The organism is Streptomyces sp. NPDC024687 (assembly GCF_055559055.1).
In genome coordinates this window covers 1-57,671 of the sequence record NZ_JBVHLJ010000018.1, presented here as the reverse complement: position 1 = coordinate 57,671, position 57,671 = coordinate 1, and the positions used below count along the sequence as shown (strand labels likewise).

General features: G+C 67.4%; 36 protein-coding genes and 1 pseudogene (1 of these 37 running past the window's edge). 16 read left to right on the top strand and 21 right to left on the bottom strand.

The genetic code is table 11. The annotated features are described in order from the left end of the window. Positions 1 to 93: the end of a glycoside hydrolase family 5 protein gene (locus tag ACZ39I_RS40455; protein ID WP_467250583.1), read on the top strand. Its footprint begins 957 nt before the window's first position; the window shows 93 of its 1,050 coding nt (coding positions 958–1,050); its start codon lies beyond the left edge, outside the window; it ends in the stop codon at positions 91 to 93. A 381-nt stretch (positions 94 to 474) separates the two neighbouring features. After that, the gene (locus ACZ39I_RS40450; protein ID WP_467250581.1) at positions 475 to 597 is read left to right on the top strand and encodes a hypothetical protein; all 123 of its coding nucleotides are present in this window, start codon (positions 475 to 477) and stop codon (positions 595 to 597) included. A gap of 466 nt (positions 598 to 1,063) precedes the next feature. On the opposite strand, the gene ACZ39I_RS40445 is transcribed toward ACZ39I_RS40450, so the two are convergent. Together ACZ39I_RS40445 and ACZ39I_RS40440 are read right to left on the bottom strand one after the other, a co-directional pair. Further along, complete coding sequence (locus tag ACZ39I_RS40445) at positions 1,064 to 1,318, bottom strand: hypothetical protein (RefSeq protein ID WP_467250579.1); 255 nt, start codon at positions 1,316 to 1,318, stop codon at positions 1,064 to 1,066. Positions 1,319 to 1,333: 15 nt separating this feature from the next. After that, positions 1,334 to 3,934 carry a hypothetical protein gene (locus tag ACZ39I_RS40440; RefSeq protein ID WP_467250577.1) on the bottom strand — a complete coding sequence of 867 codons (2,601 nt, stop codon included), beginning with the start codon at positions 3,932 to 3,934 and terminating at the stop codon, positions 1,334 to 1,336. 688 nt (positions 3,935 to 4,622) lie between these two features. On the opposite strand from ACZ39I_RS40440, the gene ACZ39I_RS40435 reads away from it, so the two are divergent. Beyond that, the gene (locus ACZ39I_RS40435) at positions 4,623 to 4,868 is read left to right on the top strand and encodes an ABC transporter permease (protein WP_467250595.1); all 246 of its coding nucleotides are present in this window, start codon (positions 4,623 to 4,625) and stop codon (positions 4,866 to 4,868) included. A gap of 1,239 nt (positions 4,869 to 6,107) precedes the next feature. Here the strand turns inward: ACZ39I_RS40435 and ACZ39I_RS40430 are convergent. After that, positions 6,108 to 6,358 (bottom strand): annotated as a pseudogene (locus ACZ39I_RS40430) (LexA family protein); the annotation flags it as partial. 522 nt (positions 6,359 to 6,880) lie between these two features. Between ACZ39I_RS40430 and ACZ39I_RS40425 the strand changes: the two are divergent. Together ACZ39I_RS40425 and ACZ39I_RS40420 are read left to right on the top strand one after the other, a co-directional pair. Further along, positions 6,881 to 16,126, top strand: a complete 9,246-nt coding sequence (locus ACZ39I_RS40425; RefSeq protein ID WP_467250575.1) for a Tc toxin subunit A-related protein — start codon at positions 6,881 to 6,883, stop codon at positions 16,124 to 16,126. Between the two features lie 14 nt (positions 16,127 to 16,140). Continuing rightward, positions 16,141 to 16,458, top strand: coding sequence for a nucleotidyltransferase domain-containing protein (locus tag ACZ39I_RS40420; RefSeq protein ID WP_467250573.1), 318 nt, complete (start codon positions 16,141 to 16,143; stop codon positions 16,456 to 16,458). 7 nt (positions 16,459 to 16,465) lie between these two features. Here ACZ39I_RS40420 and ACZ39I_RS40415 read toward each other — a convergent pair whose 3' ends face one another. Together ACZ39I_RS40415 and ACZ39I_RS40410 are read right to left on the bottom strand one after the other, a co-directional pair. Further along, a complete protein-coding gene (locus tag ACZ39I_RS40415; protein WP_467250572.1) occupies positions 16,466 to 24,451 on the bottom strand; it encodes a SpvB/TcaC N-terminal domain-containing protein in 7,986 nt (2,661 codons plus the stop codon). A 1,150-nt stretch (positions 24,452 to 25,601) separates the two neighbouring features. Continuing rightward, on the bottom strand, positions 25,602 to 25,754 hold the full coding sequence (locus ACZ39I_RS40410; protein WP_467250571.1) for a hypothetical protein: 153 nt from the start codon (positions 25,752 to 25,754) through the stop codon (positions 25,602 to 25,604). Positions 25,755 to 26,192: 438 nt separating this feature from the next. On the opposite strand from ACZ39I_RS40410, the gene ACZ39I_RS40405 reads away from it, so the two are divergent. Beyond that, a complete protein-coding gene (locus ACZ39I_RS40405) occupies positions 26,193 to 27,050 on the top strand; it encodes a hypothetical protein (protein ID WP_467250569.1) in 858 nt (285 codons plus the stop codon). On the opposite strand, the gene ACZ39I_RS40400 is transcribed toward ACZ39I_RS40405, so the two are convergent. The 4 genes from ACZ39I_RS40400 to ACZ39I_RS40385 all read right to left on the bottom strand — a co-directional run bounded on the left by ACZ39I_RS40400 (position 26,935) and on the right by ACZ39I_RS40385 (position 28,698). Continuing rightward, a complete protein-coding gene (locus ACZ39I_RS40400; RefSeq protein WP_467250567.1) occupies positions 26,935 to 27,687 on the bottom strand; it encodes a DUF932 domain-containing protein in 753 nt (250 codons plus the stop codon). The genes ACZ39I_RS40405 and ACZ39I_RS40400 overlap by 116 nt on opposite strands. A gap of 96 nt (positions 27,688 to 27,783) precedes the next feature. Continuing rightward, entirely contained in the window at positions 27,784 to 28,002 is a 219-nt protein-coding gene (locus tag ACZ39I_RS40395) for a hypothetical protein (protein WP_467250565.1), read from the bottom strand. Beyond that, on the bottom strand, positions 27,990 to 28,226 hold the full coding sequence (locus ACZ39I_RS40390) for a hypothetical protein (protein ID WP_467250563.1): 237 nt from the start codon (positions 28,224 to 28,226) through the stop codon (positions 27,990 to 27,992). The genes ACZ39I_RS40395 and ACZ39I_RS40390 overlap by 13 nt, the downstream gene beginning before the upstream one ends. 76 nt (positions 28,227 to 28,302) lie before the next feature. Continuing rightward, entirely contained in the window at positions 28,303 to 28,698 is a 396-nt protein-coding gene (locus ACZ39I_RS40385) for a DUF3846 domain-containing protein (protein WP_467250561.1), read from the bottom strand. A gap of 430 nt (positions 28,699 to 29,128) precedes the next feature. On the opposite strand from ACZ39I_RS40385, the gene ACZ39I_RS40380 reads away from it, so the two are divergent. The 3 genes from ACZ39I_RS40380 to ACZ39I_RS40370 all read left to right on the top strand — a co-directional run bounded on the left by ACZ39I_RS40380 (position 29,129) and on the right by ACZ39I_RS40370 (position 33,524). Next, positions 29,129 to 30,907 carry a hypothetical protein gene (locus ACZ39I_RS40380; RefSeq protein WP_467250559.1) on the top strand — a complete coding sequence of 593 codons (1,779 nt, stop codon included), beginning with the start codon at positions 29,129 to 29,131 and terminating at the stop codon, positions 30,905 to 30,907. Between the two features lie 548 nt (positions 30,908 to 31,455). After that, positions 31,456 to 32,781 (top strand): AlbA family DNA-binding domain-containing protein, encoded by a 1,326-nt coding sequence (locus ACZ39I_RS40375; RefSeq protein WP_467250557.1) that lies wholly within the window; start codon positions 31,456 to 31,458, stop codon positions 32,779 to 32,781. 248 nt (positions 32,782 to 33,029) lie between these two features. Then, positions 33,030 to 33,524, top strand: coding sequence for a hypothetical protein (locus ACZ39I_RS40370; protein WP_467250555.1), 495 nt, complete (start codon positions 33,030 to 33,032; stop codon positions 33,522 to 33,524). 41 nt (positions 33,525 to 33,565) lie between these two features. Here the strand turns inward: ACZ39I_RS40370 and ACZ39I_RS40365 are convergent, their stop codons facing one another. The 3 genes from ACZ39I_RS40365 to ACZ39I_RS40355 form a co-directional block, all read right to left on the bottom strand. After that, entirely contained in the window at positions 33,566 to 33,715 is a 150-nt protein-coding gene (locus ACZ39I_RS40365; RefSeq protein WP_467250553.1) for a hypothetical protein, read from the bottom strand. 14 nt (positions 33,716 to 33,729) lie between these two features. After that, a complete protein-coding gene (locus ACZ39I_RS40360) occupies positions 33,730 to 35,337 on the bottom strand; it encodes a hypothetical protein (protein ID WP_467250551.1) in 1,608 nt (535 codons plus the stop codon). 340 nt (positions 35,338 to 35,677) lie between these two features. Further along, positions 35,678 to 36,229, bottom strand: a complete 552-nt coding sequence (locus tag ACZ39I_RS40355; RefSeq protein ID WP_467250549.1) for a DUF6884 domain-containing protein — start codon at positions 36,227 to 36,229, stop codon at positions 35,678 to 35,680. A gap of 700 nt (positions 36,230 to 36,929) precedes the next feature. Here ACZ39I_RS40355 and ACZ39I_RS40350 point away from each other — a divergent pair. From ACZ39I_RS40350 to ACZ39I_RS40335, 4 genes are read left to right on the top strand one after another with little or no spacing between them, the layout of a single operon-like run. Next, positions 36,930 to 37,805, top strand: coding sequence for a hypothetical protein (locus tag ACZ39I_RS40350; protein WP_467250547.1), 876 nt, complete (start codon positions 36,930 to 36,932; stop codon positions 37,803 to 37,805). Then, on the top strand, positions 37,802 to 39,595 hold the full coding sequence (locus tag ACZ39I_RS40345; RefSeq protein ID WP_467250545.1) for a hypothetical protein: 1,794 nt from the start codon (positions 37,802 to 37,804) through the stop codon (positions 39,593 to 39,595). Before ACZ39I_RS40350 ends, ACZ39I_RS40345 begins: the two co-directional genes overlap by 4 nt. Beyond that, positions 39,592 to 41,775, top strand: a complete 2,184-nt coding sequence (locus ACZ39I_RS40340) for a hypothetical protein (RefSeq protein WP_467250543.1) — start codon at positions 39,592 to 39,594, stop codon at positions 41,773 to 41,775. Before ACZ39I_RS40345 ends, ACZ39I_RS40340 begins: the two co-directional genes overlap by 4 nt. Then, positions 41,772 to 42,296: a hypothetical protein gene (locus ACZ39I_RS40335; RefSeq protein ID WP_467250541.1), complete on the top strand. Its 525-nt coding sequence runs from the start codon at positions 41,772 to 41,774 to the stop codon at positions 42,294 to 42,296. The genes ACZ39I_RS40340 and ACZ39I_RS40335 overlap by 4 nt, the downstream gene beginning before the upstream one ends. A gap of 420 nt (positions 42,297 to 42,716) precedes the next feature. Here the strand turns inward: ACZ39I_RS40335 and ACZ39I_RS40330 are convergent, their stop codons facing one another. Continuing rightward, positions 42,717 to 45,485 carry an ATP-binding protein gene (locus ACZ39I_RS40330; protein WP_467250539.1) on the bottom strand — a complete coding sequence of 923 codons (2,769 nt, stop codon included), beginning with the start codon at positions 45,483 to 45,485 and terminating at the stop codon, positions 42,717 to 42,719. 204 nt (positions 45,486 to 45,689) lie between these two features. Here ACZ39I_RS40330 and ACZ39I_RS40325 point away from each other — a divergent pair, with 204 nt between their 5' ends. Both ACZ39I_RS40325 and ACZ39I_RS40320 read left to right on the top strand, forming a co-directional pair. Continuing rightward, entirely contained in the window at positions 45,690 to 45,878 is a 189-nt protein-coding gene (locus ACZ39I_RS40325; RefSeq protein ID WP_467250537.1) for a hypothetical protein, read from the top strand. A gap of 266 nt (positions 45,879 to 46,144) precedes the next feature. Continuing rightward, a complete protein-coding gene (locus ACZ39I_RS40320; protein ID WP_467250535.1) occupies positions 46,145 to 46,954 on the top strand; it encodes a terpene synthase family protein in 810 nt (269 codons plus the stop codon). A gap of 105 nt (positions 46,955 to 47,059) precedes the next feature. Here the strand turns inward: ACZ39I_RS40320 and ACZ39I_RS40315 are convergent, their stop codons facing one another. After that, positions 47,060 to 47,224 carry a hypothetical protein gene (locus ACZ39I_RS40315; RefSeq protein ID WP_467250533.1) on the bottom strand — a complete coding sequence of 55 codons (165 nt, stop codon included), beginning with the start codon at positions 47,222 to 47,224 and terminating at the stop codon, positions 47,060 to 47,062. 713 nt (positions 47,225 to 47,937) lie between these two features. On the opposite strand from ACZ39I_RS40315, the gene ACZ39I_RS40310 reads away from it, so the two are divergent. Continuing rightward, complete coding sequence (locus tag ACZ39I_RS40310) at positions 47,938 to 48,894, top strand: hypothetical protein (RefSeq protein WP_467250531.1); 957 nt, start codon at positions 47,938 to 47,940, stop codon at positions 48,892 to 48,894. A 1,229-nt stretch (positions 48,895 to 50,123) separates the two neighbouring features. Here ACZ39I_RS40310 and ACZ39I_RS40305 read toward each other — a convergent pair. The 7 genes from ACZ39I_RS40305 to ACZ39I_RS40275 form a co-directional block, all read right to left on the bottom strand. Then, positions 50,124 to 50,732: a WYL domain-containing protein gene (locus ACZ39I_RS40305; RefSeq protein WP_467250529.1), complete on the bottom strand. Its 609-nt coding sequence runs from the start codon at positions 50,730 to 50,732 to the stop codon at positions 50,124 to 50,126. A 207-nt stretch (positions 50,733 to 50,939) separates the two neighbouring features. Further along, on the bottom strand, positions 50,940 to 52,001 hold the full coding sequence (locus ACZ39I_RS40300) for a DUF6292 family protein (RefSeq protein WP_467250527.1): 1,062 nt from the start codon (positions 51,999 to 52,001) through the stop codon (positions 50,940 to 50,942). 61 nt (positions 52,002 to 52,062) lie between these two features. Next, the gene (locus ACZ39I_RS40295; RefSeq protein WP_467250525.1) at positions 52,063 to 52,350 is read right to left on the bottom strand and encodes a hypothetical protein; all 288 of its coding nucleotides are present in this window, start codon (positions 52,348 to 52,350) and stop codon (positions 52,063 to 52,065) included. Positions 52,351 to 52,741: 391 nt separating this feature from the next. Then, complete coding sequence (locus tag ACZ39I_RS40290) at positions 52,742 to 53,590, bottom strand: hypothetical protein (protein WP_467250523.1); 849 nt, start codon at positions 53,588 to 53,590, stop codon at positions 52,742 to 52,744. 186 nt (positions 53,591 to 53,776) lie between these two features. Beyond that, positions 53,777 to 54,604, bottom strand: coding sequence for a hypothetical protein (locus tag ACZ39I_RS40285; protein WP_467250521.1), 828 nt, complete (start codon positions 54,602 to 54,604; stop codon positions 53,777 to 53,779). Between the two features lie 79 nt (positions 54,605 to 54,683). Next, positions 54,684 to 56,648, bottom strand: coding sequence for a hypothetical protein (locus tag ACZ39I_RS40280; protein WP_467250519.1), 1,965 nt, complete (start codon positions 56,646 to 56,648; stop codon positions 54,684 to 54,686). Between the two features lie 596 nt (positions 56,649 to 57,244). Next, a complete protein-coding gene (locus ACZ39I_RS40275; protein WP_467250517.1) occupies positions 57,245 to 57,604 on the bottom strand; it encodes a DUF3846 domain-containing protein in 360 nt (119 codons plus the stop codon). Positions 57,605 to 57,671: the final 67 nt, after the last annotated feature.

Genomic DNA, 57,671 nt, shown 5'->3' with positions numbered 1-57,671 from the left:
GCGAAGGAGGCCACCATCTACGCCAGCGGCGGCAGCGGTGGCAGCACCGGCGGCAATGACGGCACCGCCCCGAGGGGGCACCTCAACGGCTGAACGGCGTCCCGGCCGACCCCGCGCACCACCTGCCCCCCGATGTGCCGGAGCTGCTGGCTCGCCGTGTGCGGCCAGCGCCCGTGGCTTCTTCGCCTCGGCCGCGGCGGCCTCGTGGTTCTCCGCAGCGACTTCACCGACCCGCGGCGCGTCGACCCGCGCTCGGCGGCACGGCCCCTGCCGCCGGAACTGGTCGCGGACGTGGTCCACGTATCCCGTGCGGCGCCCTGGCGGCAGAGGAAACTGGCCACTCGCCGCATGCTGCCTGCGCCAGCTGGCCGAGGAGACCGGCCTGCGGATCCTGGTGGTTCACGCCCCACCCGACGCGGAACCGCCCCCGGGGTCGGTCTAACAGGACCGCTGCAGTGGCTGCTGCTGCTTGCCGTGATCGCCGCCATGCGCTGTCTGTTCGTGCCGGCCGTTCTCGACGCGTCGCCGAGGGTGCTCGCCGAGGCGCTCTGCCTGGATGTGCCCGTCGTTGTCAATCGGGCGATTCTCGGCGGCTGACAGTCCCGGGCGACGATGACCGCGGTCAGCCCGGGGCCCGCCAGCCGCGCGATGTCACGTGCCGTGGATCCGTGAAGGACACCTGTAGGGGACGTCTCCCCGTTCCTGACGATTGGGACCACAGGCCGCACCGTATTCTCCGGCTCATCCGGAAACGGTCCAACAGGCAAGGTCCGAGGCGCGAGAACCCACGGCGGTCAAATCACGATCACGTCGCGGGGGCGCTGCCCGCCGGCTGGTCGGTGGCGGTTGACGACGGTTCGGTCGTGTACGCCTGGTCGGAAGATGCCGGTGGCGGCCCGGCGGCGGCGCCGGAGGCTGGAGCGGGACCCATGTCGACTCCGGCGACGGGCTCCGGCCTCGGTACCGGAGGGGAACAATCCTGGGAGGACGGCTGCTCCGCAGCGCCGTCGATCTCGATCGTTATGCGCATGGCTCGATCCTTCCCTGCGGTGGTGCGGGTAGTTCAGTTCAGGACGGCGTACCGGGCCTCGTAGGTCATCGTCGTTGCCGTCAGGTTCTTCACAGTGATCCAGTACGTCACCTGGCCGGCGTCCGAGCGCTCGACGGCCACGTCCCAGTCGACCTGGGGATTGCCGGCCTGCGGGGAAGTCGGCACCATGTACCAGACCACGTGCCAGGCGGGTGGCCATCCGTAGGTGAACAGACGCGTGCTGGCGTTGGGCCCGAGCGATCCGGTGTATTGAACGTTGGTCCACATCGCGCTTCTCCAGGTTCAGTAGCGGCTGAGGATGGCGAACCGGCCCTCGAAGGCGACCGGAATCGTTGTGAGGTTGGTGACGGAGATCCAGTACGCGACGTACTCGGCGTCCCCTCGTTCCACCTGGACCTGCCAGGTCATCTCCTCGGCACCTGGACGAGGCGTGGTGGGCATAACCGTCCACAGGACGTGCCAAGTGGCGGGCCAGCCCCAAGTGAAGAATCGGCGGGTCGAGTTCGCCGGGACCGTGCCGGTCCACTGCACGCCGCACACCGGCTCGGTCATCCAGCCGTCTACCGGGATTTCCCAGACACCCCGGTTACGCAGGCCGGCCCGGAGCACCCTGGCGTGCCGGTGGTACAGCAGGTCGCCGACGAACGCATTGGGCAGGCCGCTGGAGAAGATCTGCCAGGAGGCACCGCCATCCACGGTCTGGTAGACGCCGAGATCCGCGGCGACCCAGACGCGGTCGCGGTTGCCTGGGTGTACCTCGACGGCGTTCAGCGGCAGGTTGGGGAGCGCCGCCGTGCGGTCCACCCAGGTCGTGCCCCCGTCGGTCGACCGCCAGGCCCGGCCGCCGCTGGGGGTCGTGTGGGTCACCCATATGCGGTTCTGATCGGTGGGATCGACGTGAATGTCACTGATCCAGGCGTTGGCGCGAGGCGTCGTGAGTGCGGTGAGCGTGCCCCATGCGGTCCCGTTCCACCGTGTAACGAACAACCGGCCGTCGGTACTGCCGACGTACACCTGGTCCGCCGTCGGGATGTACATCGCGGAGGCGGTGGCCGCCGCAGGGTAGGCCAGCCGCGTCCAGTTGGCGCAGTTGTCGCGGGAGACGTAGAGGGCTCCGCCGCCCTGGGCGACCGTATTGCCGTTGGTGGCGCTGGACTCGACCGGCGGATAGAAGAGTGCCGATTCTCCGGAAGGGATCGTCGGCGAGAGCCATGCCCAGCTGCCCCAGTCTCCGCGCGAGGCGGAACGTTCTATGCCCATGCCGTAGAAGGTGTGGAACACCGTCCGCGGATCGGTGCGGTTGACCGCGCAGTCGCCGCCGTCACCATCCTGGGAGTGCAGCCAAGTGGGCGAACCTGTCCAGCGTTCGGTGCCGTTGTCCTGTGTGCCTCCGAGGAGCCAGCGTGAGGAGCCCAGGTCCTGGGCGATGTACTCGAACTCGGTGATCTCCAGACCGTTGTTGAGGTGCTGCCAGGTAACGCCCCGGTCCGGGCTGCGGTAGAGCCCGCCGTCGTTGCCGATGTAGACCACCTGGGGCTGGCCCGGTTCAAATGCGATGGCGTGCTGGTCGGGGTGTATGGACTGACCCGGCGAGGGCTTGCTGGCTATGTCCGTCCAGGTCCATGTGGTCCCGGAGAGGTCACCTCGGTGGGCGCTGATGGCTCCGCAGTAGATCTGGCCGGCGTTGTCCGGGGCCACGGCCAGGAACCAGTCGTACCAAGCCTGAGTGACGTTCACCCCGGTGGGAGCGCCGATAGCGGACCAAGTGCCCGCGGAGCGTCGCGCCAGGTATGCCGTGGACCCGAACGCGCCCCATGCGTAGGCGACAGTTGGGTCGGACGGGGCGATGGCAACGGTGAGCCTTGCGAAGTTCGCCGGTGAGTTCGGCAGGGTCACTGCAGTCCAGGTGACTCCGCCATCAGTGGACCGGAACAAGCCGTCCGAACACGCGGCGAGTACCTCGGCCCCGGAAGGGGCCACCGCGACCGTCCAGGTCCTCGCGTTGCGGCGCCGTGTCCACGTTGCACCGCTGTTCGTGGAGACGTAGAGGCCGCCCGTTGTCGCGGCGTAGACCCGCGTGGGGGTGCCCCGGTCGAATACCAGGTCGTAAAACCCTTGGCCGACGAAGGGAGCGGTGCACAGGGTCGCCCAGGTGAGTCCGCCGTCGGTGGACCGGAGGATGCCGGTGCCGAAATTGGCCCACCAGTTACCTTCGCCTGTGCCCGCAAGGACGGTTGCCGGAGTGGTCGGATGGAAGGCGATGGCGCCCGTCGTCAGGGTCGCCGCATTGTCGGTACGCGGAGCCCATGACAGCCCGCGGTTGCGGCTCTCCCAAATTCCGCCGTGGGCTCCTCCGGCCAGCAGGTGGTTGACATTGCCGGGATCGACAGCCACGGATGAGATGCGGCCGGAGACGTTGGTCCGGGTGGCGCCATAGGTTTGCCCGTTGGGTATTGTCCACGGCCCGAGCGAGCGCCAGGTGGGGCCGGTGGGGCTCGGTGGGGTCGTCGACAGCGTCTCCGCGACGGCCATGTAGTTCGCGGCGAGCTGCTCCATTTCGTCGTCAGCCGGACCTCCGCCGCGGCTCGGCGGCGTGCTGTGCCTCGTGTCGTCGCCCTCACTCCCGCCCTCGCCCTCCTGATCGGCGGAGGAAGCGCCCCCCTCACCAGCGGAGGAGCCGCCTTGGGGGCCGGCCACGCTGTCAAGCAGGGCCTGTGCCGTGTCCTCATCCATATCCGGGCGCGCAAGGATGGCGGCCTCCACGGCTACTTCCGCGTGGCCGGTGCGGGCCAACTCAAGCATCAGCCGCGCCAGTACCTTCCCGCCGGGAAAGTCTTGGTGATCGGCCGTTGCCACTGTTCTGCCTTGGGGCTTCCCACGCATGGTTGATCTCCTCGTGCCGTCGAGGTCTCGCGTTACGGCTTGGCCTGATGGCCGTAGGGAGGCTCGGAGGGCGCGACCGGGTCCGACTGGGCCCGGGAGTCGCCGCTATCCTCTGCCGGGGCCTCATCGTCCTCGTCCTCTTCGCTGGCGTCCTTCTCCCCTAGCCCTCTGGCCCGCAAATATTCCTCTCGCCGACGCACCGCGCGATCGTCTTCCGAATCGTCCGGAACTCCGGCCGGTTTGCGTATCAACTCGACCTCCCGGCCGTCATGCGGATGAGGATAAGGACGAAAGAGGCGTACGGAATCCGCCACGCGTGACCTCGCGCGAAAAGAGATGAGTTCCATCCACCAGCCGATCCGCCAGCGCATTGAACGAGTCGACCGGATTGTGCTAACTCAGCGCGAACCCACGCCGCCATCTCCTCGCAGCCCTTCCCGGCGCGTTCTCCGCTTCGTTCATGGACCGTGATAACTTCCACTGCCCGATGTTTGATCGCAAAAGCCGTAACTATCTTCCGCCCAGCCTGACCGTGCCGCAACCCTGGACATTTTTCGGTTGGTTGACCCAGCAAATTGTGAAGGCGAAACCACAATGACAGCCCGGCGGCGCATTTGACGATTGTCGAACCGCGTCGCCCAATAGAATGGGACAGGAGATCCAGGGGACGCCTTCACTAAGGGTGGCCATGATGATGCGGAATGTACACATGCGGGCGTGGGTAGAAACAATCGCCGCTGCGATCAGTGGGATCATTTTCGTGGTCACCCTGATCTGGCGGGACTGGATCGAGCGGGTTTTTGGCGTCGATCCGGACATGGGAAGCGGCGCCCTGGAATGGGCGATCGTCGCTGTGGCGCTCTGTGCAACGGTTACTTTCTCTCTACTCGCACGCGCGGAATGGCACAGAGTCAGAGAAAATCCCACCGCATGAGCCTGCCCCAACTACGGTGTGACAAGCGGAGTCCGGAGCGATCGATCGCGACGTACCCAACCGGAGAGCGCGGCGGCTGAGGAAACGAAGTCCAAGACACTGCTCAGCACAGCCCGGTCCGGCATAGCCGATCTCCAGGCAGAAAGGTACGGTCGGGGCTCGCTCGCGTATCTGCCTGGCAGACATTGTGCGAGCTCAGCCTCCGGTGAGCCCGAAGCGGCCGGCCAGCTCATCCACCACGCGACGGTCCGTATCGGACAGCTTTACGCCGCCCGCCAAGAGAGATTCCCAAGTCGGGGTTGTCGAGCGACCGTTTAACACAGTGATGCCCACGAGGCCTTCCCAAGGGCGCCTAGCCTAACGGTTTCCTCAAGGCCGGTGCAGGTGCGACCGAACCGGAACCGGGCCGTTCGTTGGCGGCCTCGGCTTCGGCTGCTGCTGCGGTCGGAAGGGGGTTCTGGACTGCCTGGGCTGTTGCAGCCGGAACCGCCGTGTCGGGTGCCGTCCGCGGCTGCGGCGAGCAGTACGGCGATGGGGGTCCTATGGCGCCACAGAACCTGGGGGCGGCCCTCGGCGCCGTACTGGATCAGATCTCCAAGCGTTTCGCGGGCATCCGCGAAGCTGTGGGTGGGGGCTTGGGTGAGGTCCCAGTCCCGCTCAGCTGCGTGGGCGGAGTGGTGAGCAGTGCATGGCGCGGGCCGCGCGTCAGGGGCGTAGGGCGCCCTTCGGTGGCAGCGTTGATCAGCTGCTTGAGTGTGCTGCGGGGCTCGTGCAGCGTCGCTGGGCCGGTGCGCGCCGGGGCGTGGGATGATTCCGCATCAGGGGCGGTGGAGGTTGTGCCCGGCTTGGTCAACGGGCCCTCGACTGAATTAAGTTGACTGTCCTCGCCGTGTCGGCGGACGGCGTGCTCGGAGGCTGTCTTGGCTTCTGCGGATGGGGTGGGAGGTGTCGGCAAACTTAGGGGCCAGCGTCCTTCACCCACGATGGGGCCAGGCCCCAGCACAGCGGCCGCAGTTCACGCTTCGCCGCCGCGATGTCTTGTTTGTCGTCGCGGAGTGTGCGCTCGAGGACAGCTCACACGTCGTTGGTCGGGCGACATTCCAGTTCGGCGCGAGCGTCTCCTTCACGGGGGCGTCGGGCGCCTGGAAGAGCAGCGCCAGTTCCTGCGGGCTGCGAGCGGATGCGTATGACCACACATACCGTCACTCTCGCGGCTCTGGGCAACCATGTGACCCGGGTCTACAGCACGTGCAGGACGCCGATGACTTTGCCAAGAATGCCTACGTCGTCGCCGGGAATGGGTTCGAAGGACGGCTCGCGCGGCATCAGCCACACCCGTCCGTCCTGCCGCCTCACACCTTCACTGTGGCCCAGTCGTCCAGGAGCTCGGCGACGATGTCGCCGTGGTCGGCGCTGTCTTGCCGCCTTACAGTCACATCATCGCAGTGGCAGATCGCGGCGTCGATCATGGAGTCGCCAGAGACCGGCAACCGACGAGTTCGCCGAATCTCGTGGATTCCGCCTGGGAACCGGTCGCGATTCTCTCCTCGCGTTGAGTCTGGCGTGGGTTCGCTTGCGTGTCTGCGCGCGACTCTGCCACTGGCCGCAGCATCGAGCGGGCCTGGGGCGAGGACACTGATGCACGGAGGACCCCGCAGGCTGGACCCCAATGGGCGGTAGGAGTTGCACTCCGACGGCGGAGCAGTAATTGCGAATCCGGCCTTGCAGACTCAGAGTCGGTACATAGCGGGGCAAGGGGGCGCCGGGGTCTGTCCGTGGCGCGAAACCCAGCGGAAACGCATGGCAAGACATGCTCCGAACCACGGCGCGTTGACGACTGGAGCAGCATCATGCCAGCAGAGCGGTCATATCTGATCACTGGAACGATCACGGACTCCAAGGGGAATCCGCTTCCGGACGCTCTGGTCCGGGCCTCCGGACCGGGGCAGGGTCACCAGGATTCACCGCTGGGGGAGGCTTTCACCGAAAGCGCAGGCCGCTACCAAATCAGGGTGGATGAGGACTCCTCAGATCCGCATACCCACGTCGCCACGGTCATCATCAAGGTGTTGTTCGACGGCATCGTGGTGGGCACGAGCAAGCCGAACCGCAAGCAGGCGCCGGAGACGGTGATCAGCCTGAAGACGACGGGGTTCTCCCCGGAGACGCCCGCCACCTTCAAGGTGAGCGGCATCGTACGGGACCAGTTCGGCCAGGCAATGAAGAATGTGACCGTACAGGCGTTCGATCGGGACCTGCGAACGGAACAGTCGCTCGGCGAAAAGACCGTGGACCAAGACGGACGCTACGAGATCAGCTACACCGCCAACAAATTCAATGCGGCCGAGAAAGGATCGGCGGACCTGGTCCTGGTCGTGGTCAAGGCCGGCACCGTATTGTTCCGGTCTCCGGTGCACTACAACGCGCCCGCCGACTACGAGGTCAATCTGAGCCTTGAGGGTGCGGTCTATTCCGGTCCTTCCGAGTGGGCGGTGCAGACGGGCGCCATCACACCACTGCTTGGCAACCTCAACCCGATCGAGCTGCGCGAGGACGAGCAGCACCAGGATGTGTCGTTCCTTGTCGGTGAGACCGGCTATACGGCGCTTGAGGTCGGCACCTGGGCGGCTTGCTGGCGGCTCGCTGACAAGACCCAGCGGGAAGGGACGCCGCTGCCTGCCGAAGTCTTCTTCGCGTTCCTCCGCCAGGGCGAGCCGTCGATCTTCCGTGAGTCCCTGCTCGCCGACGTCCAGCACCCCGAGCGCATCATTCTCATGGAGGAAGCGCTGCTCCGGGCGCTGTCCGGTCTGGATGAACAACGACAGCGAGACCTACTGACCAAGGCCATCGACGACAACCTGGTGTCGGCCGACCTGCGGCCCAGGATCGGTGAATTCCTCGCGGTCCTTGCACGCATCAGGCTCAAGTACACGGCCGACATCACCGTGGGCGGAGGCAAGGGCACGATCGGCCAGCTACTCAACGTCGCCAATGTGCCAGCCAACCAGCGCACCACGATTCTCGCCACAATGTCAGACCACACCGGCTCGCTGGCCGAGCTGTGGAAGCGGCTGGATGCTGATCCGTCACTGCCGGACGCCACCGTCAAGAAGGTGCGGACTGCAGTGGAAATCGGGTCGCTGACCCGCAATCACGTGCCGCTGGTAACCGTGCTGGCCGACGACATCAACAACGGCCGACTGACGAAACGCGCTCTGGCGCAGTATTCCAAAGCGGACTGGTTCGACGTGTTCGCGCGACGGCTTCCCAACGGCACTCCGGTCGGCGTGCCGGACAACATGGACGGCACCACCACCGAGGAAAAGAAGGCGACGTACGCGGCCATCCTCGACCAGCAGTTCGAGCGGTCCTATCCGACCGCGTCCCTGGCAGCGAAGATCGTCCGATCTGACTCGTCAGCGGAGCAGCTGAGTCGTCGTGTCGCCCGGTTCCTGGACGATCATCCTGACTTCCACCTCGACCGCTTCCGGATCGACCACTACCTGGCTGAGCAACACTCACGGAACGGTGGTGACCGCCAGCGACAGGACGGCGCGGCAGCCGCCCAGCCAGATGCCGAGCTCCTCGCGGAGCTCGCTTCGGTACAGCGGGTGTTCAAACTCAATCCGACGTTCAGCGCCGCGAACGCCCTGCTGTCCCAGAGCATCGACTCCGCTCAACAGATCTACTTCATGGGTGAGGGGCAGTTCGTCAGTGTCCTGGCCGGGTCGATCAACAGGATCGAGGCACGAAGGATTTACCGCCGAGCGGAGAACGCGTACGCCCTCGCATTGACCACCTTCGCCGACTACAACCGCGCACTGACCGGGGCCCTGCCCGCCGCCCTGCCCAGTCCGCAGACGGCGCCTGAGTCCCAGCTTCTGGCGGGGGTCTTCCCTACCCCGCAGGCAGAACTCGAGCGCGAGCCCCAGCCGAGAACCTTGCCCAGCCTGCAGACCCTCATCGGATCCCTCGATTACTGCGACTGCCCCGCCTGCCGGTCGGTGTACAGCCCGGCCGCACATTTCGTGGACGTCCTGCGCTTCCTGGGCGACCGCGGCACTCAGGGCACTGGCCCTCACAGCGGCAAAAGCGTTCTTCAGGTTCTGCTCGAGCGACGCCCCGACCTCGGCGACGTGGAGTTGAGCTGCGAGAACACCAACACTGCCGTTCCGTACATCGACCTGGTCAACGAGATTCTGGAAGACGTCGTCACTCCCCCCGCGCTGGTTGTCCTGGATCCCGGGATCGTGCCGAAGCTGGTCGAAGGGCCGATCGCACCGGAAATCCTGGCGGAGCTGAGGACGAAGGACGTCGCCATCAGCGACGACGCCTGGGTGTACGCCCCGGACAGCCAGGGCCGGTGGGTAATCAGGGACAGCACCCACTCGTACAGTGTCTTCCACCGGGGAGCCGCCCTCTGCTTGCGGGCGACCCGTCAGACGACCGGCTCCGCGGCCGAGGTACGCGCCAATCCCGAGCATCTGAACCTCTCTGCATACGCCAAGCTCACCGGCGAGGTGTTTCCGTTCAGTCTGCCGTTCAACCTCGCCAACGAGCAGAGCCGCGGCTACCTGGATCAGCTCGGCGTGCCACAACCGCGGCTGCTCGAACTGTTCCAGCAGTCTTCACCGGACGGCGCGACGAAGTCGCCGACCGACGCGCAGGTCGACTGTGCGCTGTTGGGGATCGGGGACGTCGAGCGGCAGGTCCTGAGCGGCACACTCGGGCGTCAGCCGTGGGAGTACTGGGGACTCGCCGAGACCGGCAACTCCATTCCGCACCCGGACACCCCGACGGACCCGACCCAGAACGTGACCGGTACATGGATCGAAGTGCTCGCCAAGGTGCCCGTGATGCTGCACCGGACCAAGCTCGCCTACCGAGACCTGTTGCAGCTGCTGGAGATGCGCTGGGTCGATCCGGCAAATGCCCTCACCATCCTCGAACCGGCCGACCCGAACGCGGCCGCCTGCGACACCTCCTCCTTCACCATCGGTGGCCTGACCGCGGACGCACTGGGCCAGATCCACCGTTTCGTGCGGCTCTGGCGGCGGCTCGGAATTCCGATGTGGGAGCTCGACCGCTACCTCACTGCCTGGACACTCAACGACACCGGGCTGCGCGGCATCGCCTCGACCCGGCGGTTGCAGGAGCGGACCGGGCTGGACTGGTCCACGCTGGTCACGGTGTTCGCCGGCTTCGACGACCACGAGTACGTCGACCGCGCCACGGACGGAGGAATTCCGGTCCAGACCGTCTACCAGCGCCTCTTCCGGAACCGGCTGGTGGACGCAACCGGCGGCTTCCCACCGCGGGCCGCCGAACTCGGCGGAACGATCGGCCAGCGGGTACCTGGCCTGCTCGCAGGCCTACGCCTCAGCGAGAGCGACCTCGGCCTCATCCTGGCCGACCGATCGCTGAACTTCGGCTCCCCGCTCAACGCTGGGGTCCTCGCCGACCTGCACCGGATCACCGTACTGAGCCGAGGGCTCGGCCTCACCATCGGTGAATTCCTTCGACTGAGGAGAATGTGGAACTCCGATCCCTTCACGTCGCCGGCCAGTGCCGTGGAGTTCAGCAGCCTGGTCGATCAGGTGACGTCATCGGCGTTCTCCGTCGCTGACCTCGACTATCTGCTGACCCACCACTTCACGGTCAATTCCGGCATCGCGCTGGAGGACCGCGCCGTGCTGGCCTTTCTGAAACAGCTCAGACAGGGCCTCACGGAGATCGCCGACCGACTGGCACGGCAGAAGGACGAAACCGACGCCGACTACGTCGCCACCCGTCTGGGGCTCGTGCCCACCCTCGCTGCGGACGCCGATCTGGTGACCGCCCTGGCCCTCGTGAACGGCAGTTGGACAGGAACAACCGCCGAACGCGAGGCCCTCATCGACCGGTACTTCAGTGTGCTCTTCAACGACCTGGCCGAAGCTCATGCGAGGCTGGCCGCGCTGCCGCCCGGTGAGACACCGGCCCAGCGACAGGCCCGGATCGACGCACGGTTCGCCTTTGTCCTGCCGCCGTTGCAGGCGTTCCTGCTCCGCAACCAGAAAAACCTCTACATCGATCAGCAGGTGGCCGCGCTCCTCGGAATCGACGAACAATCCACCGCGACGGCACTGGCCAGGCTGCACCTGCCGGGCTCGATCGCCGACCTGCGCAGCGTCATCAACGACCCACGGCTGCTTGTGACGGCCTCTGATGGCAGTTTCCAGTTCCCACTGGACGAGCTGACCTTCTCCGACATCTACAAGGCCCTGCGGCTCCTGCACAAGGTCGCGATCCTCATCGGCAAACTGGACATGAAGCCTGCTGAGGTGAGCTGGTGGCTGTCCGACGACCACGCCGAACGCCTCGGCTGGATCCGGGCCGACATGCTCGGCGCCGATCAGAGCACCACGGTCGCGATCGGCCGCTGGACGGCGATGCAATGGTTCTTCCACTGGAAGTCCCAACTGCCTACCTCGAGTCTGTCAGCACTGGACTTCGCCGACGAGCTGCTCTCCCCCACCGGGCCGTCCATCGCCACGATCACCGCGCTGGCCAAACTGACCGCCTGGCAAGCCGAGGACATTACTGCGCTGGTCACCGCATTCGGCTGGCTGGCACCAGCGGGCGTGGACCAGGTCAAGGCCCAACTGGCGAAGGCCCCGAACCTCCGTCGTGTCGCGGACTGCATGGCTGCGCTGCCCCGGCTGGGGGTCGAGGCGAAGCGTGCCGTCGCCTGGGCCCAAGCCACGCCCAGCGCCGCGGTCGCCGATGAGATCAAGCAGGCGCTGAAGGCACGTTATGAACTCCCGCAGTGGCTGGAGGCCAACCAGCCGGTGCAGGACACGTTGCGCGAACGGCGCCGCAATGTCCTGGTGGACTGGCTGGTGGCGCACCCTGACGCGAACCTGGACCAGCACTGGACCGATGCGAACGGCCTGTACAGCCATCTCCTGATCGACGTCGAGATGAGCGCCTGTGCACTGACGTCCCGTCTGAAGCAGGCCACCGGCTCCGCCCAGTTGTTCGTCCAACGGGTGCTGCTGAACCTCGAGCCGGACATCGTCGCAAGCACTGTCAAAGATCCCAAGTGGAAGCAGTGGCAATGGATGCGCCGCTACCGTGTCTGGGAAGCCAACCGCAAGGTCTTCCTCTACCCGGAGAACTGGATCGAGCCTGAACTGCGCGACGAGAAGTCGCCGTTCTTCGTCGATCTCGAAAGCGAACTCCAGCAGAACAACGTCGCGGCGGAAACCGTCGAGCAGGCTTACCGCAGCTATCTCGAGAAGCTGGACAAGGTGGCCAATCTCGAGATCCGCGCGATGTACGAGGAGCGTATCGGCGACGAGTCGGTACTCCACGCGGTGGGGCGTACCCGCAGCAGCAAGGGAGCCGAATACTTCTACCGGACCAGGGTCAACAGAGCCCGCTGGACCCCATGGCAGCCGGTCGACCTGGAGATCCAGTCGGACCATCTGACACTGGGCATGCACAACCGCCGTCTCTACATGTTTTGGCCGCAATTCCTGGAGAAGGCAGAAGCCCCGACCAGCCTCAGGACACCGAGCGAGAACTCGCCCGTCTTCCTACCGACAGCGGAGAAGCACTGGGATGTCCAGCTGTACTGGAGCGAACTCAAGCAGGGGAAGTGGACGCCGAAGGTCCTGTCAGACACCCCACTGCGGGCTTCGGTTGAATTCGCCCAGGGCACCACGGAGAACATCACCTTCCGGACCAGAATGACTCCGCAGATCCGCAACCTTCTCTTCTCATCCCCTGCCCGCGATCACTTCGCACCATTGGCCCAGGAAAACTTCGAGAAGCTGGGCCCGCAGATCACGCCGGGGACCCACGGCTACGTCGAGTACCTGATCGCGCCGCCCGAAAGTGTGTTCCACGGCAACCTGATCCGACACACAACCGCGTCACAGTACTTCTACTTTGCATCCCACACCGAGACGCAAAAGGCACACTCCGGGATCCCGCTGAATATGAATGCTGAGTCGATTCGGCTGCGGCGCAACATCGTTCCGGGTCGGACCTGGACGGCTCTCGACTCCCAAGCCCTGGGCTTCGCCGGCACCGGTTCCTTCTTCACCTGGGATCCCGCAAGGACCTATTTCGTCGACTACGACCACCGCACCTACTGGGCGTACTTCTCCCGAGCCTGGCACAGCTGGTCCGTCTCGCAGTTCCGGTTCCAACCGCACTACCACCCGTTCGTAGAACTCTTCATCAAGGAGCTGAACACTTGGGGCCTTCCTGGCCTGCTGAACCGGCGCATCCAGGTCAGCCCCGAAACGGTTCCGGGCAGCCCGCAGCCGTTCGACTTCGCGACCTACCGGCCCAGCTTCAAGGTCATGGCTCCATGGCCGAAGGAGGAGGTGGACTTCGACTACGCCGGGGCATACTCGGCGTACAACTGGGAGCTGTTCTTCCACGTGCCGATGTTCATCGCGGGCAAGCTCGCCGCCAACCAGCGGTTCGAGGAAGCACTGGAGTGGTACCACTCCGTGTTCAACCCGACCAGCACCGACACCGCGACCCCCGATCCGGACACCCCGCAGCAGAAGTTCTGGATCACCAAGCCGTTCTACGAGACGACCAAGGCCGACTACTACCAACAGAAGATCGAGAACATCATGAAGGTCATCGCCAAGGGCGATGCCAAGTTGCAGGCCCAGGTTGCCGAATGGCGCGATCACCCGTTCAATCCGCATCTGATCGCGAGAATGCGCACGGTCGCATACCAGAAGAACGTGCTTATCAAGTACATCCAGACCCTGATCGCCTGGGGTGACCAGCTCTTCGGTCAGGACACCATCGAATCCAACAACGAGGCGACTCAGCTGTATGTGCTGGCCGCGACGATGCTCGGGCCTCGGCCCAAGAACGTCCCCCGCCGGGTACCGAACCCTGTGCGGACCTTCTACCAGCTCCAGGCGGCCGGGATCGACGTATTCGGCAATGTGCTGCGGCAGGTAGAGAATCTGCTGCCAGGCGTCCCCGCCCCGTCCGCGCCCGTTCCCGACGGCCCCGAACTGCCGCGCCTGGATGTGCTGTACTTCGGCATCCCGACCAACGAGAAACTGCTGACGCTGTGGGACACCGTCGATGACCGGCTGTTCAAGATCAGGCATTGCATGAACATCGCCGGACAGGTCCGTCAGCTGCCGTTGTTCGAACCGCCGATCGACCCCGCCCTGCTGGTCAAAGCCACGGCGGCCGGTCTGGACATCGGCGCGGCGCTCAGCGACATCAGCGCGCCGATGCCGGCGTACCGCTTCTCGGTGATGCTCCAGCGCGCGCAGGAGGTCTGCGCCGCGGTCAGCAACCTTGGCGCGGCCATGCTCAGCGCTTTGGAGAAGCGCGACGTCGAGGCGTTCACGGCGCTGCGGTCCAGTCATGAGATGGCCTTGCTCGATCTCCTGCGGGATGTCCGCGACAGCCAGGTGGCCGAGGCGCGGGAGACCTGGGAAGCCAGCCTGCGCAGCCGCGATGTCGTCGAGCTCAGACGGGCCTACCACCAGCGGTTGCTCGACGAGGGCCTGAACACTGGAGAGCACGTCTCACTGGCCCTGTCCGGCGTTTCGCTGGGCTTGGAGGCGACAATCGTGGTCGGAACCATCCTGTGCGGTGGTCTGAAGCTGATTCCGACTTTTCTGGCCGGTGCTGCAGGCTTCGGCGGTACGCCTACCGTGTCAGGGTCGACCGGCGGCCCGCAGATCGGGGGCGCGGCGGAGTCGGCGGTCTCCGTGCTGCGCTCGCTGGCCACCGCGGCCGAGAAGGGTGCCAGCGTGGCGAGCGTGTTGGCCGGGCATGCCCGGCGCGCGCAGGAGTGGGAACACCAGGCGGCGATGGCCGCCACGGAGCTCCTCCAGGTCGACAAGCAGATCCTGGCCGCAGAGATCCGGCACCGGATCGCCGAACAGGAACTCCGCCATCACGACCGCCAGCGGGCGAACGCAACTGCCGAGGAGGACTTCCAGCGCACCAAGTTCACCAACAAGGAACTATTCGACTGGATGGTCGGCCAGCTGTCCGCCGTGTACTTCCAGAGCTACCAGCTGGCGTTCGACCTGGCTAAGCGGGCTGAGCGGTGCTTCCGGCACGAGCTGGGGCTCTCCGACTCGAACTATGTCCGCTACGGCTACTGGGACAGCCTGCGGAAGGGCCTCCTGGCCGGCGAACGGCTCGGACACGACCTGCGCCGACTGGACGCCGCCTATCTGGAGCTCCACAAGCGCGAATATGAGCTGACCAAGCACATCTCACTCGCCGACCTGGATCCCGTCGCACTGCTACAGCTGAAGACCAACGGTGAGTGCTTCATCGACATCCCCGAGGCGATCTTCGACCTGGACCACCCGGGGCAATACTTCCGCCGGCTCAAGACGGTGTCGCTGTCGGTGCCGTGCGTCGTCGGACCCTACGGAACGGTGGGGTGCACGCTCACTCTGACCGCGAACAGCCTGCGCAAGGACGCCTCCCTGCTGGGCGGGAAGTACCCCAGGGACCCTGCGGGCGACATCCGGTTCCGCGACGGAGTGACAGCGGTCCAGTCGATCGCCACCAGCTCCGCCGTCAATGACGCCGGAGTGTTTGACCTGCGGTTCGACGACCAGCGGTACCTGCCCTTCGAAGGGGCCGGCGCAATCAGCTCCTGGCACCTACGGCTGAACTCCGAGATCGCACAGTTCGACACCGACTCCATCTCGGATGTGGTGATCCACCTCCAGTACACCGCGCGCGAGGGTGGCGGACTGCTGCGCACCGAAGCGCTCAAGGACATCGACAAGACCTTGTCCTCCGTGGCCCTGGCCGACGGACGGAACGGTCTGTACCGGGTGCTGGACCTCAAGCGTGAATTCCCGGACGAGTTCTACCGGTTCCTGCATCCCGCGAACCCGACTGACGACCAGGCGATCGAACTCGGCGACCTCACCGATCGGCTGCCGTCGTTCACCCGGGCCTTCGCCACAAAGAAGGTGCGGGCCGTGGAAGTCGCCGCGCGGATGAAGGACACAGCCACGTACGAGGTGTTGCTGGCGCCGCTAGGCTCAGGCTCACGTGATCTGCTCATGCTGGCCCCCGACGCCACATATCGGGGCATGCACCGCGCCGCCAAGGATCTCACCAGCCATGAGGCGCCGATGACAGGCTGGACGGTGAAGGTCCGCAAGGCTGGCGCCTCGGACTTCCACTCGCTGCCTGCGGACGCGGTCGACGAACTCTTCCTCATCCTCAACTACACGGTGGACTGACCATGACAGGACTCATGACGGACGAGGAGATCGACTCCATCGTCGGACGCATCGTCCAGGTTGCCCAGCCAGAACGCATCCTCATGTTCGGCTCGTACGCCAAGGGCCGGGCAACGCTGAAAAGCGACCTCGACCTGCTGGTCGTGATGCCTACCGATGCGCCCGCCCCCGTGCAGCCTTGGGAGGTGGAACCGTATTTGGGCGGCTGGGCTGTACCGGTCGACCTGCATTTCGTCACGGCCGAGGAGCTCGAGGAGTACGGCAGGGAGGAGTACCACTTCCTGCATTCAGTGCTGCGGTCAGGGCGGATCCTCTACCAGCGCGACCACTAGCCACACGCTAAGCGCCGTGAGTTCGCACATATTCGAGGTAGGCTGGCGTCGCCCAGGTTTTCTCGTCAATTTTGATCCAGATCACCCCGAGAGAATCCGTGCGTTGAGTTCCGACAGGACCTAGGGCGGGATTCCCCGGATCCGTATGCATCATCAGGTCGTTAGCCAATGTCCGTACCGAGAGTATTCCTCCCACGACTCCCAGGACGGTCCCGGCCTTGCCGGCGAAGTTTTCGATGATGCTGGGAGCTGCGCCACCCGGAGGCTTCGGCGCGACCGAGGGCGCCGCACCTTTGGTGCTGGGCACGGGCGCGGCAGGCTTCATCGCAGGCGGTTCGACGGCCAGCTTCACCGCGGGTGGTTCAACCGTCGGCTTTGCCACGGGTGATTCGACAGCCGCGGGTGGCTCAGCCACCGTTGTCGTCGACGATGCTCCAGGCCGGGTTTGCGCTTTGGCTGCGGTAGCACGCATCTTGTCGAGTTGCCTTGGTGTTGGGCGGGCGAACTTGTCGGGATCCGTAAGCTCCCATGCGTTCTTGCCCTCCTTCGCAGCAGCCGTTCTCCGGCTTGCGGCCACCCGCCTGACTGCGGCGCTCTGATCCTGATTTCCGGCCTTTTTTGGAGTGAACCTGCGCTGAGGTTGTACGGTTGTCTTCTCTCCCGGGCGCAGGATTGCTCTGTCCTTCTTGTGGGCCATATCGAGATCTGCAGGGTCTGCGCCCACCAGACGTCCGTAGTTGCGCTTGGCCACTTGGCCGGCCTTGGCATCGAATCCCTTGCTCTCCGACTCGATCGGCGGTCCGACAGCCGGCACTTCAATGAGGATGTCGGGCTCAACCGGAGGCGCTGCCGATTGCCCTGTGAGTGTCGTGGAAGCACCGCTGGGAGTAGGCGCGGAAGTCCCTCTGCCGACAGGGGCCTCTGTCCACACCTGATGGATATCGCTATCCTCCGGGCGTATCGGTTCAAGCCCGTCATCATCGACGAGGGCGACCGGCGCCGCAGCCGCGTAGAGGTAAGCGTTCGGTCCCGCGGCAACGCCCGCGGGGTCGCACGACACCCACCGCCCGAGCCAAGGCGCGTAGTAGCGCGCACTGTGATAGCTGAAGCCGGTTTCCTCATCGCGCTCCTTCCCGGTGTACCGGTAGCGCTTTGCTGCCTCTGTCGCGCCGCGGGTCGCCTGGTACGTGGAGCTGCCGTAGGGCGCGTACTCCTCGTAGGAGATGATCTGCGCCGTGTCGCCGAGTTCCAGCGCCGCCGAGCCGAGGTGGTTGGCGAACTGGTAGCGGACCCGCTGGCGGGGCACGCCGGGCTCGGATCCCTCGGTGCGGGTCTCCACCAGGGCGATGCGCCGTTGGTCGTCCATGATGTGCAGCGTCTCGCGCACCAACGGGCTCACTCCGTGGGTGCGGTAGATCTCGAAGGTCCCCAGGTAAACGCGTTCGTCCTTGACCTGGCCGCCGGACAGTTCGGTCACCTTGCGCACCCGTTGCCCGCCGGAGTCGTAGACGTACCAGGTGCGTTCGCCGTCGCGGAGCACGCCGTCGGTGTCCGCGGCGCCCACCGCCTGCCGTTGGGTCATGTGCAGCCGGTCGCCCTCGTCCCAGCGCAGGATGCTCAGATGCGGCATGCGCAGCAGGTTGCCGTGTGCGTCATAGCCGTCCCCTGCGGTGCTGTAGGTCTCGGTCAGCCCGTCGACGCTGGTGCCGGTCAGCCGGTTGTTCAGCCGACCGGGGTCGAGTTGGCTGGTCTCGGTGTAGGCGTAGGCGCGTGTCCATCCGGCGTGCGCCGGGTCGGTGCCGCGGTGGCGCATTTCGAGGAGGTTGCCCACCGAGTCGTAGACGTACCGCTCCACGTACCGGCCCATGGCATTCCCGTCGCCGGGGTGGAGTACGGGGATATGGGCGGCGTACTTGTACGAGTGCGGTGACGGCGGGTTCGGCACACTGCCTGTCAGGCCCAGGTGTTCGCGCCCGGTGGCCTCGATCAGCCTGGAGGCTGCGTCGTAGGTGTATTCCGCGGTCGGTTCGACGCGCCGGTTGCGGAAGAAGACGGTCTGCTGGGCGGTGTCCCGGATGTGGGTGATGTTCCCGGCCGGATCGAAGGTGTAGTGGAGGTTCTGCACCTGGCAGCCGGGCCACCCCGCCCGGGCCACATCGGGGCAGTCGCCCGGGAAGGCGGCCGGGTCGCGGCGGGTGAGCAGATGTGTCAGCCGGTAGGTGAGGGGGTCGTAGCGGTAGCGGGTGCGGACGCCGTTGCCGTAGTCGACGGCCGTGCGCTGGCCCTTGGCGTCGTAGTCGATGCCCGTGACTGCGGGCAGGGTCGCGGCCACGGTGGCGGGATCGAGCAGGCTAGTCGGCTCGGCGGTCAAGTCCAGCCAGGCGTGCACCCGTTCCAGCAGTTTGGCCTCGTTGTAGGTCGGCTGGATGACGTTGATCACGGTGCCGGGCCGGTCGCTGTGCGGGGTGACCAACTGGGTGGGGCGGTTGAGGGCGTCGTAGCTGGTCCGGCTGGTGAAGGTCTCGGACTCCAGCGGCGGGGCGCTGCTCCAGTCCAGGGTGGCCTTGTAGTCCCGGGCGAGGCGGCGCCGACCGCTCAGCAGGTTGCCCTTGAAGTCGTAGTCGTCGGTGGTGACCAGACCCGCCTGGTCGCGGTGTTCGATCAGCCGCCCGCGCGTGTTGCGCAGGTGCGGGTCGGGGCGGCTCTCGCCGTAGGTGCTGAGTTCGACAAGTAGCTCGGCGCCCGCGCCCTCGCGCAGGAAGGAGTGGGTGGTCCGCTGGAGCGCGTCGTAGGCGGTGCGGAAGCAGTGGTCACGGCTGTCCCATGCGTAGCGCGGCTTACCCGCCACGTCATACAGCATCCAGCGTTCGCCCGCCTCCATGCCGGCATGGTGCACGGGGTTGCCCAGCATGTCGTGGTCGTACCGGATGATGACGCGGTCCGCCGCGTCGGTCACTTCGCGCTGGTTGTTCTCGATGTCCAGGACGACGCCGGTGCGTTGGAACTCCTCGGCTGGTGGATCGGTGGCCGGCGCATCGCTGTAGCGCAGCCGGTTGTGGACCACGGTGGCGATGGTGCGGCCCAGGGAGTCCGCGTGGGTGACGGTCTGCGTTGCGGCGTGAAGCTCGGTCTGCTGTGCGGCTCGGGTTTCGTTGGCTCGGTCGTCGGGGTCCGGGTACCGCGCGGCCAACGCCGCCGCCTGGGCCGGGTCGGTGCGCAGTGTGTGCCAGGTGGGCAGGTACGCGGCGGGCTCGAGGCGATGGAAGCGGTCGCCTACGTCGGCGTCGGCCGCGGGGTCGGCCACGAGCACGGTGTCGGTGGCGTTCCAGCTCTCCTGCCGCCACGGGGCGAAGACCGTCTTCTCCCAGGTGTGGTCCGGGCGCAGGGTCGCGACCACGCGGCCGACCGGATCGTAGAGGAGCACCGGGCTGACCCCGATGCGCACGTCGGACTCGTAGCGGTGGGTGTCGGTGAAGAACGGTTCGAATTGGCGGACGGCTTTGCCCTTGTTGTTGAACACTGTCCAGCCGCTGCCCACCCAGCGCGGGTCGATGTCGTGCGCGGTCGGCTGCGGCTGCCCGTCGGCGCCGATGATGATCGTGCCGTCGGCGGCGCGTTGCGGTCCCGGGCCCGGCTCGGCCGGGATCTTGTGCTGGATCTCCCGGCCGAAGCCGTCGACGTAGGAGAGGCTGACCTGGATGCGCGGGAGGCCGACCGGGGCCGGCTCGGAGGCATGCTGCTCCCGGCCGAGCGTCGCGATGGGGGTCGGTGGCTTGTGTGCCGGATCTGGCTCGCGCCAGTGGGCCGTCAGGTCCTGTACAACGCGGCTGGTTGCGGCATCCAGAAGGGTGGCCGCCAGCGGTCCGCGGGGGTCGGCGAGAAACGCGTCGGTCTGCGCCTGGGTCAGATCGGCGTGGAACGCCGCGGTGAGCTGGTCGCCCCGCGCCGGCATGTCTTCCGGTTTTCCCATCAGCGCGGTGCCGGCGACCATTCCCAGGGCGTCGAATGCGACCGCGGACCGGTTGCGGTTGGGATCCATGACCAACGCCGGTTGCAGCACCCGGTAGTCCTGCGTGAGCCGGACCGGTGGCTGGGTCGGGTCGGTGTGACGCTCCCCGACGGTGACCCGGTTGTCGAGCGCGTCGCGGGACTCCTGCAACAGCAGATCGTAGGTGTCGTAGACCACCACGCCCTCGGTGCTGGCCGCTTCGGTGTGGAACGGATCGCGGTGACGGTGCGGCAGGAAGAAGTGCCGTCGGGCATGCGCCAGCTCCTGGGCCGGCGCATCGGCCGGATCCGGTGAGTAGAACACCCGGCCAAGGGGCGCCCACCAGTTGGCGTCGCCTTCGGTGTGCGTGTAGCGGCCGTCGGTTTCCAGCATGACGCCGGTGACACGGTCGCCGTACACCTGGGTGACGAGGCCGGGGGTGAAGGCGAGCTGGTAACTCTGGAAGGGCAGCGCCAGCGGCTGGAGCTCGGCAAGCTGCGCCGGCCCGGTGAGGTCGTCGCGGCGGTAGTACGTGCGTACCTGTTCGATCAGTCGCTTTTGCCGGAGACCGACGGTGGGCTGGGCCTCGTAGTCGAGCGGGGCCGCCGTCGCCACAGCGTCACGGATTTCCTCGAAGGTGAAGCGGGCGCGGCCCGCGGGCAGGCTCAGCCCCGTCAGCTCGTAGGTGCGCGCCTCGCTGGGCAGCGGCGTGCGGTGGTCGGAGGGTGAGTCGATCGCATTGGTGACGTCGTTCTCCGTGTGGGTGATCAGGATCTGAGCCTGCCGGGCCTGATCGGCCGGCGGGAGCGAGGTATCCGGTCGGCGGCGTCTGTAGCCGATGCTCGCGGAACTACGCACATTGCCGAAATCGTCCACGGCCAGGGTGATCGCGTGCGCGACGCGTGGATCGGCAGGGTTCCGCTCGTACTCGTAGGTGATGGCCTCGCGGGCGTGGGTGAGGAACACCGCGTAGCGATTGCCGGCGCGCGGCTGCAACCGGCGGACGGTGAAGTTCTGCTCTGAGACGGTGTACGGGTGACCGAACGGGTAGTCCTTGGTGCCGGTCCCGTCGAGGGCGTAGACCTCTTGCCTGAGGACCGTGCCGCGCAGCGCGCGGCACGCCTCCCGCTCCTCCTCGGTGGTGAGACCGGCGGGCAGCACGGTGTCGGCCAGGAGCAGAGCCCGCGCCGGGTCGTCGGTCAATCCAGGCTCTCGGTAGTATTCGCCTTTGTCCGCGGCGTTCAGCAGCCCCGCGAAGAAGTCCGATACGTGCGCGCCGCCGAGGTGGACGCCCGTGTGGAACCAGGTCCTGGTGAGCACCGGCGGCACGTGCGAGGACGCGTCGACGTTGTCGCCGACCGGGAAGGAGGCACTGCGCGACAGCGCGTCGATGTGCTCGGTGTCCTGCTGCTCCACCGAGCCGAAGCCGCCGAACTCCCGTTCCTCGCCGTCAAAGTGACCGTGGTGGTACGCGTACCGGGTGACGAACTGGTTGTGGCTGACGTGGTCGTAGGTATCGACCCGTTCGACGACGTGGACCGGGAACGGCAGACGGCTCACCCAGGGGCGGCCGGCGCGCTTGTCGGCCAGGTAGAACTTCGTCGAGGGCGCGTAGTGGACCTTGGTCTCCGCACCGAGGTTGTTGACCGCTCTGGTCAACAGGTGGGGCTTGTTGCCGCCCATCAGGTCGACGTAGCGCATCGGCCGGCGACGGTCGGCCGGCAGCGGTGACGACCAGACCAGGCAGGCGGTGCCGTTTCCGAGGAGGTCGGCCGTGGTGACCGAGACACCGTCGGCGGCGGCCGGAAGCCCCCTCAGCCGATACCGGTCGCTGAGTCGATTGCCTGCCTGGTTGAAATAGAGGCAGGCTCCGTCGTGGTCCAGATAGATGATGTCGGTGGTGCCGGACCCGTCGATGTCGGCCAGCAGGACCCGGCGCTGGTCGAAGGCTTCGGGTGCGTCGAACCATGACGCGTTGTCCATGGTGACCTTGGCGCCGAACCGTCCGTAACCCAGGCTTGGCCAGTAGCAGACCTCGCCGTTGCGGATGCGCACGAGGTCGGCCAGGCCGTCACCGCACATATCGGCCAGGTGGACGGACTGGGTCCCGTCGGCGAAGACCAGGCGCGGGCCGTCCTCCTCGACGAGTGGCTGGGTCACACGTGCTGCCGGACCGAAACCCTCCTCGGCGAGTGAGGGATGCCAGACGACGGCTTCGTCCTCGGTGATCAGTACGTCGGCCTGGCCGTCGCCGCTGAGGTCGACGAGCCGCACGTTCGGGTCGCGGAAGTCGAGGTTGAGCGAGGAGGCGAAGGGGCGGAAGGACAGCCAGCCTTCGCCTTCGTCATGCTCGTACAAACCAGGCATGGGGCCGTCGAGCGTCACCAGGTCCAGGTGGCCGTCACCGGCGAGGTCCATCAACCGTGCCCGACCGCCGGCCAGGAACAGGTTCGGCTTGGTCGCTACCCGTTCCGCCGGACCGAATCGGGCGGCGGCGGACTCGGTGCCCTCGCCGTCGTCATCCTCTGGGAGGGGGCTGAGGTTGCGATGGTAGAGCCAGCTGCCGCCGTACTCGACGAGCATCCCGGGAAGGCCCTCTCCATGCAGGTCGACCCACTGGTACGCGTCATCGAAGCCGACCGGCAGGGCTTCCGGGCTCTCCGCCTCGACGTCGCGCACCTCGTCCTGAACGACAGCTCTGCTGTACTCGAGCTCCAGGGGCGGCAGTGACTGCTTGAGGTAGGTGGCGTAGGGGACGCTGCCGCGCACCACTACGGGCCGGCTGTCCTCGCGCACGTATCCGGACTGGGTGACCCTGCGGATGAACGACGCGATGCGGGTGCTGCCCTGATGGGCCAGTTCGTCCGCCACATTGACCGGCCGACTGTAGTCGAGATCGGCATAGTCGAACTCGGTGGAACGGACCAGCCCGTCGTAGCCGTCCTCCCCGGTCGGCAGGTCGGGGATGTGGTGGAACATCAGCACGCGGCGGCACCGGCGGTAGGTTCGCACCTCGAAGCCGGCGCGATGCGAGGAGAACGGATCGGGGCGCGCGGCCCACGAGTGTGCCGGCGCCGCGGAGGCCCGAGCGAACTGGTGCTGCTCGGCAGAGGGCAGAGCTGGGTCGGGGTCGACGGCCTCATAGTGGCCTTCGTCGTAGTCGAAGACCACTTCGAACAGCCAGGACGCCTGGGTCAGGTCCGGCTGGAGGAGCCGGGAGATCCGGTTGCCGTACTTGATGCGCTTGAGATACCGGTTCGCTGTGCGCAGCCGGTTGCGTTCGTTGTTCAGAGCGAGGTTGACATTGTCAGCGTTCTCCGCCGCGTATTCGTAGACGACCGCGTTGCCCTTGTCATCGAAGGTCTCGCAGATGAGCCAGCTGAAGACGCGGGGAGGGTCCTTTGACGGTTGGTGGTCGGCGGGACGCTCGATGCGGGAGCGGCTATCGCTGCCGTACAGCGTCGTCACGTTTTCGGCACTGATGGAACGCCAGTGCACATCGCCGGTGGACACCTGGGTCCAGCGTTCGATGCGGGCGAAGAGGCCCTCGGTCCTCGGACGGTACCGGTGTATGACATATCCGGGTGCGCTGGTGTCGTCGACGAAACGAGTGCCGTCCGGCCGGAGGACGGGCACCAGGTCCTCGACGCCGGACAGGATGTAGACGTCGGACTCGTCGGTGTCGTCGTATTGCGGCAGGCCCTTGTCGGTCTTGCGTGTAATCGAGGGCAAGGCCAGGCTCCAGCCAAATCCGAACGGCCCGTTGCCCGCGTCCGAGTTGTAGGAAAGCGTGAGTTGCGGACCGAAACCGGAGCGGCTCGCGCTAGTGGCGATGGGTACCGTCATCGATCCGGTGCCGCTGACCGGGTTCGCAGCGAACTTCTCACCTAGGCCGCGAACGGCACCTCCACCTTTGGGCAGGGAGATGGATGGGGCTGCGGAGACGCCGCCCCCTTGCACCTTCTGATCGCCCGCCGCCCGCCCCATGGTCCGCTCAGCCACCATGATCGCCTGCTATGCCGCTGGGCCAGCCTGAGTCTGCTCGTTCACACCACAATGGTTCCTCCCGTGGTGCATGAGGGCAATCCGTGTCTACGGAGCCTGAGAGCCAACGACTTCCATAACCGGGCCAGCTTCTCCGCCGCGTCCCATTCGAGACATCCCTTGATGGCGCGCGTCGTGCACTTTGCAAGCGAGATAGGGCGAGGCTGAGCGGCCATGCACTCGCATGAAGGTGAAGGCTCACGATGCACTCACAATCAGGATCGCACTGCGGCCCCTCGTCTGCATCTTCTGGCCGTGTCGGTCAGGCGACCCTGCGCCGACTGGCCGTCGATGTCCGCTCCGCTCATCTTCGAGTTCACCAAAGTCTTCGCGGCTCCGCACCTCGCACGCCTGATCTGATTGTTCGGCAGAACGATGAGCGTGTTGACTGCAAATGCAGCCGAGGTCGCGCCTGTCGCTGCGCCTGCACGGGACCCAGATTGGCTGCCTCGACGACAGAACGCCCCGTGATCCGCAACCAGGGCTCCATCGTCAGATCAGGTGGTGGTGGGCGGAGAGAAACCGCCACTCGTCTACTGCCTTTTCGGCGATATCCAACACCTCGTGCGCACCCAACAGGGACTGGCAAGAGATCGTGGAAGGCTCGGCACACTCCGCATCCGGACACCTCATGGTCCGCGCCATGATGGAAGACCTCGACGAAGAACTCCCCACTGCGGCTTCACGCCCGCGCCCCGGGACACCGTTATCGACCTGCCCCAGGCCAGATCATCCAGTGGTACCTCATCCATGCCTGGCCAACGAGGGGGCCGACATGAGTGTTCTGTGGCCGCTGGAGCCTGCTACGGCAGCCAAGCATCGCCTCCAGCAGCGACATCTCGACGCATGGTGGCCGATCCTGCTGCACACCTCGCAGCGCACCGGATACCGCCGGCCCCGAATGACACTGCTGGACGCACTCGCCGGACCGGGCCGATACGAGGGGGGAGCCCGGTTCCCCGGTATTCATCCTGGACCGGCTGCTGCACGACACCGCCGTCGACCGGATGAACCTCACTCCCCAGCGGGTGCACCCGGTCTTCATCAAGGAGGATCGGGCCCGCCACGAACACCTGGTGTGGCCGAACTGACCGGCCGGTTCGGCAACCTGTCACAGCTTCAGGTGCGTGGAGGTCCGGCCGCGCCCCTGGAGGCCGCCTTTACCGCGGTGCCACCCGATCAGCGCCAACTGATCGTCGAGATCAGTCGCCGAGTCGAGCCTGATCTGGACATCCGTCGCCCCGGTGTCCTCGCTGCTGTGCATTGCGTACCCCTGCTGCCCGCATCTGTCGCCCAGGGCTCCCCCGGGCTGGAACAAGGAATCAGCCTACGGAGACGGGCCCGTATAGCTCACGCCAGGCCTGACAAAGCGTTGTCACGCCACAGGGCAGGGGACTTCTCCGGGCCTCGCCCGACCCCTGCTACCGGCGGCCCCTTGCCCATGAGCAACCAAAGCTCCGCTTGAGCAAACCCTATAGCCATCACCAAAAATCGCAGATCAAGCCAACTTCACAGAGGTTCACACTCAACCCGTCCTTAGAGTTGCCTATTGGTAACTTCTACCGAGTTGCGCTCCGCAAAACTGAGCAACTCCCAGGCCAGCGAGTGAGGCTTGCTCACCTCCAAGAGCACCGCAACAGCGGAGTCGGCCGTTGATCCGTCGAACCGCGTCGGCCTCGGCCATCAGAGCTTCGATCTGATGATGGGTCAGGTATCGCTCGGACTGCACAGCGAGAACGCCACCGAGGCCGTGACCGTAGGCAGCGCCAACTTCACCTTCTCCGCCCCGGTGATCGACCTCCCAGGGCGCGGCATGAATCTGCGCCTCGACCTCGTCTACAACTCCCGCGTGTGGAGCCGAACCGAGGACCGGGTGGAGTTCGACGTCGACAAGGGCTGGCCGGCGCCCGGCTGGTCGCTGGGGTTCGGCCGGATCATCCGCCTCGGGCGCAAAGGCAGCATGCTGGTCAGCCCCGACGGCACCCGGCATCCCTACCAGGCGACGCAGCGCACGGGCGACGAGAACCGGCGCTGGGAGTGCGTGGGCCGGACCTCGGATGGCACGTTCATCGACTACCGGCATGTCGATGATCGCTCCGGCGGACTCCAGTGGGCGCAGGCTCGCCACCCGGATGGCAGGACCGTCGAGTTCACCGCTCGCGGTCACGACTACCGGGATCCGGCCACAGGGCAGCTGCTGCCGAGCTGGGGCGTGCTCTTCCCGACCCGGATAACCGACGCCCAGGGCAACGCCATCACCATCGCCTACCGGAACAACACCGGCCCGGAGATCGACACGATCGCCGACACCCTCGGCAGGAGCGTCACCTTCCACTACGACGCCGACGACGGCCGGCTGACCTCGGTGTCCGGCCCCGGTCTCGACGGCGCCCGCCGCTCCCTCATCCGCCTGGACATCGCCTCCATGACCATCGGTCCCGCCTTCACCAGCCTGACCATCGCCACGACCCCGCACCCCGAGCGTCGTGCGCGCCCTCTACTACCCCGCCGACTACAGCGGCTACTGGTTCAAGTATCACCGCGACGTACGGGACGATGACGTCGTTGATGCCCTCGGCGTCGACCGTGACGGACTCGGGAAGCCTGATCGAGATGAACACGCGACGCCCGCCCCGGATCACTCCAGCGGACTCCCACACCACATCGAAGCGCCCCACCAGCTCCTGAAGGAACTCGAAGCCCTGCCGGTTCTGGATCGGCCGGTAGCGGCGGCCGACGGCGCCGAGCGGGGCGCCGCCGTCTTCGCGGACGGTGTGGAACTGGTCGGCGTGTTCGCGCAGTTCGCCGTCCCACTGGTACAGGGCGGGGACGGTGGTGACGGTGAAGTCGAGCCCGCCTTCGCGGAGCACGGTGTCGATGTCTGTGGTTCCGCCGGGGATGATCTGGCCCAGTCCGTGCCAGGCCGGGGACGATGCGTACAGGGCGATCGTGCCGTCTGCGCGCTCATCCAGGCCGTGGTTCGCGATGATCGCGTCGATCTCGCCTTCGGCGTTGCGGGAGACGGTGAACACTTCACCCCGGTCCCAGCCGATCAGCACCTCGTACCGGTCGCCGCCGAGCAGGCGGATTTCGCCCCGGTCGACGCGGGCCTGGAACGTGCGCTCACGGTTGCGCACGGCGTCGATCTGGCGGGCCTTCTCGTCGGCGAAAGCGGCGTTCACGTCGGTGATGGTCACGGTGTACTCCTTGGGACTTCGTCGCGTGTGTCTTCGGTCGGTCCCGGCGGCGGGGGTGCCACTCCCCCGCCGCCGGGGATTGCTGCTGGCCTGTGGTCAGCGGGTCTGGACGGCGTGGCCGAGGGCGAACAGCAGTCCGGCGATCTGGATGGCTGCGGCCTCGTCCTGGCCCGGCTTCGTGTACGCCTCGATGTCGGCGTCCCAGACGAAGCCCGCGCCATCGATCGCGGTGCGGGCCTTGTCGTCGAGGGCTTCGGCGCAGGCCGGAGCGACGACGACGACATCAAGTCGGGCGTCACTGGTCACCAGGAACATGGGTCCTCTTCTTGGCAGTAGGAGTAGGCCTGCGCGGCGGCGGAATCCGCGTCGAGGGCGTCGAATTCCATCGCCCAGCGGGTGAATTCTTCTTCGCTGGTTTTGAGAATCACGACTTCATCGGAGACGGGTCCGGGGATTACTCCCGCGATGAATAGGTCTCTCATGTCGCCGTCCGAGCGCAGGCCGATGACGGTGAAAGTCTGAACAGGTCCGCTCTCCATTGGCTGTTCCCTCTCTGCTGAATTGCCGGGGGTGGCTGGCCCCCAGACGAGGGCGGGGCCAGCGCGTGACCTGTGATCAGGAGCGGGGATGGGGCATGAGGCCGACCGTGGCCGTGTCCAGGTAGAGGTCGATGAGGGCGAAGGCCTGGGGGTGGCTGAGTCCGGCGGCATTGCCGTCGGCGTCGGGCGCGCCGGTGAGGACGACGTCGCCGATGTACGGCAGCGGGGTGGGCCGGTAGAGCCCGATGAGGCCGTGGGCCGCCTTGTTGGGCTTCTCGTCGTACGCTGCGGCGTCCTCGTCGACCCACAGGGTCAGGGTGGTGGTGAGATCGACCGGGCGGGCGGTGTCGCAGCACAGCGCGTGGCAGGGGGCGCTGACGGGAAGCCAGGTCAGCAGGCGGAAGGCGCCGCTGGGCTGGATGATCAGGGCGAAGCGCTGGTCGTCACTGGCGGTGGTGGTTGCAGGGAGCATGAGTGCCTTCCTGAACTGGGTGTGGGTCTTCGGTGTTGGGGCCTTGCCACAGGACCGACCAACAAGACAAACATACCGCACTAGTATCAGATTTTGTAGAGGTGGCGCGATCATTCTTCGGGTATTTGGCCTGGCCAGAGCAGGTTTTGAGGTGCCTGGCCGGGGCGGGTCGGGAGCCCGTGGCGCGCAGCGTCACGGGCAAGGGATTCGGCAGCGCGGAGCGAGGGAGCAGGGCGCGGAGCGCACTGAAACCGGGGTCGGCCCACCACCCATGGGCGCCGACTGCCGCCTGGCCGACAAGAGTCGGTCGTCGTGGTGGTCAAGGGGTGTCGCCGTACGCGCACGCGAGCCCTCTGCGCGGTCCCGGGGCGATCGCAGAAAGGACGGCCGACGTCACAATGAATGAAGCGGACAACGCAGAGGGGTGGAGATGAGCGGACAGCAGTCGCAGGGGACGGGGACAGACGGCAGGCGTCCTGACGGGCGGAAGGCGGATGCCGCGACTGTGCGACTGCGGGCAGCAACGCGGGCCCTGCGGCTGCATCTTGCCGACCTGCCGACGGTGTTCCACTTCGACGGGCCGGGCGATCAGTTTCTGTCCGAGTCGGTGTTTCCTTTCGCTCGGTGGCGCTACGCATGCGCGGACTCGCTGCTCGGCTCGGGGCTGGGCGGCACGGTTGTGGGGGCGCTGGCGCGGAGTCTGTTCGATGACGGCTTGCGCTGGCAGTGGATCGCGCAGGATGCGGCGGAGCGCCGGGGCGCTTTGATGGGCAGCATGCTGGAGGAGCGCAACCGGATCTGCGGCTATGTGGCTGACCATGACGTGAGCTTCCCGCATCTTTCCCGGTGGTTTGTGCCGCTGAGCGGTGTCACCGATCTGTCGGGAGGATCCCTTGCGGCGCTGTCAGCGCCACCGCTTCCGGACGAGCAGGAGTTGCTGGACATGTTCCTGGATTCTCCCGCCCCGCCGGTGGCGCCTGCGGTCGTGGGGGGCCGCGTGGAGGATCTCCTGGAGGCGGCCCGCGGCATGCTGGCCATGTCCGGGCTGCGGGGTGCCGTGATGGTGCTGGGTCATGCAGGCCACGGCAACCTGCTGGGGCTGCAGAGCAGCCTGGCCGCCGGGGGTGTGCCCGGCCATGATCTGCGTGCCGATCACGAAGCCCTGTTCATGCATGTCGCGGCCGTCGGTGTCACCGTCACGCTCCTGGGCGTGTGCTCGGCGGTGCCGGAGTGCTGGCCGCCGGAGGTCGATCAGGCCGGTTTCCTCGGCCAGGCGATGCGGCTGACCGAGGAGGTGGTTGCCGCGGCGCGCACGGTGCACGGCCTGGGCGACCCGAAGGCCGCGGCGAACGCCTCCTCCAAGGTTAGAACCCGCCCACGGCAGCTGCGTCTTCGTCCCGAAGTGCTGGTGGACCCCGGCAGCCTGCTGCCGGACATCGCCGACGCCGGTCCCGTCATCGCGGCAGCCGAGGAGTACGACGTCTTTCTCAACAGCTGGCACACCAGCCCCTGGGCACACGGCAACCCCAAGCTGGCCAGTGTCCTGGCGTATGCCGGAGCCCACTCCACCTTCGCCACCGTGATGGCCACCTACGACCAGCACGCCGCTGTCACCGCGGTGTTCGGCGCGCGCATGCTCTTGGAGGAAGCCGCCCGCTTCACCTGGCTGACCCAGAACCACGAGGACGAGGACGCGTTCGTACAGCGCTCCACTCGCTACTTCGACGAGTTCCGCGCCCGCAAGAAGAAGACGATTGAACTGTTCGCCGGCAACGGTGTGGCCCTTGCGGCTGCCAAGAGACTGTTCCAACTGCCTGCCACCGTCGTCGAAGGGCCGGAGACGATATCCAAAGGCCGGAAGCCGCTGCCACCGATCGACGAGATGCTCTTGCTCATGGGAGCGCCCTACCCCGAGCCTGGCTGGCTGCCTGTGGCGTACTCGCTGCTGAGCCAGGTCACGCACAGCACCCCCATCGGACTCGTTCACATGGCCCGTTACAGCGAGGATGTCCTCCACGCCAACACCGTCTCCCCCGAAATGCTGGTGCTGGCCCTCGACGTGGCCTGTCTGGGAAGCGCCCGGCTGATCAGCCTGTCCGCACTGATGCTGACCCACGGTGACGACGCAGCCTGGCAGTACGCGCTCGGCCTCGAAGAACGCGCCCTTACCGTGCACGACACCGCACGCCTTGTGCACTGGCTGGACTGAGCCCGCACCCCGTCATCACGGCCTGCTCGTTCCACGCCGTCTTTTGCCACGCTGCTCTCCCAGGCAGCCGTCCTTGGTAGCTGAGTGATCCTCACTGGAGTGCGAATCGTCCGCTTATGGGCCACCTGCTGCTTGAGGACCGACAGGCCGGCATCGCCCCGGCACCACCGGGGCAACGGCACGCTGCACCGCATCGGGGCCCGGATCGGGGCCAACTACAGCAGCTCGTGGACAGCGGCCGCTGCCGTCGCCTGCGCTCTCTAGCCCGTACGGCGGGCCACGGCATCGTCCGCGGCGCCGCCGGCCCCCTGGGCACGAGCACGACCGGGTGGATCATCTGGTGGATCCAGCAGCACTGACCTGGCGCATCAGCTGATCCCGTCCTGCACCACTGCTGGCGACGCCCCGATCCCGGGGCCGCCAGCAGTACGGAGGAAAGGACCCTGCACCGCCGCTGCGGTCCGCTGTGCAACGCTTGGTCGCGCAGTTTGGCGCGCGCCGCGACACTCCGTGCAGGCGGTGCCCGCGCACGCGTAGGCTCCGGCGGCATGGCCGCCGACAGCATGGTTCAGCTCGTCTCCTACCTCACCGCGCAGCAGCCGTACGAGATCGTGGGCACGCCGGAGAGCGAGTGGCTCGACTTCAAGAGCGTCCCGCCCGAGGGGCCCTATGATCTGAGCACCGACAAGGGCAAGTTCGAACTCGCCAAGGACGTCGCCGCGTTCTCCAACGCCGGCGGCGGCCTGCTCGTGTGCGGCTTCAAAGCCAAGAAGAAGCAGACCGAGCTCTACGAGGTCGCCGAGAAGGTGACGCCCTTCGACAAAAGGCTGGTCGACAGCACGAAGTACAAGGACATCATCGCCGAGTACGTACGCCCGCTGCTGAAGGTGAAGTTCTTCTGGTACGACCACCCCGAAGGCGACCCGGAGGCATCCGGGCACTACTTCGTGATCGAGGTGCCGCCGCTCCCCGAAGCCGACCGGTGGGCGGTGGTCACCCGCGGCATCACCGACGACGGCAAGTTCATCAAGAACAGCTGGGCTGTCCCGATCCGCAACGGCGACACCACCGCCTTCCTCCCGCAGGACGAGGTGTACCGGCTCCTCAACGACGGCCTGCGCGCGCGGCACGGCGCCAGGCCCGCCGTGCCCGCGCCGGCCGCGGACCGGCCCGGGGCTCGGGAAGCCCTACGCGCCGACCTGGGCATGGAGGAGACGCCGGTGCTCTTCCTCCAGAGCGTCCCCGACCATCCGCATGGCCTCCTTCCCGGTATGTACGCCGACGGCGGCCTGCGGGACGTCCTGAGTAACCAGGACACGCTCCGGGACGCCCACGCCTTCAACTGGGCCTCGCTGCATACGCATCCGGAGCCTCGCGAGGGCGGTCTCCTTCTGACCATGGCCGCCCGCGGCGGGCTGCTGATCGATGCCGACGGAGCGGTCACCGCCGCCGCCGCGGCCAACCCGGACATGCTGGGCTGGGCGATGGAGTACTACTCCAGCGACGGAGCACGCAGGATCAGCGTGTTCGTGCTGACCGAGATCACCCTGGAGTACTTCCGCCTGGTCGACCGGCACGTGCTGCCGCTGGTCGACAGCACCTGGACACACCGGATCGTCGCCTCGGACTTCGCCCAGGCGCCAGCACGTACCCTCGCCCCCGGTGAAGACCCCACCTTCCCCTTGCGAGCAGCCCCGCACCCGGCCACAAGCAGCAACTGGAACCACAGCTGGAAGGCCCTGGGCGACCCGGAACGCGACGCCTACGAAGCCCTGCGGCACATCTACGCACTCTTCGGCCTCGACGTCACCACCAACCCGTTCACCGACGGGGACCGCGTGATCACGCCGAAACTGCAGGCGAAGCGGCAGTAGACCTCCGCCACACCCCGCTTCACCACCGGACTGGTCTCGCCCCAACGCCCCTACCCACTGGACCGCCGCCGACGCCACGCGCGGCCCCTCTGACGGGTGAACATGCATCGCTCGAGGCTGATCCCCGCCCCGGGCGTCCGCAGCAGGCCAGGCAAGGGACGGCGGTGCGCTGCCCTAGCCGACGGATATGGACTCCGGACCACCAGACGGGAGTTGAGGGTGCCGACTGTCTGGGCAGGGTGGTCGGCATGGCAGATGTTGAGGAGCGGGACGCTGCGCGGGCGCTGGCCGCGCAGGCCCGGAACGTGGCGGGGGCGGCAGACGGCACGCCCTGGCAGCGGCTCTTACGTGCGATCAGCGGCGGCAGGTGGAGCCGACAGCCCACCGGTTGGACGGTCATCCGGCTGGATGCGCCCTGGCAAGACACTCCCTCCTCGGAGCGGCCCGGCTGGAGGGAGCGGGCCGCGAACCTCGCCGGCGATGTCGCCTTCGCCGTCGACTACACCGTGTGCGCCGCCTGCGGACTCGGGTGGGTCGAACAGCCCTACACCCTGGAGAAGTACCAGCGGTGCGGGCTGGCCACCGCGGCCTTGGAGGCGCTGCGCCTCGAGCATCCCGGCCTGTCCTGGCACACCCTGGGCGGCCATTTCCGCGACTCCCGGGCCTTCTGGGCGGCGGTGGGCGCCGGCGTCCCGGGCGGCTACCGGCAGCGTGAGACCTGCCTGCACACGCCCGAGGGGTGAGCCGGCCAGCCGCGATGGCCTCCTCATGGGCACTGCGAGTGTCAAGTGGATGCCACCTGGGCCATACCGTGCACGGTGAAGGTCGCGGCCATGAACTGGGGATCGCGCTGGATCGCGGGGGCCCTACGGGCGGCCTCGACAGGGTCACTGGCGTCCAGGTCGATGCCCCAACACACGAGACAGGAAGTCATGCGTCTCCCCAGGGTCACGCATCCACGAAGGAAGGCGGCGCCTGTACCGCCGGCATGTCGAGCGATCGCCTGCGGACCTCCGGGAGCGAGAGCAGTGCGACGTAACGCTGGCGGCCTCCGAAACGCAGCATCTCGCGGACTGTGACGATGTCCTCTTCACTGCGCTCAGCGACCAGCGCTCCGATCAGCCAGGTCGCATCCGTGTCGCTGAGCTGCAGCACGACAGGAGAGATGAACCAGACCCTGCTGACCCGTGCCACTGCGGTCAGCAGCTGATAGGCATCCGCGTCCTGCCCTGCCTCGCGCAATGCGGCCACGGTGGCGACCAGTGCGCTGGTCCCGCGGTTCGCTGCAATCGCACTCAGCAGCTCGTAGGCGTAGGTGTCCCCGTTGCCGTGGGAGCGCAGCTCAGCCAGAAGGGCACAGAGATGGGACGGGGCTCCCTTGGTGCCTGCGACGTCCAGCAGCTCGTGGGCCAGGTCCCAGTCCTCCTCGCCGTGGTCGGAGAGGAGCAGGATCCTCATCACCCCGACGATGTGATCCGCCGGCCCTTCGAGAGCGAAGGAGACAAACGAAGATCCGTGCTCCTTCATCGCCCGCACCTGCGTCAGGATCCCCAGCGTCAAGGCCTCGACGTCCGGCGGGTCGGCCGCTTCACCGGTCTCGGCTTTGGCGGCTGAGTTATCCAATGGAAGGTCCTGCCGCAACTCGCAGGCAAGGTGGTCAAGACGCTCGGCCCCGTCGTCCAAGTGCCGGGAGGCTTTGGCCAGCGCGTCATCCATGTCGTCCGCCGCTGCATCGAAGTCCTCGCCTTGCGATGCCGATGGGCTGGGAACCGCCAGCGGCGGGGAGTTATCCGGATGTCCAGTGCCCTGACGCAGCCGCTCGAGTTCTTCCCTGAGGGTACGGATCTGCTCGGCTGCCTCTTCGGCCAGCCGGTCGGCCTTGCTTCGTTCCTCCCGGGCACGCTCGAGTTCGGCTTCCGCGGACCGCCGCTGCTCTTCACTGCGCGCCAGCTTCTGACACACGTCATCCAGCTGTTGAGGACGGTGTTCGCGCTCCCGTAGCCTGTCGCGCTCAGCGTGCAGGGTGGTGATGTCGCGCTGCAGCGTATCGACCATGGCCAACAGCACCATCACCATCTGATGGCTCTTGGAACGCTCACGATCCAGCTCCACGGCGCGCTCCCACGCCCGCATCAGCTTGTCCTGCAGTGCCAGTGAACGCCTCTGCACTGCGACCAGCTCGTTCGCCAGTGCAGCCGGGTCCGGTTTCCCCCCGGAGGTCTTCGCCGGCCGGGCGGGGCCTTTCTGCGAGGCGAGGACTCGGGCTTCGGTGATCATCCGCTCCCGGAGCGCGGCATCGTCACCGGAGCAGATATCAGCGATCGCCTGGACGAACTCATCGTCCAGACGCACCCCGGCAAGCCTCTCGCCGATGGTGGAACGGCCAGGTATACGTCCAGTGCTGAAGTGCTCAGGCTTCAGCTGCGCCACGACGTCATCGAGGCGCAGCTGCGCTGTATCCAGCCACCCCCGCAGGAGACTCGCCAGGGCCTCGGCCTGCTTGGTGGGGCCCTTGAGATCACCCCACGGCTTGGTCCGCCGCTTTAAGTCACCCACCCGAATTCCCATCCGTCTCTGGCGCTGTCCAGCCCTGTCCAGTCCATCGGCCAGACAACTGGAGCGGTCCTTTCAGCGCAGTGCAGGGTGTGCAACACCGCACGACGCACGTCCCATCACCAGGGACGTAGAGCCGTGTTCGCACTCACGTTTGGGAGACACTACCGATGCCCGATCTTCTCCAGCACGCCCTTCTCCAGATCCTCCACGGACTCGTGACCGAGCTACCCGCACAACTGGCCACAGCAGCCATCGCCAGCCTTGCCGCCGGCGCCCTACGCGCCCGACGCCGTCGCCAGCTGACGACCCGCACCAAGCCGTCGCCCCCACCCAACAACCCTTAACTCCTCCGGCACCACGGCGACTTGGTGCGAACCAGGCCTATCGGATCATCGGCCGCGGCCAGGCGAGCGAGTCGGGAGCGCAACTCGGCGATGCCGCGGCATCCGTCCAGGGGACGCAGAGTGTCCGGCCGTACGGCGGTGACCGCGTCGACGTAGGCGCGGCCGCCCAGGGCGATCAGATCGCGCGCCGCGAGGACGCCAAGCGCAGCGGCTTGAACGCGCAACTGCTCGACGCTGACATGTCCGGGAGCAGGCTGCTCGTACGGAAGGAGCTCGTCGTCAAGGCGGACGAAACCGTGCAGGGCGGAGAGCACGAGAACGCTGGCGGGACCGGCGATCCTCTCGGCGGCTCGTCGGCACATGAGGTGATACGAGCCGGTGTAGAGGTGGCGGGCCGGGGTGGGGCGGTCTGTTGGGAGTTTGGCGGCCGAGCAGGGCACGATGACGATCACGCGCCCTTCTGGCTCGTTGCTGGACGTCAACGGTACGGCGTCCTGGCGGAGTTGGATGGTGGGGTGCGCGAGGGGTGTGCTGCGCCCCGGGCTCATGGCCGCACGGGATCGTGGTCGGGGCGCTTCGGGTAGGGGCGGCGGTCGATCCCGAGCCGGATACTCTCCCGCTCGCGTCGGTTCCTGCCAAGCCGGAACACGTAGCGGTGTTCTGTAGACATACGCTGTGTTGCCTCATGTCGTGTTGCGGCTGAGGGAGCGAAGTGGCTTACGAGTGGCGGCTGTTCTGGGTGGGTAGTGGCGGGGCGCCCGCTGCCGACTGGCCGGTGGCTGGGTGGGAAGACCTGCAGGCGCGCGAGCGCGCGCTGGGGCTGCGTGAGCAGCAGCCGATCCTGGTCTCGCCGGAGGGGCGGGTCGATCCCCGGCTGAGCGAGTGCTTCCGGCGGTCGGCGTTCTCGGCGAAGGCGCAGGGCACGCAGCTCACCTACGCGCCGATCTACCGGTTGTTCTTCACTTTCCTGTGGCAGCGCGGGCTGAACTGGGACGAGGCGTCGGAGGATGACGTAGAGGACTGGGAGGCGTGGCGCCGGCGGGGAGCGGAGAACCCGGCGCCGGTCGGCGGCGGGATCTGGGCGAAGGAACTGGCTGCGCTGAAGCTGCTGTACGACATCGCGGCCGGGCACGGCTTTGTGCCGGCGAACCCGGTGATGCTGCCCGTGCCGTCGGACGTGAAGACCTCGGATGTGAAGTGGCTGTCGCCTCGGGCCTTCGGCTGTGGCGCAGCGTCGGGCTCGGCGGGATGCTGCCGAGCGGGCTGGAGGATGAGGCATGGCGTGGCCGGTGCTCCGGCCGGGACACGGCGTTCGCTGACCTGCTGTACTCCAGCGGTCTGCGGCGCCGCGAGGGTGGCACCCTGCTGACGTGCGAGCTCCCCGCCCTGGGGCTCCGGAACTACTACGCGGGCAAGGTCGGCCAGGCCGTGGCCAAGCGGGCCGGCTACACCTTCTACGTCGGCCATCCGGCGCTCCAGCGCATCGAGGGCTACCGGATGAGCACGCGGGCTCTGGCGGTGGCCCGCGCCCGGGCGCGGGGCGTCTACGACCGGTTGCCGGGTCTGCGGATCGTCCGCGAGGTCACCCGGGCGGGACGGGTGTACTGGACGAACCGGGACGGTGGGTCGGGCCAGAGCGCGCTGGGGCGGCTGACGGCCCCCGAGCGGACGCGGCTGTTCGTCGACGGCGAGGACGGTCTGGAGCCGGCGATGCTGTGGCTGACGGAGAGCGGTCTGCCGATGGAGTATGCGAGCTGGACGAAGGTTTTCGAGCGGGCGAGCGAGCGCTGCGCGGACGCGGGGCTTGAGGTCTTCGCGACCCCGAAGATGCTCCGGCACTCCATGGCCCTGCGGATGCTGATCGCGCTGCACAACGCGCTGGACCGTCGGCTCGGGCTGACGCCAGCCCAGCGCCTGCACTACGAGGAGGTGTACGGGCAGGTCTGGTTGATGGTCAAGGACATGCTCGGGCATCGCAGCGAGCAGGTGACCCGGGACGTCTACCTGGAGCCGGTTCGCGGTCTGCAGCTGGAGTCGCTGCTCAACGACGACGACAACCCGGTCAACGCGGAGAAGATCGCGGAGCTTGCGGAGCGCACCGGTCTGATCCTGGACGCGGCGTGAGCGGCCGGGGCCGCCGGGCGGCGCTGCCCCCGGGCGGCTTCCGCAAGACGCCGGTGCTCGATGCGGACGGGCTGGTGCTGCGCCCGGTCAGCGGTGACGGGAAGCCACTGGGTGTGTGGGACTTCCGGGACAGCCCCGGGCCGGTGGACTTCCGCCGGGCCCTGGTCGCGGCGCTGGCGGCGCAGGGGCGGGGCTGGGGCAGCGAGGACACCTACCGGACCAACGCCCTGACGCTGCGGCTGTTCCTCAAGACGGCCGCCGCGGCCGAGCCGCCGGTCACCGCGACCGGGCAGATCACGGTGGAGTGGTGGAAGAAGTGGTCCGGCGACATCCACGTCCGCCGGGTCCTGGCCGCGGTCGTACGGCGGGCGCCCGGGGTGCCAGAGGCGACGCGGGTGTTCATGGAGACGCCGCGGCGGCGCCCGCTGGCCCGCCGCGGCGGGCGCCGCAAGGAGGCTCACACCCGCGAGGAGCTGAAGGCGATCCGGACCGCGGCCGCCGTGACGGTGCGCGCCGGCCGACTGCGGATCGCGGCGAACACCGCGGTGCTGGCGCGCTGGCGCGCAGGGACGATCGAGCCCGGGGACCGCGACTGGGCGGTCGGCGAGGTGTTGGACGTGCTGGCCTGCACCGGCGACCTGCCCCGGTACAGCAGCGGCGCAGACCGCTCCGTGACGGCATACGTGGAGCGCACGTTCGGCTTCGAGGGCAACGCCGCCTCGTTGACCCGACTCTTCGCGACGCCGGACGAGATCGGGGCGGCGGCCGTGCTGCTGATCGTGCACGAGGCGTGGAACCTGTCGGTGGTCAGGAAGATGGACGTGCCGTCCTGGTGGCCGAACGCGGACCGCGAGGACCCGGCGGTGCATCAGGTGGACACGGACAAGGCCCGGCGCGGCCGGCGCCGGTACGCGAGCAACACCCTCGTCGACGTCGGCGAGGGTTCCGGCGGCCGGGCCCTGCGTCACGTCCTGGAGCTCACCGCGCAGGCGCGAGCGACCCTCGAGCTGCTCGGGCGGCCCACGGCCAGGCTGCTGGTCGGCCACCGTGGCCTGGGCGGGGCCGAGAACCTGCGCGACTACGCTACTGGCAACGTCCTGGACGCGGCGATCCGGCGCTGGCAGAGCCATTCCCGCGCCGACGGCGTGGCCCTCCCGCAGCGGATCCATGCCCAGGCGCTGCGGCACAGCGCCCAGGCGCACCACGGCCGGGCTCGCAACAACACCCAGAGCACCCACGAGCGGGACTACCTGCTGCTGGACGAGGGGGTGCGCGACGCCTCGCGCGGCGCGGTGGAGCTCGGGCTCGCCCAGGCCCTCACCTCCGCCCGGCAGGCGGTGGCCATGCGGCTGGTCGACCAGGTCGACGGCGACACCGAGGCCGGCGCCGAGCTCGAGGAGGCCGAGGTCAACATCGAGGTGGCCCGCCGGATCGTGGCCGGCCGGCTGCGGACCCCGGTCGCCTCGTGCGCAGACTTTCTCAACTCCGACCACAGCGCGGCCGGGACGCCGTGCGCGGTGTCGTTCCTGCTGTGCTTCGCCTGCCGAAACGCGGTGGCCACCGGACGCGACCTGCCCCGCATCGCCTACCTCCACCAGGCTCTGGAGTCGCTGCGCTCGGCGGTGACCCCTGCGGTGTGGGCCGCGGACTGGGCTACCCACCACGCCCGGATCGGCGACTTCCTGACCACCTACACCACCACCGACAACAGGCCCCGCCTCGTCACCGCGGCGAGCGAACCGGACCGGGAGCTGCTCCACGCGATGCTGGAGCGGAGACTCGACCCGTGAGCACCCCGTACGCCGACCCGGTCGGGCCCAGAGTGATCGCTCCAGGGCCCGATGCGTTCGTCCTGCCCTTCGCCCGCCTGCGGCCCGGCTTCGACCCGGCGAAGCTGCCACGCTTCGGCAACCTGGCGTGGCCTCTGGCTCTGATGAGCGCCAAGGAGCCCCACCGCTCCCTGGTCGTCGACTGGAGCCGGTGCCCTGCCGCGCTGCGGCTGGCGCTGATGCGCGCGGCGTTCGCCGAACTGAACGTGCCGACTCCAACCGTCCTGCGCCAGCAGCGGGCCTCGCGCTCGGTGACCCAGCCGGCCAGCCTGCGCCACTACTTCCAGACCTGGATCCGCTTCGCGACCTGGCTCACCGCCCGCGGCATCACCGAACTCGGCCAGGTCACGGCCGATGACCTTCAGGCGTACGCCGAGCAGCTGCGGCCCAGCGGGCGCCGCTGGCGCACCAACGCCAGAAACCTGGAGCTCATCTCGCGACTGTGGGCGTACGCGCCCTTCCTCCCCGAGCGCGACCGGCTGGTCATGCCGCCCTGGGAGGATCCGGCCGCGGTCATGACCGACTTCCTCGGCACCAACGACGACGCCCCGGATGGCGAGAACAACATCCCGATCGTGCACCCGGCCGTCATGTCCCCGCTGCTGGTCTGGGCCCTGCGCACCGTCCTGGACCTCTCCGACGACATCCTGGCCGCCGCCCGCGAGCACCGCCGGCTGCTCGACTCCCTACCCGCCCGGGCGGTCCCCGGCGGCATCGACAAGGCCCGGGCCTATCTGCGCGGCCTGATCGCGGCCGGCCAGCAGCTGCCCACCAGCAACGCCCCGGCAGCCGCCGCCGTGGCCGCGCGGTACCGCGGCCCGCTACCGCCGATGGCTGGGACCTTCCTGGCCGCCACCATCAGCGTCACCCCCACCCAGCTCGGCGTCGCCCGCAGATCCCTGACCGACGAGCTCACCGCGGAGCACTTCGGCCCCGGCCCTGTGCTCGACGTGCCGGTCTCCGGCCGGATCGGCATCGCCCCCTGGACGCCGGCGCTCGGCTTCGACGACGTCGACACCCTGGTGCTGCACCTGTCCACCGCCGTGCTGATCTGCTGCTCGTACCTCTCCGGGATGCGGCCCGAAGAGGTGCTGGCCCTGCGCCGCGGCTGCTGCACCCGCGTCGAACGCGACGACGGGACCGTGCGCTACGAGGTGCGCGGACAGCACTTCAAGGGCGTCCTCGACGAAGACGGCAACACGATCCCCGAAGGCGAGATGCGCGCGGACCCTTGGATCGTGCTGGAGCCGGTCGCCCGTGCCATCGCCGTCGCGGAACAGCTCGAAGAGGGAGACGAGTTGTTCACCCGCACCCTCTTCCGCGGCGCGAAGCGCACGATCACCCGCACCGGCCTGTCCTCCGCAGCCGCCGTGGAACGCATCTGCGCCTTCACCACCTGGGCCAACCGGCTCGCCGCCGCCCACGACCGCCCGCACGAGCTGATCCCGGCCGACCCCGACGGCGCCGTCGCGCTGCGCCGCTTCCGCCGCACCATCGCCTGGTTCATCGACCGCCAGCCCGGCGGCCGGATCGCCCTCGCGGTGCAGTACGGCCACGCGGCCACCGCCATGTCGGAATCGTACGCAGGCCGTTCCAAGGCCGACATGCTCGAGGTCCTGGACCAGGAGAAGGGTCTGGCCCTCGCCGAGACGCTCACCGAGGCCGGCGAGCGCATCGCCGCCGGCGAGACGGTCAGCGGCCCGGCCGCCGACCGATACCGCGCTGCGGCAGCGGAGTTCTCCGACCGGTACGCCGGAACCTATCTCGGCAAACGCGAGCTGCGCGCGCTGGCCGACAACCCGCGACTTCAGGTCTACGAAGACCCGAAATTCTTCCTGACCTGCAACCATGACGCGTTCACCGCGCTGTGCGACCCGGACCGAGGCCGGGCGCGCGACGGCGGCCGCAGCACCCCGGACCACTCCCGTTGCCAGTCAGCGTGCGCGAACATCAGCCGCACCGACAGCCAGGTCACCGCCCTGCGGGCCGAGGTCACTCGGATCGACGATGCCGCCGAGGCCGGCCTCGACCCCTACCCCATCGCGGCCCGCGAACAGCAGCGCCGGGCCCACCTCACCGAGATCATCCGCCGCCACCACGCACAGCAGCCGGGTGCAGTAGACACCAAGGAACCACGATGAGCACTCCCGACGGCGCCGGCCCCGACCCGGTCGGCGAGGCTGTTCTGGCCCAGCTCGTCGGCACGGCCCTCGCCAGCGCCCATGACGCCGACTCCAGGGATGCCGCGGAGGTGCGAGCCATCACCGACGCCATGGTGCGCCTGCTCATCGGCACACCGTTGCACTCCGACGGCAAACTGACCGTCGTCTCACTGGCCTCAGAAGCTGGCCTGCGGCGCAACAAGCTCACCCACAAGCACACCGGGCTCAAGGACCTCTTCTACGCCCTAGTCAAAGCCCGATCGCCTCTCCCGGAGACGGAGTCCGGGACCGCGCGGGACCGCGCGGCCAAGCAGCAGCAGGACCTGGCCCGAGTCCGCGCCGAACGCGACGACCTGCGCACTCAGCTTCAGCTCATGCCCCGGATCGTCCAGGTCCTGGAGGTCGAGAACCACCAGATGAAGGAGGCCAACGCGAGCCTGCGCGGGCAGTTGGCCGCCCACTCGGCAGTCCCCGGCCTCACCCGGCGGCGTCGAACCTGACCCCGCGCGGCGAGGAGGGAGGCGCCCGTGTCGGACGCCTCGGCGCCACGGTCGGCTGCACCGAGTGCTATCACCTCGCCGCAAGGGGCGCCAACGCCGGCCGATGACCGCACGGGTCTGAGTGGCTACCAGTGCTTATACCAGTCGATGTTCTGCCTGGCGACAGTCAGACTGCCCAGGTTCGCCCCGCCACCCGACAACTGCTGTTTCGTGCCCGCGACGGCCGAGGTACCGGGGAGGCCCCGCCGGGCTCAGGGTCCGCCACCGCGTGTCCGGCAGACAGGCCGAGAACAGAGATGGCAAAGGCAGCGCCGGCAAGGGCATGCTTCATGTCGTTCATGCCAAGCGAACGATCTTGCGCCCGCCTGATTACGCGCGCCCTCTCGGTACACCAGTAAGACCCTGCTCACCCCTCCGGCGTCAGTCCGGAGGAGGCTGTTCTGCTGGAATCTCATCGCTGCAGGGTTCGCATCGTTCCAGGCCCATGGCGCGCAGAACATTCATCTCTCGTCCGTGGTCGCCAAGGGCGTGCCAGATGTCGGCGGCACGGGCCCTTGTGTCGGCCGCTTCCTTGAACCGGTGGAGAGAGTTCAACCAGTTGTACAGGGCGATCAACGCCCTGGACTGGCCTTCCGGGTCGTCTAGTTCCTTGAAAGTGTCGGCGGCGCATGACAGGGCGGTTACCGCTTCTTCCTGACGTCCCCATGCCCTCAGAAAGTTAGCTTGGGCAATGTAAGCGTTTGCCTTCATCTTGCTTCCGCGCAGACTGCCGAACACTGTGACGGCTTGGTGGAACGCTTGCTCCGCAGACACGTAGCGAAGCTGCTCTTGCAAACACAGGGCCAGGCATACCAAGGCCGCTCCCTCGTTCAAGGGATCCCAGTGCGTGCCCGCTTCGCGGCTGAGCTGGATTGCCTGACGGTAGCGCTCAGCGGCGTCCTCGGATCGGCCCATTTCGCGCAGGACTATTCCAAGGTTGCGCAGCGCTAGTGCTTGCACGCTTCGGCTCGTGCGAGACAGCACACGTGCGGCGGCCTGCAGGGCATCGAGTGCTCTTTCCGACTCCCCGATGTCGTGCAGCATGACTCCCAGGTTCATCAGGGTTGCGCCCGCCACGTGCTCGTCGCCCACCTTCCGCAGCAGCCTGGCAGCCTGCACATAGGTCTCGGCGGCCTGTCGGTACTCCTCTGTGTACGCGAGGCCGTCGGCGAGAGCGCGAAGTGCTCTACCTTCTGTCAGCTTGTCGTGGAGACTGTGAGCAAGGCCAATGGACTCTCGTGCTGCGGCGATGGCTTCATCGGGCGAGCCGCTTTCTCGTAAAGCATGACTGAGTTGTACGAGAGCGCGCCCTTCCCCCTTTTTGTCCTCCGCTTGTCGTGCGGCGCGTAACGCTGCCCGCGCAGTGGCGAGTCCCTGTGCAGGGCGGTCGGTGAACCAGTTCTCGAGTGCCTCCGACAGATCCCGGGCGATATCGAAGTGGTGACTAGCCGCGAGTTCCACCGCGCCGATCAGATTGGCCTGCTCGGCCTCCAGCCAGGCCACAGCCCTATCCCGGTCAAGAAAGCCGTGCGCGCGAGATGCCGGCAGCTCCAAGATGTAGCCTGATGCACACTGGGCTCGGTCCAGGTAGTGCTCCAAAAGCCTCCGCTGCGCCTGAGGAGCCGCAGCATCAGCGTCAACGAGCTCGCCGGCATACAGCCGGAGCAGGTCGTGTAGCTGCCACCTGCCCCACGAGTTTCCATATTCGGTCAGGTGCGCGGCGGCTAAGCTCCTCAGAAGCTCCTCAGCTTCATCGCTGGCAACAAGATGAGTGGCAGCCTCGGTGGAAACGTCCGGACCCGGGTTGAGTGAAAGAAACCGGAACATACGCTTCTGATCGTCGTCCAGCTGACGGTAGGACAGCTCGAACGAGGCACGTACGGGCCGGTCTTTCCGTGGAAGGCCCAACCGTTTGAGTCGAGTGTGCGATGCGGTGAGGTCCTGAACCAGCGAGGCCAGGGGCCGTGTACGGTCGGTGACGAGCAGGGCTGCACAGATGCGTAGCGCGAGCGCCAGCCCTGCGCACAACCGTGCGACTTCCGCCACGTCGCTGGGGGCATCAGCGATGCGCGTATCGGTCTCGCCACGGGCCATCACGACCACGCGGCGCAGTAGGTCCACCGAGGTTCGCTCGTCGAGAACACCCAGATCATGCAGACGGCCTTCGATCTCCAGAGTGTGACGAGAGGTGATCAGAGCTGCAGTAACGCCATCCGTGGGCAGCAACTGGGCCACCTGATCGGCGCTGGATGCGTTGTCGAGAACAAGCAGGATCCGCCGGTGCTGCGCCGCGTACGCCGCGAGCACACTGCGGTACAGGAGCACGCGGTCCTGCAAATCGGCAGGGATGTGCTCCCTCATGCCAAGCCCGCGCAAGAGACTGCCAAGTGCCCGCTCGGGAGAGAGACAGCGCTCGGGGTCGTAACCGAACAAATCGATGAATAAGACTCCGCCAGGAAACCACCCTGGTTTGTCCAGAGCCCTCCTGGCGGTGTACACAGCCAACTCCGTTTTACCCACCCCAGCCATACCGGCCACCGACGTCACCAGCGGCGCTCCCCGCTGCTCTGGGGCCAGATCCGCGAGCAGCTTCTGAACCTCTTCAGTACGACCGGTGAAAGCAGGTGAAGATGAAGGAAGGCCGGACAGGGCCGGAGGGACCGTTTCCGGCAGCCGCACAGTCCCGACGGATACTCCGTCTTTGAGCTGATCGACCTGGGTCCGGGTGCCTTCGCCCCCCCGTTCCCGGGACGCACGCCGTTCGTCTTGTGCAGCTTTCAGCAGCGCGCCCCACTCCCGCTCCGCCCTCGTCAGCCACCGCTTCTCCACCCGCCCCTGTCCGTTCAGCGCGGGCTGGCCGGTCCAGGCCGACCAGACCGCGACGACGGCCAGCAGGATGTCACCGTCCTGTGGCACCACGAACTTCTCCGGCCTGTCCAGGGGCGGCGCCCAGCCGCTCACCCGCTGCCCGCGGAACGTCTCCACGCCGCGCGTCTCCGACCGGCGCACCGCGGCTTCCAGGCTGTCCAGCGAACCCGACTTGCCGGCCTGCTTACGCGCCTGCTCGGCGCGCTCGCGTAACTCCCTCAGCCGCACCCGCAGAACCTCGCACCCAGGACCCAGGGCCGGTGCCGGTGGTGTCGTCTTCAACGTTCCCTCCCCGTTCCCCGGTGCCCGGGGTGCCCGCCCCGGACGGGGCGGGCACCCCGGGCACCGGGCTGTGGCCCGGAGCGTAACGGCCCACCCGCCCGCCCCGCCCGGTACTTGGGACGGTTGCCCACCCCCGGCAGGAGAGTCATGGCAACGCCGGGCCCGGCACCCACAATCACCGCGATCCCGCAGGGGAGCACTGCCATGAACAACTTCCGCCGCCGCAAGCCCACCACCCCCACACCCGCCCGGCAGAAGACGCCCGCCAACCCGCCGGCGCCGGCCGACAAGCCGCTGCGACGCGAGGCCGCCCGCCAGGCCGCACTGTCCCTCGCCGCGGCCACCGGCCCCTTCCTGATCGCCCTCCTGGAATGGTGGACCCACACCCACTGACCCACACACCGGCGCTGCCCGCCGCCACACCCTGAGGCAGGCAGCGCCGGCTGGCCCTACTCCGGTCAGCGACAGCGACCGGGATCCTCCAGCGATGAGGTACCGGCTGACCAGGTTCGACGGGATCGGCCCTCACGTTCTGGCATTTGTTTCCCGCCCGTTCCAACCCGCTGGGCCCTGCCACGGACGAGCACATCGCAGGCTGGCTCGATGACCACCGCCTCGTCGACGACATCCGCTAGAGCACCAGGCTGAAGGCCACCCGGGTGGGCAGCGGTGCTGGATGCCTCTTCCCCGGCGCCGACCAGGACTTGCTGGACCTCGCCGCGGACCTGTGCATCTGGCTCAGCGTCTTCGACGACCTCCACGTCGAAGCGCCACAGGCCACCGCCACCACACTGGCCCCCCACACCGCCGCCTTCACGCACGTCCTGGATACCCGCACCGCGCCCTGCGCCTCTTCCCCGCTGACCTACGCGCTGGCCGACCTCTCCCGGCGCATGCACGACCTGATGACCCCAGCTCAGGAGGCCCGCACCACCGCCCGACTCCACCAGGCTTTCGCGGCCACGTACTGGGAGACCACCACCCATAAACGCATCATCGGCCTCGCCGAATACGAGGCCATGCGCCCCCACACCTTCTTCGGCCATGTCCTGGCCACCCTCATCGAACTCTGCACGCACCTCGACCTGCCCGACCAACTCCACCACGGCGAGCAAGTCCGTCAGCTGCTCCACGCCACGGCACGACTGTGGGGGTGGATCAACGACATTCACTCCTTCCCCACGGAACAGCACCGGCACGGTGCTCAGCCCCAGAGCCTGCCGCTCATCCTGGCCCGAGAGCAAGGACCCGGAGTAGTGGTGCCCGACGACGAATGCCTTCGCCGCGGTCTCGGGCAACGGCTCGACCACGTATCGCCGGGCATCGAACCCGCCCTCGCTGATGCGGCGGAAGGAGTGCCGTCGGCCTCGCCACCGCTGACACCATTCGGAGGCGATGGGGAACTCGGTCAAGTCGTCGAACGGCAGGGTGCCTTGGGCAGGACAGCGTTCGGGAGCCCATCATCCTGATACCGTCATCGACCAAGCGGCAACACGCGAGAACCGTCCGCAGAACCGGTGCGGACCGGCGTGCCTCGCGTTCCGCGCGCCGACCGCGAGCAGGGCGTCCCGGAGTCAGAGCACGGGGTCGCTGCCGGCTTGTGGCGCCGACGCGCCGAGCCTGATGAGCTGCGCGGCAGTGTACTCGTGGCCCTGTTCCTGCCTGCGGATCTTCTGGGCCGCTCGCGAGTTGAAGACCGTGCCGTTCGGCAGCAGCTTCACGGTCCGGGCGGTTGCCATGCCGCAGTAGGCCGCGTTATTTCCGGGGCATTCGTCCAGCAGGACGAAGCGCGAGCACTCCAGGGATTCGACGTACGGCCGGTTCTGCGCACCGCTGGAGGCACTTCCCGCTGGCCCCGGCGTGCTCTACCTGTGAATCAATGGACTGACCGACAGGGTGTGCAGCCGCTAGCCGGAGAGACATGAACCCTCCCTGGAGACGCGTGTGCGGAGGTGTCGTCCGCCTTGCAGACGACCAGTTGCGGAGGGACGACACCCGTGGCCGTCGGAACGAACGGCTCAAGATGCAGGCACAAGGTCGAAGAAGCACCATGGGGAGAGGCAGGAGTCCTCGTGCTTGGGGTCACAAGTGAGGACGCCCAGCACGCAATTCTTCAAAAGGTCACTTCCTCAAGCAACGGGACTCAGCACCTGCGGGATGTCTTAGCATCCTAGGATTTCCGGTTAGCCTTGCGGCCGTCAAGGCGCCTACCAATACAGCAACCTCTATTGGTTTGGAATCTTGCGTGCCAGATGCGCCATCTCCCCGGAGGGACATACCGATGTTGGGAAGTGTCCGGTGGTTTTCCTGCATAGCGTTGAGTGCAGTCTGTGCTCTGATAGGCGGATCGACCCTGGCCACGGGTTCGACCGCACAGGCAGCCCCCCAAGCCCAGCGCAGTGGAGACTTCCCGGGGGCTGTAAATTCGTATCTCAATCTGTCGGCGTCTAAAGTGGTTGACTGGGAGAATCGCGACTACAGCCTCACCTGCGATGACACTGTGAAAAAACCGGCCAAGGTGGCGATCCGCAATGGCAAGGGGATAGCGAAAACCGCCGGTATTGGCGGGTATGATCGCTGGGAGGTCGAGGTGCAGCGGACCGCTCCAGGGAAACTACCGCACCTCGGCAACGTCACTGCGGTGCTGTTCTACTGCAGTCCCCAACCGAGTAACTTTTTTACGCAAGAGTTGCGCGTCTATCGCTCCAATAACGGAAGTGAGATAGCGCGCACTCCCCACCTGAGTGGAGGGGACTGGCTACCTCCTGAATATCAGCCAGAGTCCGTAGCGATCAGAAAAGACCGTATCGTCGCTGATCTTAAATTCTACGGGCCCGGGGATCCTCATGGATCCCCGTCCAGAGTTCGCCATCTCAGCTGGACTTGGGATGGCAAGAAGTTCGTGACGCATAAAGATGGTGCCGAGTCGGAGGCCCGCGGCCGGATTGATTTGACCCGCGAACGTATCACCGTCAACGGCATGGGTCCCTTGAAGTTGGATATGAGCCGCGACGAAGCGGCGAAAGCGATCGGCATGCCGATCCCGGGGAAGGAGGGCAGAAGAGTCTGCACAGACTTCAGTGTGCAAGGTGGACCGGAGGGGCTCCTCCTCAGATTCACATCTGACCGCCTCGTTGCGATTTACGTTCAACGGCCGGCGACGACAATCTCGACGCTCTCGGGCATACACATCGCTAGTGCTCGAGACGATGTATTGGATACGTACGCTGGAGATATCACGGTCACCACGCCCGACTACGGTGGTGAAGAGTTGGTCTTCGCGCCGTCTGCACCGAAGTTCGCCGGAAAGGTGATCAGGTTTGGGATGAGTGACGGTGTCGTAGAAACGTTCATTTCTGGAAAACGTGACTGGGCGGTCTTTGCCCCCTCCTGCGGAGCATCCGAATAGAAGTTGGCTGTTGCTGGGCTCGCCTCTAGTGAACATATGGCTCGGTGCGACGTAAGGTGACCCAGGTCCAACGCTGCTCGCGAGTGCTTGATCTTCGATGCCGCCACTCAACGCGAATGATTTTCACAGGGTGGGAGGCCTAGAGGAGGTCTCATGAATCGTTCCTGGAAAGCAGCGGTCACGGTCGGACTGATGGTCGCCGCCACCATACTCATTGCACCTCTGCCAGGGCACACGTCACCCGCTTCAGTTAGCGCTGAGCGAGCACTCACGTACGACTCCACGCGCCGCGAGAAGAGAGACTTCTCACCTGATGAACGGATATTGTATGCCATCCTCGTGAGAGTCTCCGATACCCCAGCAGAGGTTGAGGTTTCATGGAAGGTCAACAATAACTCTCGCACAATCTACTCCCATAGACAGAAACATAACTTTCAGTCGGGATATCACGCCATCTACTCGCCCAGTGCTGTGCCATCAGACTCCGCAGGGCTCTACGTTAACTCCGTGACCATTAAATTCGGAACCCAGACCATTAATCGTCAGAGTTCCTTTACGGTGGCCGCAGGACGCGTCTGCATGTTTTATGCACCTACATCCGTAATCTCAGAGGAAGTTGGGCATGTAGGGTGGGCTTTTCGCCAAACTACTGGCGATCGGTGGGAATTTGGCGGAACGGAATACATCCGGGCTCAGGATAATTGGATTAAGACTGGAACTTGGCGGGACGTCCTCACCTCCTTCAAGTCTCCTCCGGTTAAGGCAAGCCGCTACACGACCTACCGCTGCCTAGATTGGCCGAAAGCTTGGATGGACCCTGTGGCTGCCGACAAGACCGCCAGGGCAGCCTCGTCTCGCCCGTACACGTTGACGATCGACAACTGTTTGACGCGTTCTGTTGAGGTGTTCAACGCCTATGGCTTGTCCCTGCCTCCGGGTGAACTGGAGTACCCCCGGCATTACTTCGAGTCCTTGTCAAGAACAACAGAAGGGGTTAACGCCCCAACGAAATGGAGTCCACTCCAACGCCTGAGGTGAATGCCGTCCAGATGCAGGCTACTCCGCAGGTGCGAGCGCTGCGGCCTCGAGCAGTCGACTGTTCTCCACCATCAAGCGCTGGTTGACGTTGCGGAGGGCCGTCAGGTCGGCCTCTGTACGTTGGCTGGCAGCCAGGGCGGCGTCCCGCTGTTTCCGGAGCTCCGCCATCTCGGCATCCCGTCAGGTCGGGTTCAAAGCCGTGGGCGGTGGGGTCGGCCAGGTACATCAGCAGGATCGCTGTCGAGTCGGCGCCCAGGCCGTAGGACAGAAACGGTGGCCCGCTTGGGGCGGAAGGTGTCGGTCACGGGGGTGGCCGCGAGCTGGGCGGGCGGCGCGTACGCGGGCATGCGGTGGCTCCAGAGTCTTGGTGCGCGGACGGTGGAGACCGTGGCGGCGGCCGCGGTGCCGGGCTCGGCACCGGGCGGTGTGCCGCGTGCGGTCAGTCGCGCTCCAGCTTCCAGGGCCACGAGCTCCTTCTCGGTGCGGGCGGTGAAGCGCACCGGGAGCGGGAGGGTGGGGGTGTCGAGGACGTACGCCTCGTCGTGGGTGATGTAGATCTGGATGCGGTCGGCCCGGAAGCCCCGGAAGCTGCCACTCAGGCGGTCCATGGACTGCACGAGGACGGCGCCGTCCTCGCCGCCGGTGATGATGTCGTGGATCTCGATGGTGCGGATGGAGGGGGCTTCGTCCGCGTCGGCGTACGCGATGGTGACGGCGCGCTGTTCGTCCATGGCGCGGCCGAGGTCGGTGAGGGTGTCGGTGAGCGGCTGGCGGGCGGTGTTCTTCATCGTGTCCAGCACGAAAGTCTCCCTGGTGATGTGCCTGTCTTCGGTGGTGGGCTCTGCCATGAAACCCACAAGACAAATATACCGCATGATCATCACCAAGGGGAGGGGAACACGTCTGTTCTGCGGGCGAGTTGGCACGTCAAGTGGGATCGGCAGACACCGAAATGGTGTCCGGGCCGCTGGCCAGGGTTGTCGCGTCGCGCGTCTTCTTGCCGGGGGTCAGCCCTGCAGAGGGCCTCCGGCCGGGAGGACGGTCTTGGGATGCCGGGAGCCGTGCCGGCGGTCGGTGAGCGCGGCCAGCAGTTCGGCGGGTTCGGGCTGCTGGTGCTCGCTGAGGTAGCGGATGCCGTCTCCCTCCGGCGGGGTGCCGGCCTCCTTGCCGATCGGGTGACGCTTGCTGACGGCGGTGCGCCAGCCGTAGCGCTCGTCCCACACGAGGGCCGGCGCGCCCGATCCGCTCAGCGCCACAGCTGCGGCAAGGACATCGCCCTCCAGGCGCTGCACCCGGACGTCCTGTGCCTCGGCCAGGCCTGCGCCGACCAGGACGTCGGCGACGCGCTGCAGGTACGGCTGCACGTGCCGGGCGCGCAGTTCGGTGGCGGCGCTGGCCAGGGCGGTGCGCTGGACCGCGGTCGGGTAGCCGAGACGGGTGGCGGCCTCCTCGGGGGTCAGGTCCGGCTCCCGCTGCAGCAGGTCGGCGATCCGCTCCCCGCGCAGCCGGGGCAGGGCACGCGCGGCCGCGGCGTAGGACAGGCCGATGCGCTCCTGGACCGTTGCGAGGGTCACCGCCGGGTCTTCGTCGAGCAGGTCGCCGACCCGGGTGGAGATCTCGTCCCGCGGCACCATGTCTCCGCTGCCCTTCGGACGGCCCTTGGGCCCGCCGCCGGTGTCCTTGCTGGTGTGGAAGGCCCGCACGATGCCGCGTGGGCAGTGCTCCACTCCCTTGACCAGGGTCAGGTGGGGGGCGATCTGGGGGTGTGTCTTGTAGTTCTTGTCCCAGGTCTTGGGGCTGACACCGAGCTCGGCGGCGGCTTCGTTGCGGTCGAGGAGGTCCTGGTCGTCGTCCTCGTGCGGCAGTTCGGGGACGGGGCGGCCGGCCAGGTGGGCGGCGGTCTGCTCGCTGTCCCATAGTTTCACCCGCGCCCCGTCGGAGCTGATCTGGGATGGGAAGTTCTCGTCGGCGTAGGGCTGTTTGTTGCGGAAGGTGCCAATCGTCAGCCCCATGGCCGCGGCGAGCTCTTCGCTGTTCTGGACGTACTTCCGGCGTCCGGCGCGGATCATCGCTGTCTCCTGGTCGGTTGGGCAGGGCGCCGGCGTCGGCGTTGCGGACAGGGCAGGGTGGTTATGCCGTGGGGGCGGGTGCGCCGGCAGCACACCACTGGTCTTGGAGGGTGCGGGCGCCCACCGGCTCCCCGGGATGCACGGCCTTGGGCAGCAGCGGATGCGCGGGGCTGCCGGCCGCGACAGCCTCAGTCTCGAGGTTCGCCTTCGCGCGGACGGCCAGGACGAAGCCCGCGACCACGCCGATGGCGGGGGCGGTGATGTGCATCAGGGACTCGAGGGGCACGGAGCCGACGTCTTGGCGCGCGCGGCGTAAGCCGGCGGCACGCGGTTGTGCGCGGTACAGCATGGAGGAACTCCTTGACGACGCTGATGACTTCGGGCTGGGTGTGCTTGCCACAACACGCCCAAACGAAAGAAAGTTACCGGACTTACGTCATCGGAGGCAAGGAGGCGTTCCTCGCGCCTGTCGCACCGCTACACTCGAAGGACGGCGCAACCCGTGCGGGTCACTTGCAGTCCTGGACGGTGTGTGTCTTCGGTTGGCCGGTGCCCTTGCCACCCGCTTCGGCGGATTGGGCGCCGGCCGCTTTCTTTGTCCGCGGCCGGCCGACGGTCCCTGCAGCGTGGGTGCCCCGCCGACGGGGGACAACGGGGCAGGATCAGTGTCTCAGCCTGCACCCCTTCCAGTACGGTTTTCGCCGCACCGACCTTCCCAATGGCCGAGTCCATGCCCTCGTTCAGCCGTCCTGCGGCCGGCCGAGGAGGGTGGCGAGCTGGGCGCGCTGCTGTTCTTCTTCGGCCATGACCTCGGCGAGGATCTCCCGGTCGATGTAACTGTCGACGGCCTCCATCACCAGGCGCTTGAGTTCGGCCGGTTCCAGTGCCTCGACCTCCCACTGCACGGGACGCTCGAGGTCGAAGCCGTAGCGGCGGGCGAACCCGGGCCAGCGAGGATCGTCCCTCTTCCCCTCGGCCGGCGGCAGCTGGTACTCGCGGACCTGCCCGTCCGTCAGCAGCACCCGCTCCACCCGCTCCCAGCAGTCGGTGCGCTGCACCCAGTCGCGTTCGATGTCGGAGCCGCTGGCGTCGAAATCGCCGAGGTAGAGCAGCGCCGCCGGCCGGGGATCGCTGCGCGCCCGGTCGCGGACGACATCGGCGTAGGACTGGCTGCCGAAGCCTCTCACCACCAGGACCGGGATGCTGTACTCGGCGAGCCAGCCGGTCAGCAGCTGGCGCAGTGTGTCCTTTTCGGCCGCCACGTACAGCGCCCACTCCTGCCCGCGGGTGCGGTCCAGGCGGAACCACTCGGGCATGTCGGCCAGGAACGCGTCGGCGTCCTGCCAGGCCGGCGGGACGTGGACTTCGCGGATCGTGTCGATGAGGTCGGGGAAGAGTCCGTCGCGGCGGGCCTGGGCGAGTCGGGAGGACAGCCTTCGGTAGGTGGGGGCGGTGTTGGGCACAAGCCCTGCGGCGACCAGCCGGTACATGACCTGTCGGACGGTGACGCCGCCGTCGTAGCCGTCGACGATGTCGCGGGCCCGGTCGATGATGTCCTGCCACTTGATGCGCACGCTCATCGAGTACATGTACCAATCCCCGCCGCCCTGTGGTCAACTCCGTTTCCCCAGGGGCTCGTTCCTGGCTCCCGCCGACGCGGCTCTCGGGATCCCACCGCTCTGCCGCCCCAATCCGGCCGCGCCTGGGGCCCACTGCCAGGGAGTCGGCCGCCGAGCCCTGGCCCCGCCGAGGGCGGAGCCAGGCGCATCGGTCTGTCAGCTGGCGAGCGGTACATGTACCGCTTCGGCGGGCCCCTCGCCCGTGAGTTGGCGGCCGCGCTCGGTGGAGTGGGCCCGCATGCCGATCAGGACCGTGCCCGCCATGCCGGTCGTGGCGACCGTTTCGAATCCGTCGACGCTGCGGAAGCGCACGCTCCACACGAGCCCGGTCAGGGCCGGCCGGACGGTGAGTTCGTAGCGGTGCCCTTCCTTGCTGACCACGTCCCACCATCCCCGCTGGACAGCAACGATGCGCTCCCCCGCCTCCACCTCGGGCGTGGCCGGCTCCGGCCCGTAGGTCGCCTCCACCCACGCGAGGTAAGCCCGGGTCGGGGCGATGGTTGCCCGCATGGTGTCCCCGCGCGTCCCGTGAGCCGTCCAGGTGCCGGTGACGGTCCAGCCTCGCTTTTCCACCAGGGCAGCCAAGGTGCCCCGCTCGACGGACAGCGGAGTGCGGTAGCTCCCCCCGATGGTCTGCGGTCGCCACAAGTGGTCATCGTGCGTGGAGTTGCACGTCCCGCACACCCAGGCCAGCACTGCCCTGCCGGTGATCGGCGAGACGTAGAGTTCCGCGGTCACGGGACGATGCTTTTCCTCCGCGCGACGGGCGATGGCCCGGCGCTCTTCCGCGGTCAGCCGCACGGTGGCCTGCCGCCGCTCACCCCGCATCCAGTAGACCGCGCGCCGCTGTTCCTGCTCGATACGGCGGCGGTCCGCTTCCAGGGCAGCGCTGCGGCGGCGGTCGGCCCGCACGATCGCGCGCACGTCGTCCAGGCCGACCCACCCTCCCAGGTCGACGTCGGCGCCATCGAGGGTGTAGCGCACGGTGTAGGGCAGTACCGCTTCCGGCGCGTGATAGACGCGGTACTGCCGCCCCGCGCAGGTCAGTTCAGCGGTCCGGCTGTTAGTGCCCGGTACGGGCGTCCACTCGGGCGCGGCCGGACGGACGGTGTAGGGGGTCGTCGGCGCCCCGCTCCTCCACAGAGTGGACGTGGACAGTCTCCGCCCCAGGAAGGGCGTCCCCCTCGCCGTCCCAGGTGTCGCCAGCCCCTGGGGCGCTCACGACGTCAGGACGTACTGGGGTGGCGTCGACCGCCGGAGCGGTACATGTACCCATTTCCGGTGAGGGGTCGGTGCCGACGGGCCCGGCGCCCCGTCCAGCGTCCGGCGCGCTGGGCCGGTCGACGCCGACGCAGGCCCCTCCCTCGCCCTCCCACACGTCCACGCTGCACGGGTCGCTGATCACGTCCGCCGGACGCTGCCCGTACGCCATGGCGACCGCCTTGCGCGCGGCCTCCCCAGCTCGGTGGATCTCGCCGACGCTCGCGCCCGCCTCCTCCGCCTCCTTGCGCGCTGCCCGCGCGGCCCGGACAACGGCACCGGCCGGAGCCTTGACCGGCGCCGGGCCCGCCTCGGGCAGACGGCGCCCGTGGGCCGTGTAGCACTCGGCGCACACGTACCCGGGCCCCGTGTGCAGCGTCGTCGCGTACAGCGCCACACCGACCGTGAAGCAGCGCGGGCAGTACTGACGGCCCGTAGCCATGGCCTTTTCCTCCGCGGGGCACAGTCGCGGGCCACGGCCGATCAGGGCCGTGATGATCACGTGGCCGCAGTAGGCGCACTCGATGCCGTACAGCGTGTTCCGGTTGCAGCGGGGGCAGTGCTCACCGGCCGGAACCTCCGTCGGAGCGTCGGCAGCTTCAGAAGTTTCCGCCGGGGCAGGTTCGTCAGCGTCGACATGCTCCGCCGGAACGTTGGCAGGCTCGACACCCGGTACGTATCCGCCCTCCGACTCCCATTCCTCAACCGGGTCACCGGCCGTGGCGACCACATCGAACAGACCGTCGGACGCGCACTCCGGGGCGATCACCTCAACGTCAGCGTTGCCGTGCTGCGTGGCCACGAACGCAAACGCGCTCTTGCGGCGCGAGCCATGCACGAACGGCAGGCACACTGCCTCATCGCGCCGTGCCCGACGGCCGTTCACCGTCGCCACGACGACAGCGGAGGTTTCGCCCCGGTCGCCGTTCCACTTCCCCGACTGCACGCGGTTCGCCCACACCTGTCCCGTAAACCGCACCCCGTCCACGGTCCACGCGAGCATGGATCCCGGGGCGTAGTCCTTAGGCTCGAACGCTTTACGGGGTGCGGGCTTGCCCGACCACATCTGAGCCTTCGCGGGCTTGAACACGGGACGCCCGTCGGCACGCTTGGCGATCTCCCCGGACAGTTCCCGCGCGCGCTTGTGGAATCCGTCGCGGGCTTCCTGATGTGCCTCATCCGGCACGGTGTGCAGCGTGAATCGGGCGCGCCCGTCCGCCGACTCGATGTTCAGTCGCGCGCCCCCGCCCGTGATGTAAGCGCGACCGTGCGCGCCCGCACTGACCAGGGAACGGACATTGTCAGGGGTGCCTTCCGGGCACGTGTCCGGAGTCTGCGCTTGGCCCGACTCGCCGTTGAGGAAGTCGGCGCGGGTGTCTGCCGCGAGCCGCGACAGGTGATCATCGGAGGCAACACGTCCGTTCGCGTCGACGACCTTCCAGCGCTTGACGGGCTTGGGTGCGCCGTATGCGATGCGGCCGACCGCCGACACGTCCGGCGTGATGCTGTACTCGGCCACGCTGTACGGGGCGCAGAAGGGCGCCTCAGCGTCCGCCGGAGTCTCCGGGGTGTCGACTTCCGCGACGGGAGCCGGAACGGGCGCAGATTCCGCTACGGGGGCCGATTCGGCCGGAGCGTTCACGGTGGCCGGAGCCTTGACCGCTGGAGCCTCGGGGGCGCCTGCCACCACCACGTTGGCACGCTCCGGAACTTCCATCGGGACCGTGCCGTACTCCCGGCGGTGCTCGCTACGCAGCGCGTAGGACACGGTGTGTGTGCCCCGACCGTCCCGTACGATCACCCAACCCTCACGGGCCACCTTCGCAGGCTGTACGCCCGCACCACATGAGCATGCGTACCCGTAGATGCCGCGCCAGTCCTCCCCGATTGCCTGGCGGCACGTGCCGGGACGGCGCCCGTACTGCGTCGCCTTGAACGGGCCGTTGTGCCGTACCGGCTCCAGGATCACAAGCGCGTCCGGTCGTACGGTCGCGATGTTCTTCCGCGCGTACGTCGCCACGGGGCCCCGGGTCTTGTAGCCCTCCCGCCCCGGGATGATCCACCGGCCGTCAAGCGTCACCAGGCTGTACCGCTCCGTCGCGGGGCAGTACACGGAGTACGCGACCGCGCGCGGCGCAACGCTCAGGCCCTGCCGCTTGGGGTGCAGGTCGGCATCCGAGGCAAGGATGGTGCGCGCGTCCGTAAGACCGTGCCCGTCCATGGCGTTCCGGGCGGGAGTGGTGATCATGACGGTGTTCGACATGTGGTGAGCTCCTGAGTCTGTGTGAGTCTTCGGCGCGGCGGCGGGGGTGCCACTCCCCCGCCGCCGGGGGTGGGGAGCGGCAAACGCCGCTCCCCGGGGGCCTAGATCAGGTCAGCGATGCTGGTGAGGAGCGCCACTGCCTTGTCCTTGGTGAGCGGAACGGTGTCGCCGTTCGTGTCAGCGCCACCGGTGAGCAGCACAGGCCCGTGGTACTGCTGGTGGGTGAATCCGAATCGGATCGCAAGGAGCGTCGCGAGCTTGTTGACCGGGTGGTTGTAGAGACCCTCGTCGTCGAGCCACATGTCGAGTTGGTCGGTGAGGGCGACGACGTCAACCCGGTCGCAGCGCAGAACCGCTCGCATGACGATCAGCCGGTTGTCACCCTCGGGAAGGTCGATCGGAACGATGTCCGCCTCGGGGGTGATGAGCAGGGGGGCCTTGACCCTTGATCCTGGACACACGAGACACTGGATCCTGAGGATCTGAGAACGGACATCTCGTGGTCATGAAGAACTATCCGCCGCAGTT

Excerpts from the sequence above, each read along its gene's own strand:
- ACZ39I_RS40410 (WP_467250571.1), bottom strand. The coding sequence starts at position 25,754 with ATGCACAGCAGCGAGGACACCGGGGCGACGGATGTCCAGATCAGGCTC.
- ACZ39I_RS40300 (WP_467250527.1), bottom strand. The coding sequence starts at position 52,001 with ATGATCCGCGCCGGACGCCGGAAGTACGTCCAGAACAGCGAAGAGCTC.
- ACZ39I_RS40395 (WP_467250565.1), bottom strand. The coding sequence starts at position 28,002 with ATGTTCCTGGTGACCAGTGACGCCCGACTTGATGTCGTCGTCGTCGCT.
- ACZ39I_RS40375 (WP_467250557.1), top strand. The coding sequence starts at position 31,456 with ATGGCCGCCGACAGCATGGTTCAGCTCGTCTCCTACCTCACCGCGCAG.
- ACZ39I_RS40380 (WP_467250559.1), top strand. The coding sequence starts at position 29,129 with ATGAGCGGACAGCAGTCGCAGGGGACGGGGACAGACGGCAGGCGTCCT.
- ACZ39I_RS40370 (WP_467250555.1), top strand. The coding sequence starts at position 33,030 with ATGGCAGATGTTGAGGAGCGGGACGCTGCGCGGGCGCTGGCCGCGCAG.
- ACZ39I_RS40440 (WP_467250577.1), bottom strand. The coding sequence starts at position 3,934 with ATGCGTGGGAAGCCCCAAGGCAGAACAGTGGCAACGGCCGATCACCAA.
- ACZ39I_RS40390 (WP_467250563.1), bottom strand. The coding sequence starts at position 28,226 with ATGGAGAGCGGACCTGTTCAGACTTTCACCGTCATCGGCCTGCGCTCG.
- ACZ39I_RS40365 (WP_467250553.1), bottom strand. The coding sequence starts at position 33,715 with ATGACTTCCTGTCTCGTGTGTTGGGGCATCGACCTGGACGCCAGTGAC.
- ACZ39I_RS40355 (WP_467250549.1), bottom strand. The coding sequence starts at position 36,229 with ATGAGCCCGGGGCGCAGCACACCCCTCGCGCACCCCACCATCCAACTC.
- ACZ39I_RS40445 (WP_467250579.1), bottom strand. The coding sequence starts at position 1,318 with ATGTGGACCAACGTTCAATACACCGGATCGCTCGGGCCCAACGCCAGC.
- ACZ39I_RS40290 (WP_467250523.1), bottom strand. The coding sequence starts at position 53,590 with ATGTACTCGATGAGCGTGCGCATCAAGTGGCAGGACATCATCGACCGG.
- ACZ39I_RS40420 (WP_467250573.1), top strand. The coding sequence starts at position 16,141 with ATGACGGACGAGGAGATCGACTCCATCGTCGGACGCATCGTCCAGGTT.
- ACZ39I_RS40315 (WP_467250533.1), bottom strand. The coding sequence starts at position 47,224 with ATGGCAACCGCCCGGACCGTGAAGCTGCTGCCGAACGGCACGGTCTTC.
- ACZ39I_RS40385 (WP_467250561.1), bottom strand. The coding sequence starts at position 28,698 with ATGCTCCCTGCAACCACCACCGCCAGTGACGACCAGCGCTTCGCCCTG.
- ACZ39I_RS40435 (WP_467250595.1), top strand. The coding sequence starts at position 4,623 with ATGATGATGCGGAATGTACACATGCGGGCGTGGGTAGAAACAATCGCC.
- ACZ39I_RS40350 (WP_467250547.1), top strand. The coding sequence starts at position 36,930 with ATGCTGCCGAGCGGGCTGGAGGATGAGGCATGGCGTGGCCGGTGCTCC.
- ACZ39I_RS40335 (WP_467250541.1), top strand. The coding sequence starts at position 41,772 with ATGAGCACTCCCGACGGCGCCGGCCCCGACCCGGTCGGCGAGGCTGTT.
- ACZ39I_RS40325 (WP_467250537.1), top strand. The coding sequence starts at position 45,690 with ATGAACAACTTCCGCCGCCGCAAGCCCACCACCCCCACACCCGCCCGG.
- ACZ39I_RS40415 (WP_467250572.1), bottom strand. The coding sequence starts at position 24,451 with ATGGTGGCTGAGCGGACCATGGGGCGGGCGGCGGGCGATCAGAAGGTG.
- ACZ39I_RS40295 (WP_467250525.1), bottom strand. The coding sequence starts at position 52,350 with ATGCTGTACCGCGCACAACCGCGTGCCGCCGGCTTACGCCGCGCGCGC.
- ACZ39I_RS40405 (WP_467250569.1), top strand. The coding sequence starts at position 26,193 with ATGGGTCAGGTATCGCTCGGACTGCACAGCGAGAACGCCACCGAGGCC.